At 62.4% G+C, this 57,671-nt stretch carries 44 protein-coding genes and 3 pseudogenes (1 of these 47 cut by a window edge); 38 read left to right on the forward strand and 9 right to left on the reverse strand.

Translation table 11 applies throughout. The features are described from left to right. Positions 1-708 precede the first annotated feature (708 nt). The 9 genes and pseudogenes from AC50X5_RS08860 to nhaA all read left to right on the forward strand — a co-directional run bounded on the left by AC50X5_RS08860 (position 709) and on the right by nhaA (position 10,112). A complete protein-coding gene (locus tag AC50X5_RS08860) occupies positions 709-1,062 on the forward strand; it encodes a hypothetical protein (RefSeq protein WP_494975719.1) in 354 nt (117 codons plus the stop codon). Between the two features lie 279 nt (positions 1,063-1,341). Beyond that, positions 1,342-2,142 carry a hydroxypyruvate isomerase family protein gene (locus AC50X5_RS08865; RefSeq protein WP_494975720.1) on the forward strand — a complete coding sequence of 267 codons (801 nt, stop codon included), beginning with the start codon at positions 1,342-1,344 and terminating at the stop codon, positions 2,140-2,142. A 53-nt stretch (positions 2,143-2,195) separates the two neighbouring features. Beyond that, on the forward strand, positions 2,196-3,074 hold the full coding sequence (locus AC50X5_RS08870; protein WP_494975721.1) for a 2-hydroxy-3-oxopropionate reductase: 879 nt from the start codon (positions 2,196-2,198) through the stop codon (positions 3,072-3,074). 144 nt (positions 3,075-3,218) lie between these two features. Continuing rightward, positions 3,219-4,991, forward strand: a complete 1,773-nt coding sequence (gene gcl / locus AC50X5_RS08875) for a glyoxylate carboligase (protein WP_494975722.1) — start codon at positions 3,219-3,221, stop codon at positions 4,989-4,991. Between the two features lie 26 nt (positions 4,992-5,017). Then, positions 5,018-6,214: a glycerate kinase gene (locus AC50X5_RS08880; protein ID WP_494975723.1), complete on the forward strand. Its 1,197-nt coding sequence runs from the start codon at positions 5,018-5,020 to the stop codon at positions 6,212-6,214. Then, entirely contained in the window at positions 6,207-7,550 is a 1,344-nt protein-coding gene (gene allB / locus AC50X5_RS08885) for an allantoinase AllB (protein ID WP_494975724.1), read from the forward strand. The genes AC50X5_RS08880 and allB overlap by 8 nt, the downstream gene beginning before the upstream one ends. A 126-nt stretch (positions 7,551-7,676) precedes the next feature. After that, positions 7,677-7,997 (forward strand): annotated as a pseudogene (locus AC50X5_RS08890) (winged helix-turn-helix domain-containing protein); the annotation flags it as partial. Between the two features lie 66 nt (positions 7,998-8,063). Beyond that, complete coding sequence (bcp, locus tag AC50X5_RS08895; RefSeq protein WP_494975725.1) at positions 8,064-8,570, forward strand: thioredoxin-dependent thiol peroxidase; 507 nt, start codon at positions 8,064-8,066, stop codon at positions 8,568-8,570. Positions 8,571-8,768: 198 nt separating this feature from the next. Then, positions 8,769-10,112 carry a Na+/H+ antiporter NhaA gene (gene nhaA / locus AC50X5_RS08900; protein ID WP_494975726.1) on the forward strand — a complete coding sequence of 448 codons (1,344 nt, stop codon included), beginning with the start codon at positions 8,769-8,771 and terminating at the stop codon, positions 10,110-10,112. 26 nt (positions 10,113-10,138) lie between these two features. Here the strand turns inward: nhaA and AC50X5_RS08905 are convergent, their stop codons facing one another. Continuing rightward, entirely contained in the window at positions 10,139-10,834 is a 696-nt protein-coding gene (locus AC50X5_RS08905; protein WP_494975727.1) for an SGNH/GDSL hydrolase family protein, read from the reverse strand. 119 nt (positions 10,835-10,953) lie between these two features. Between AC50X5_RS08905 and AC50X5_RS08910 the strand changes: the two genes are divergently transcribed. The 5 genes from AC50X5_RS08910 (at position 10,954) to AC50X5_RS08930 (ending at position 16,527) form a co-directional block, all read left to right on the forward strand. After that, on the forward strand, positions 10,954-12,060 hold the full coding sequence (locus AC50X5_RS08910) for a spore photoproduct lyase family protein (protein WP_494975728.1): 1,107 nt from the start codon (positions 10,954-10,956) through the stop codon (positions 12,058-12,060). A gap of 149 nt (positions 12,061-12,209) precedes the next feature. After that, the gene (locus AC50X5_RS08915) at positions 12,210-12,953 is read left to right on the forward strand and encodes an MBL fold metallo-hydrolase (protein ID WP_494975729.1); all 744 of its coding nucleotides are present in this window, start codon (positions 12,210-12,212) and stop codon (positions 12,951-12,953) included. Between the two features lie 114 nt (positions 12,954-13,067). Further along, entirely contained in the window at positions 13,068-13,595 is a 528-nt protein-coding gene (locus AC50X5_RS08920; RefSeq protein WP_493983475.1) for a PadR family transcriptional regulator, read from the forward strand. Beyond that, positions 13,592-14,311 (forward strand): ABC transporter ATP-binding protein, encoded by a 720-nt coding sequence (locus AC50X5_RS08925; RefSeq protein WP_494975730.1) that lies wholly within the window; start codon positions 13,592-13,594, stop codon positions 14,309-14,311. Before AC50X5_RS08920 ends, AC50X5_RS08925 begins: the two co-directional genes overlap by 4 nt. Further along, positions 14,308-16,527, forward strand: a complete 2,220-nt coding sequence (locus AC50X5_RS08930) for an ABC transporter permease (protein WP_494975731.1) — start codon at positions 14,308-14,310, stop codon at positions 16,525-16,527. The genes AC50X5_RS08925 and AC50X5_RS08930 overlap by 4 nt, the downstream gene beginning before the upstream one ends. 26 nt (positions 16,528-16,553) lie before the next feature. Here AC50X5_RS08930 and AC50X5_RS08935 read toward each other — a convergent pair whose 3' ends face one another. Continuing rightward, on the reverse strand, positions 16,554-17,315 hold the full coding sequence (locus tag AC50X5_RS08935; protein WP_494975732.1) for a GAP family protein: 762 nt from the start codon (positions 17,313-17,315) through the stop codon (positions 16,554-16,556). Between the two features lie 108 nt (positions 17,316-17,423). Between AC50X5_RS08935 and AC50X5_RS08940 the strand changes: the two are divergent. The 3 genes and pseudogenes from AC50X5_RS08940 to AC50X5_RS08950 form a co-directional block, all read left to right on the forward strand. Beyond that, a pseudogene (locus AC50X5_RS08940) lies at positions 17,424-17,603 on the forward strand (VOC family protein); the annotation flags it as partial. A gap of 763 nt (positions 17,604-18,366) precedes the next feature. Beyond that, the gene (locus tag AC50X5_RS08945; RefSeq protein ID WP_494975733.1) at positions 18,367-19,959 is read left to right on the forward strand and encodes a glycoside hydrolase family 68 protein; all 1,593 of its coding nucleotides are present in this window, start codon (positions 18,367-18,369) and stop codon (positions 19,957-19,959) included. Positions 19,960-20,171: 212 nt separating this feature from the next. Continuing rightward, positions 20,172-22,061 carry a glycoside hydrolase family 32 protein gene (locus AC50X5_RS08950; RefSeq protein WP_494975734.1) on the forward strand — a complete coding sequence of 630 codons (1,890 nt, stop codon included), beginning with the start codon at positions 20,172-20,174 and terminating at the stop codon, positions 22,059-22,061. Between the two features lie 29 nt (positions 22,062-22,090). On the opposite strand, the gene AC50X5_RS08955 is transcribed toward AC50X5_RS08950, so the two are convergent. The 4 genes from AC50X5_RS08955 to AC50X5_RS08970 form a co-directional block, all read right to left on the reverse strand. Further along, positions 22,091-23,593, reverse strand: coding sequence for a glycoside hydrolase family 32 protein (locus tag AC50X5_RS08955; RefSeq protein ID WP_494976079.1), 1,503 nt, complete (start codon positions 23,591-23,593; stop codon positions 22,091-22,093). Positions 23,594-23,896: 303 nt separating this feature from the next. Continuing rightward, a complete protein-coding gene (locus tag AC50X5_RS08960) occupies positions 23,897-26,509 on the reverse strand; it encodes a GH32 C-terminal domain-containing protein (protein WP_494975735.1) in 2,613 nt (870 codons plus the stop codon). Between the two features lie 229 nt (positions 26,510-26,738). Then, positions 26,739-27,032 (reverse strand): putative quinol monooxygenase, encoded by a 294-nt coding sequence (locus AC50X5_RS08965; protein ID WP_494975736.1) that lies wholly within the window; start codon positions 27,030-27,032, stop codon positions 26,739-26,741. A gap of 58 nt (positions 27,033-27,090) precedes the next feature. Then, positions 27,091-28,089, reverse strand: coding sequence for a LacI family DNA-binding transcriptional regulator (locus AC50X5_RS08970; RefSeq protein ID WP_494975737.1), 999 nt, complete (start codon positions 28,087-28,089; stop codon positions 27,091-27,093). Positions 28,090-28,255: 166 nt separating this feature from the next. Here AC50X5_RS08970 and AC50X5_RS08975 point away from each other — a divergent pair, with 166 nt between their 5' ends. From AC50X5_RS08975 to AC50X5_RS09040, 14 genes are all read left to right on the forward strand, one after another. Beyond that, entirely contained in the window at positions 28,256-29,374 is a 1,119-nt protein-coding gene (locus AC50X5_RS08975) for a substrate-binding domain-containing protein (RefSeq protein ID WP_494975738.1), read from the forward strand. A 112-nt stretch (positions 29,375-29,486) separates the two neighbouring features. Continuing rightward, positions 29,487-30,533 carry an ABC transporter permease gene (locus AC50X5_RS08980; protein ID WP_494975739.1) on the forward strand — a complete coding sequence of 349 codons (1,047 nt, stop codon included), beginning with the start codon at positions 29,487-29,489 and terminating at the stop codon, positions 30,531-30,533. Next, a complete protein-coding gene (locus tag AC50X5_RS08985) occupies positions 30,530-31,324 on the forward strand; it encodes an ATP-binding cassette domain-containing protein (protein ID WP_494975740.1) in 795 nt (264 codons plus the stop codon). Before AC50X5_RS08980 ends, AC50X5_RS08985 begins: the two co-directional genes overlap by 4 nt. A gap of 62 nt (positions 31,325-31,386) precedes the next feature. Beyond that, complete coding sequence (locus AC50X5_RS08990) at positions 31,387-32,349, forward strand: carbohydrate kinase family protein (RefSeq protein WP_494975741.1); 963 nt, start codon at positions 31,387-31,389, stop codon at positions 32,347-32,349. Between the two features lie 311 nt (positions 32,350-32,660). Continuing rightward, the gene (locus AC50X5_RS08995; RefSeq protein WP_494975742.1) at positions 32,661-34,142 is read left to right on the forward strand and encodes a family 43 glycosylhydrolase; all 1,482 of its coding nucleotides are present in this window, start codon (positions 32,661-32,663) and stop codon (positions 34,140-34,142) included. A gap of 53 nt (positions 34,143-34,195) precedes the next feature. Further along, positions 34,196-35,533: an ABC transporter substrate-binding protein gene (locus AC50X5_RS09000; protein WP_494975743.1), complete on the forward strand. Its 1,338-nt coding sequence runs from the start codon at positions 34,196-34,198 to the stop codon at positions 35,531-35,533. A 70-nt stretch (positions 35,534-35,603) separates the two neighbouring features. Continuing rightward, positions 35,604-36,485: a carbohydrate ABC transporter permease gene (locus tag AC50X5_RS09005; protein ID WP_494976080.1), complete on the forward strand. Its 882-nt coding sequence runs from the start codon at positions 35,604-35,606 to the stop codon at positions 36,483-36,485. Then, positions 36,482-37,393: a carbohydrate ABC transporter permease gene (locus AC50X5_RS09010; protein WP_494975744.1), complete on the forward strand. Its 912-nt coding sequence runs from the start codon at positions 36,482-36,484 to the stop codon at positions 37,391-37,393. The genes AC50X5_RS09005 and AC50X5_RS09010 overlap by 4 nt, the downstream gene beginning before the upstream one ends. Continuing rightward, complete coding sequence (locus AC50X5_RS09015; RefSeq protein ID WP_494975745.1) at positions 37,390-38,421, forward strand: LacI family DNA-binding transcriptional regulator; 1,032 nt, start codon at positions 37,390-37,392, stop codon at positions 38,419-38,421. The genes AC50X5_RS09010 and AC50X5_RS09015 overlap by 4 nt, the downstream gene beginning before the upstream one ends. A gap of 158 nt (positions 38,422-38,579) precedes the next feature. Beyond that, positions 38,580-39,623 (forward strand): LacI family DNA-binding transcriptional regulator, encoded by a 1,044-nt coding sequence (locus AC50X5_RS09020; protein WP_494975746.1) that lies wholly within the window; start codon positions 38,580-38,582, stop codon positions 39,621-39,623. A 238-nt stretch (positions 39,624-39,861) separates the two neighbouring features. Further along, positions 39,862-41,322 (forward strand): extracellular solute-binding protein, encoded by a 1,461-nt coding sequence (locus AC50X5_RS09025; RefSeq protein WP_494975747.1) that lies wholly within the window; start codon positions 39,862-39,864, stop codon positions 41,320-41,322. Continuing rightward, entirely contained in the window at positions 41,319-42,248 is a 930-nt protein-coding gene (locus tag AC50X5_RS09030; RefSeq protein ID WP_494975748.1) for a carbohydrate ABC transporter permease, read from the forward strand. Before AC50X5_RS09025 ends, AC50X5_RS09030 begins: the two co-directional genes overlap by 4 nt. A gap of 8 nt (positions 42,249-42,256) precedes the next feature. Then, entirely contained in the window at positions 42,257-43,168 is a 912-nt protein-coding gene (locus AC50X5_RS09035; RefSeq protein ID WP_494975749.1) for a carbohydrate ABC transporter permease, read from the forward strand. Positions 43,169-43,193: 25 nt separating this feature from the next. Beyond that, on the forward strand, positions 43,194-44,714 hold the full coding sequence (locus AC50X5_RS09040) for a glycoside hydrolase family 32 protein (RefSeq protein WP_494975750.1): 1,521 nt from the start codon (positions 43,194-43,196) through the stop codon (positions 44,712-44,714). Between the two features lie 46 nt (positions 44,715-44,760). On the opposite strand, the pseudogene AC50X5_RS09045 reads toward AC50X5_RS09040, so the two are convergent. Then, positions 44,761-45,726: pseudogene (locus tag AC50X5_RS09045) on the reverse strand (carbohydrate kinase family protein); the annotation flags it as partial. Positions 45,727-45,931: 205 nt separating this feature from the next. Between AC50X5_RS09045 and AC50X5_RS09050 the strand changes: the two are divergent. The 7 genes from AC50X5_RS09050 (at position 45,932) to AC50X5_RS09080 (ending at position 54,701) form a co-directional block, all read left to right on the forward strand. Then, the gene (locus AC50X5_RS09050; RefSeq protein WP_494975751.1) at positions 45,932-47,035 is read left to right on the forward strand and encodes an S-(hydroxymethyl)mycothiol dehydrogenase; all 1,104 of its coding nucleotides are present in this window, start codon (positions 45,932-45,934) and stop codon (positions 47,033-47,035) included. Further along, positions 47,035-47,655, forward strand: coding sequence for an MBL fold metallo-hydrolase (locus AC50X5_RS09055; protein WP_494975752.1), 621 nt, complete (start codon positions 47,035-47,037; stop codon positions 47,653-47,655). Before AC50X5_RS09050 ends, AC50X5_RS09055 begins: the two co-directional genes overlap by 1 nt. A gap of 136 nt (positions 47,656-47,791) precedes the next feature. Beyond that, a complete protein-coding gene (locus AC50X5_RS09060; RefSeq protein WP_494976081.1) occupies positions 47,792-50,146 on the forward strand; it encodes an FdhF/YdeP family oxidoreductase in 2,355 nt (784 codons plus the stop codon). Between the two features lie 152 nt (positions 50,147-50,298). Beyond that, positions 50,299-52,506: an MBL fold metallo-hydrolase gene (locus AC50X5_RS09065; protein WP_494975753.1), complete on the forward strand. Its 2,208-nt coding sequence runs from the start codon at positions 50,299-50,301 to the stop codon at positions 52,504-52,506. 289 nt (positions 52,507-52,795) lie between these two features. Then, positions 52,796-53,323, forward strand: coding sequence for a hypothetical protein (locus AC50X5_RS09070; protein ID WP_494975754.1), 528 nt, complete (start codon positions 52,796-52,798; stop codon positions 53,321-53,323). Positions 53,324-53,337: 14 nt separating this feature from the next. Beyond that, positions 53,338-53,877 (forward strand): RES domain-containing protein, encoded by a 540-nt coding sequence (locus AC50X5_RS09075; protein WP_494976082.1) that lies wholly within the window; start codon positions 53,338-53,340, stop codon positions 53,875-53,877. A 632-nt stretch (positions 53,878-54,509) separates the two neighbouring features. Further along, positions 54,510-54,701: a hypothetical protein gene (locus AC50X5_RS09080; RefSeq protein WP_494975755.1), complete on the forward strand. Its 192-nt coding sequence runs from the start codon at positions 54,510-54,512 to the stop codon at positions 54,699-54,701. 109 nt (positions 54,702-54,810) lie between these two features. On the opposite strand, the gene AC50X5_RS09085 is transcribed toward AC50X5_RS09080, so the two are convergent. Continuing rightward, positions 54,811-57,318, reverse strand: a complete 2,508-nt coding sequence (locus AC50X5_RS09085) for a GcvT family protein (protein ID WP_494975756.1) — start codon at positions 57,316-57,318, stop codon at positions 54,811-54,813. Between the two features lie 23 nt (positions 57,319-57,341). After that, positions 57,342-57,671 carry the final stretch of a formyltetrahydrofolate deformylase gene (gene purU / locus AC50X5_RS09090; protein ID WP_494975757.1) on the reverse strand. The gene runs 615 nt beyond the window's last position, so 330 of the gene's 945 nt are visible here — the last part of the coding sequence; the start codon falls outside the window, past its right edge; the stop codon is at positions 57,342-57,344.

A 57,671-nucleotide genomic window follows, 5' to 3' on the forward strand; every position in this document is an offset into this window, starting at 1 on the left:
AGGGTTTCGAGAAACACGACCGCTTGCGCGGCTCCGGTGTCGATCATTTTGGTGTTGCTCCTTTTGCAGAGGATGTCGGTGGGTGGGGCGATAAGTGGTGACCGGCCAGCTTCCCCTCTCCCCCCGTTGTTTTTTTTGGCTGCTGGCGAAGCTTGCGGAGCTGTGGCCGTCGGAGGCCTGTCTACCCTTGGGCAAGGGGCGGGAAATTCCTGGAGGAAATCAGCGACGAAGGAGCGCCGTAAGGAACTTTCTGCACCGCAGGCCCCGGAGGAACGGAGGGGCTAGACGGGCCGGAGCGGGCACGTACAATCCGAAGGACAGCAGGCAAAAAACGTCGTAAACAAGGCAGGCCTGGCACGGCGGAGCTCTGCGACGTCGGGACCGGACCCAACAGCCGGCCGCGAAGCGGACGCCCACCAACTGGTTGCAGCGCAGACCAGTGCGAGCCCTACGAGCACGCCCTTCTCGCCGCGCTACCGAACACTCGCACAAGCGATGGAAGCACTCTGGCGGAATCGCGAATCCCGCATCGGATATGGCACCGCCGGGTAGTGTGCATTCGTCCGCAACAACTTAAAGCAAGATTGTCAGCCGGAGGCCTACTGCTTCTGGTCCCGCGTCATGGCCTGGGTGGACTGCATTTTGTAGTCGGTGGTAAACCACGCATGATTCGCCTCGACACTAGCGCTTCGATAATGGGGGTATTTGATGACTGACTTAATCGCTTTTGGGGCGTTCGTGGGCGGAGTGTGGGCCCTATCGCTGCTAAGCCTGAAAGTGATCCGCGACTCAGAGCACTCGGATGCACGGCTGAAAGATGCTGCTGCAGCGGCTATCGTCGCTCTGAGTTTCATTGCCGGTGGGGCGGCAGCATGGGCGTTCGGTTTCAACTGGAATTTTGTGATCGCTGAGAGCACAGCCGCAGAAAGCGCGGAAGGATCGTATGCGGGCGCAGGTCTTGCACTTGGGTTGTTTCTCGTGCCCTTCCTTGCCATGGCGTGGGTGTACTTCAAACCGTGGGGGAGCATCAAAACATTCATCGCCGGTGCATTTGGTCGTTGAGAAGATCAGCGCCGACAAAGCCTTTCGAGGGTAGCGATGAGGATGCACGAGGGGCCGGCACGCATTGAACAGCTAGAAGGCTCTTTCTCTTTCCCGGCTTCGTCCATCTGCTCCCAGCTGCGTGGACACGGATAAAACCACTATCCGCCCCCCTTGACTCACACCCCCACCTTCCCTAAACTTTTCATAAAGCAGAATCTAAATTCCACAGAGCGGAAACGGTGAAGAGGCCGGGAAGCTAGGAATCAAGATCAAAGCCCCTCCCCGGAAGGTCCTACGATGACGTACACAGTGAACTGCTCCATCCTCTTGACGGAGCTGCCCCTGCTCGAGCGCCCGGCCGCCGCGAAGGCTGCCGGTTTTGACGCCGTCGAGTTCTGGTGGCCCTTCGACACCTCCGTCCCCACCGACGCGCAGACCACCGATTTTGAATCCGCCATCAAGGACGCCGGCGTTCAGCTCACCGGCCTGAACTTCAACGCCGGCAACATGCCCGGCGGCGACCGCGGCTTGGTCTCCTGGCCCGAACGCAGCAGCGAATTCCAGGACAACATCGACGTTGTCGCAGGAATCGGCGAGCGCCTAGGCTGCAAGGCCTTCAACGCCCTCTACGGCAACCGCATCGACGGCGAATCTGCTGAAAAGCAGGACGAAATCGGTGCCCAGAACCTGGCAGCAGCCGCAGCAGGCGTCGCCCGCATCGGCGGCACCGTCCTCCTCGAACCGGTCAGCGGCGCCCCCAAGTACCCGCTCCTCACCGCCGAAGACGCACTCAAGGTCATCGCCCGCGTCAAGGCGGAATCGGGCGCCACCAACGTCAAACTCCTCGCCGACTTCTACCACTTGGCAGTCAACGGCGACGACGTCGAATCCGTCATCCAGAACCACGCCAAGGACTTCGGCCACATCCAAATCGCCGACAACCCCGGCCGCGGCGCCCCCGGTACAGGTACCCTCCCCCTCGGCGAATGGATCGCCCGCAGCCGCGAACTCGGCTACGACGGCTACATCGGCCTCGAGTACAAGGAACCGCAGGAATCCGCCTTCAACTGGGCCATCCGCCAGCGCGTGGCGCAGTAATTTCTGGTTTCGACAGGCTCAACCACCGACTTCTTAGAGAAATGAGAACCACCATGAGCAACGTTGCAGTGATCGGACTCGGAATCATGGGCCTCCCCATGGCCATCAACCTCGTCAAGGCCGGCCACACTGTCACCGGCTTCAACCGCAGCCAGGACAAGATCGACAAGCTCGTCTCCGAAGGCGGCAAGGGCGCCACCAGCATCGCGGACGCCGTGAAAGAGGCCGACGTCGTCATCACCATGGTGCCGGACTCCCCCGATGTTGAGGGCGTAGTTAGCGGCAAAGACGGCGTCTTCGCCAACGCCAAGAAGGGCACCCTCTGGATCGACGCTTCCAGCATCCGCCCCGACGTCGCCAAGCGCCTTTCCGAAGACGCAGTTGAAGCAGGCATCCGCCCGCTCGATGCTCCCGTTTCCGGTGGCGAGCAGGGTGCCATCGACGCCGTCCTCTCCATCATGGTGGGCGGCGAGAAGGAAGACTTCGACGCCGCACAGGACGTCCTCAACGCAGTGGGCAAAACCATCGTCCACGTTGGCCCGTCCGGCTCCGGCCAGACCGTCAAAGCTGCTAACCAGCTGATCGTGGCCGTCAACATCCAGGTCCTCGGCGAGGCAATCGCCTTCCTCGAGGCCTACGGCGTGGACACCGACGCAGCCCTCAAGGTCCTGGGCGGCGGCCTAGCCGGCTCCAAGGTCCTGGACCAGAAGGGCCAGAAGATGCTGGACCGCAACTTCGACCCCGGCTTCCGCCTGGCCCTCCACCACAAGGACCTCGGCATCGTCACCTCCGCAGCCCGCGAAGCCAACGTCACCGTCCCCCTCGGCGCCGTCGTCGCACAGCTCGTCGCCGCAACCGTCAACCAGGGCGACGGCGCACTGGACCACTCGGGACTCTTCAAGCAGACCCTACAGCTCAGCGGCCGCGAGTAAGAAAAAGCACCCCGGCCCTAGCCGCAACACCTTCATACGGGACACCCGCCGTCGTACATCACGACGGCGGCACCCTCACCACACGTAAAAACCCCCACCTTCCAGCCCCAGGGGCAGGCAGAACAGACTCCCAAGGAGTACACCATGACTAAGATGCGCACCGTTGACGCTGCCGTCGCCATATTGGAAAAGGAAGGCGCCATTGAGGCGTTCGGCCTGCCAGGCGCGGCAATCAACCCCTTCTACTCCGCCATGCGCAAGCATGGCGGCATCCGCCACACGCTGGCCCGCCACGTTGAAGGCGCCAGCCACATGGCTGACGGTTACAGCCGCGCGCAGGATGGCAACATCGGCATCTGCATCGGCACGTCCGGCCCCGCAGGCACGGACATGATCACCGGCCTGTACGCGGCGTGGGCGGATTCCATCCCCATGCTCTGCATCACCGGCCAGGCTCCCGTTGCCAAGCTGCACAAGGAAGACTTCCAGGCCGTGGACATCGAGTCCATCGCCAAGCCGGTCACCAAGATGGCCATGACCATCCTGGAGCCGGGCCAAGTTCCTGGTGCGTTCCAGAAGGCGTTCCAGCTGATGCGCTCAGGCCGCCCGGGCCCGGTGCTGCTGGACCTGCCCATCGACGTGCAGATGGCCGAGATCGAGTTCGACATCGAGACGTACGAGCCGTTGGCCGTGGAGAAGCCCAAGGCCAGCCGCAAGCAGCTGGAAAAGGCTTTGGACATGCTGACCGCAGCGAAGAAGCCGCTGATCGTGGCTGGTGGCGGCATCATCAACGCCGGCGCCTCCGCGCAGCTGGTTGAACTGGCCGAGCTGCTTAACGTTCCGGTCATCCCCACCCTGATGGGCTGGGGCGCCATCCCGGATGACCACCAGCTGATGGCCGGCATGGTGGGCCTGCAGACCAGCCACCGCTACGGCAACGAAACGTTCCTCGAGAGCGACTTCGTGATCGGCATCGGCAACCGCTGGGCCAACCGCCACACCGGCGGGCTGGACACCTACACGGCCGGCCGCAAGTTCGTTCACATCGACATTGAGCCCACCCAGATTGGCCGCGTGTTTTCGCCGGACCTGGGTATCGCGTCCGACGCCGGTGCAGCCCTGGACGGCTTGATCGAACTGGCCCGCGAGCGCAAAGCAAGCCTGCCGGACTACTCCGGTTGGGTTTCGGAGTGCACCGCCCGCAAGGGTTCCCTGCACCGCAAGACCAACTTCGACAACGTGCCCATCAAGCCGCAGCGCGTGTACCAGGAGATGAACAAGGCGTTCGGCCCGGACACCACCTACGTGTCCACCATCGGCCTGTCCCAGATCGCCGGCGCACAGATGCTGCACGTTTTCGGCCCCCGCAGGTGGATCAACGCCGGCCAGGCAGGGCCCTTGGGCTGGACGTCCCCGGCCGCGCTCGGCGTCGTTCGCGGCAAGCCGGGCGAGACCGTTGTTGCCCTCTCCGGTGACTACGACTTCCAGTTCATGATCGAGGAACTGGCCGTGGGTGCGCAGTTCAACCTGCCGTACATCCACGTGGTGGTGAACAACTCCTACCTGGGCCTGATCCGTCAGTCCCAGCGCGGCTTCGAGATGGAACAGAACGTCTCCCTGGCGTTCGAGAACATCAACAGCCCGGAGATGAACGGCTACGGCGTGGACCACGTCAAGGTCACCGAAGGTTTGGGCTGCAAGGCCATCCGCGTGGAAGACCCCGCCGACCTGCCTGCTGCGTTCGACAAGGCCAAGGCCCTGATGGGCGAGTTCAAGGTTCCTGTGGTGGTGGAAGTGATCCTGGAAAAGATCACCAACATCTCCATGGGCCTCGAAATCAACGGCGTGAACGAGTTCGAAGAGCTGGCCGAACGCGGCGAGGACGCCCCCACGGCGATCATCGCGCTGCAGGACTAGTAGAAGATTTCAAGGAGGTACGTCGAATGCGGATAGTCATAGCTCCGGACAAGTTCAAGGGTTCACTCTCCGCCCCGGACGTTGCCCGGCACCTCGAAGACGGGCTGCAGGCCGCCTGCGGCGGGTCCCTTGAAATAGTGGTTATTCCAGTAGCCGACGGCGGCGAGGGCACCATCGATGCCGCCGTCGGCTCAGGATTCACCCGCCGCAGCACCATGGCGGCAGGCCCGGACGGCAGCCCTGTCCGGGCCGAGTACGCGGTCCGCGGCCACGAGGCCGTCATCGAGATGGCTGCTGCCTCCGGATTGGACCGCCTCTCCCCTGACGTTTTGGTCAACGGAAACCCAGGTTCGACGGCGGCACTGACTTCCACGAGCCTGGGCACCGGGCAGCTGATCCGTTCAGCCCTGGACGCCGGCCGCCGGCACATCATCCTGGGCGTCGGCGGCAGTGCCAGCACCGACGGCGGTGCCGGACTCCTGCAGGGGCTTGGCGCCAGGTTCCTTGACGCCAACGGGAACGAGCTGCCCCTGGGCGGCGCAGCCCTGGCCCGTCTGGACAGCATAGATTTCAGCGGACTGGACATCCGCCTGGACGAGACCCGCTTTGTGCTGGCTTCGGACGTAGATAATTCCCTTCTGGGGGCAGAAGGCGCCGCTGCGGTGTTTGGCCCCCAGAAGGGTGCCAACCCTGAGGACGTCGCCGTCCTCGACGCGGCACTAAGCCGGTTCGTGGAAGTTCTCGCCGCTGAGTTCGGCGCGGCAGGCCCGGAAAACCGCGCCTTCCGCGCCGCCAACGCACCGGGAGCCGGGGCAGCCGGTGGTGTGGGCTTCGCCGCGATCGCCATGCTGGCCGCGGCCCGCAAACCCGGGATCGACGTCGTCCTTGAGTTCACTAAGCTGGCCGACAGGCTGGCGGGAGCGGACCTGGTGATCACCGGCGAAGGCAGCCTGGACGAACAGAGCCTGCTGGGTAAGACCCCCATGGGTGTGGCCCGCGCCGCACGGGCGGCCGGTGTTCCCGTCATCGCGGTGTGCGGGCGGACTACGCTCAGCCGTGAACAGCTGGAAGAATCCGGTTTCCGGAGCGTCCATGCGCTCACGGACCGGGAAAGCAATATAGAGATATGCATAGCCGAAGCAGGCAGGTTGCTTGAAGAATTAGGTCAACATATCGGCGTGAACCTGGTTGCGGCTGATCCGAAGGAGCCCCTTAATGTCTGACGAAGTTTTCGATCTGGTGATCCGTGGCCAGCGTATTCTCACCACGGCCGGCATCGCCCCACGCGAAGTGGGCGTCCGCAACGGCCGGATCGTGGCCCTGGAACCCCTGGGCAACGGCTTGGCGGGCACGGAAATCGTTGAGCTCGCAGACGACGAGACCCTGATCCCGGGCCTGGTGGACACCCACGTCCACGTCAACGAGCCTGGCCGCACCGAATGGGAAGGTTTCGCTTCGGCCACCCGCGCCGCGGCCGCCGGCGGCGTGACCACCATCATCGACATGCCGTTGAACTCCATTCCGCCCACCACTACCGTGGACGGGTTGAAGCTCAAGCGCGAGGTGGCGGAGGACCAGGCGTTCGTGGACGTCGGATTCTGGGGCGGTGCCGTGCCCGGCAACAAGGCGGACCTGCGTCCGCTGCATGACGAAGGCGTCTTCGGCTTCAAATGCTTCCTGCTGCACTCCGGCGTGGACGAGTTCCCGCACCTGGACGCGGATGAGATGGAAGAGGACATGCGTGAGCTGAAGTCCTTCGACTCCCTCATGATCGTCCACGCAGAGGACTCTCACGCGATTGACCGCGCCCCGCACCCGGGCGGTGACCAGTACGCCACCTTCCTTGCCTCCCGGCCCCGCGGTGCGGAGAACAAGGCAATCGCCGAGGTCATCGAACGGGCCCGCTGGACCGGTGCCCGCGCGCACATCCTGCACCTGTCGTCGTCGGACGCGTTGCCCATGATCGCCTCAGCAAAGCGCGACGGCGTGAACCTCACCGTGGAGACGTGCCCGCACTACCTCACGCTGATGGCAGAGGAAATCCCGGATGGTGCCACGGCCTACAAGTGCTGCCCGCCCATTCGCGAGGCCTCCAACCGTGAGTTGCTGTGGAAGGGCTTGGAGGACGGCACCATTGACTGCATCGTCTCTGACCACTCCCCCTCCACACTGGACCTTAAGGACCTCGAAAACGGCGACTTCGCCGTGGCCTGGGGCGGTGTCTCCTCGCTGCAGCTGGGCCTGTCGCTGATCTGGACTGAAGCCAGGCACCGCGGGATTTCGCTGGAACAGGTGGTTGCCTGGATGTCCGCGAAGCCCGCAGCCCTGGCCCGTCTCACCAACAAGGGCCAGCTGGCCCTGGGCTACGACGCCGACTTCGCGGTGTTCGCTGCCGACGACGCCTTTGTGGTGGATGTTTCCAAGCTCAAGCATAAGAACCCCATCACGCCCTACGACGGCAAGGCGCTCTCCGGCGTCGTCCGCCGCACCTACCTGCGCGGGGCCGTGGTGGACGGACAAACCGCCACCGGCAAGCTCCTTCGGCGCGGCGGAGTGTAGGGACGAATCATGCACGCGTTCTCGTATCGTGAGCAGGCAGCACGGCCTGCGCCGCCCCTCCTGGCAGCTGTCCCCACACCGGAACCCGCGGCGCCACGGCTTGAAAGCGAACGCCTGGAGCACGCCAGCACGGTGGCCGTGGACCTGTCCCGGGATGAAGTCCTGCTGGACGGCAAACGGGTGCCGCTGACCGACGTCGAAACCGTCATTGTGCGCTACCTGGTGCAGAATTGTTCGCGTATGGTGGAAAGGGAGGAGTTGCGCGCGCACCTGGAGTCGCTGCACTTTCCCGGCACCACTGTCCGGTCCATCGACGTGTACGTGGGCCGGATCCGCCGGAAGATCGGCAACGCCCGGCACGCGATCGCCACTGTTCGAGGGGTCGGCTACCAGTTTGTCCCCGGGCCCCGGGCCACCGTCCGCGGACCTGCGGAATACTCCATCTGAACCGATGCTTGTGCCTAGTGGCTGGCGCCGCGCCGGTACTACCTGCTTAGACCCCAAGGAGCAATCATGACCCCGTCTTCAAACGCCGGACTTACCGGTTCGGCCCTGAACTCACGGCTTCAAGCCGGCGCTACCGCACCGGATTTCACCCTTCCGGATGCCTCCGGCAAGCCCGTCTCGCTGTCCTCCTACCGGGGCAGGAACGTGATTGTGTACTTCTACCCGAAGGCCGCCACACCTGGCTGCACCACCGAGGCCTGCGATTTCCGCGACAATCTGGCCTCGCTGCAGGGCAAGGGCTATGAGGTGCTGGGCATCTCCCCCGACGCTCCTGAAGCCCTTGCCGGGTTCACTGGCGACAACGCGCTGAACTTTCCGTTGCTTTCGGACCAGGACCACGCCGTCGCTCTGGCTTACGGTGCGTGGGGTGAAAAGCTGATCAAGGGCGAGATCCGCGAGGGAGTTATCCGATCCACCGTGGTGCTCGACGGCGATGGCACCGTTAAGCTCGCGCAGTACCAGGTGAGCGCCGAGGGCCACGTGGCTGCGCTCCGTGAGGAACTGGGCCTCTAGCTTCCCAAGTAGGTAGCACTTGTTGCCCTTATAGCGGTTCATAAGGGCAACAAGTGCTACCTACTTTCTTTTAACGGGTGCGGAGGCCCCGAGGTGAGGCCCGGCGTCGGCCTCCCGTAGACTGGTGAGTGGAAAATTGGTGAGCCGGGAAGTCTGGTCGGCACAGTCCTTGTCGACCCCCAGAGTCAGGATTCCTTGATGACTAAGACCCCCTCCCCCAACCGTTCCACCGTTCTAGGCCGTGGCAGCTACTCAGAAGCACTGCGCATCAGCGCCATCCTCCGCAAGGAAACTGTGGGCGGAGCCCTGCTGGTTGCCGCCGCCGTCATCGCCATCATCTGGGCCAACTCGCCGTGGGCTGAGAACTACTTCGCCCTCCGCGACTTCAAAATCGGCTACGAACCGTGGCATTTGAACCTGAGCCTGGGAACCTGGGCAGCTGATGGCCTGCTGGCCATTTTCTTCTTCCTGGTGGGACTGGAGCTCAAGCGCGAGTTTGTGGCTGGCGACCTGCGGCAGTTCAGCAAATCCGTGGTTCCCATTGCAGCTGCCGCGGGCGGTGTGGCGGTTCCCGCGATCATCTATACCGTGATCAATCTGTCAGATCCGGACGCCATCCGTGGCTGGGCCGTTCCCACCGCCACGGATATCGCCTTCGCGGTGGCCGTACTGGCTATCATCGGCTCGCACCTGCCCAGCGCATTGCGGATCTTCCTGCTGACCCTGGCCGTCGTGGACGATCTGATCGCCATCCTCATCATCGCCATCTTCTACACCGATCACATCGAGCCCATTCCACTGTTGCTGGCCCTGATCCCCCTGGGAATCTACGCGTTCCTGGCTCAGAAACACCGCCGCTTCTTCGGTACCAACCTGCTGGCTCCCTGGCTGATCCTGCTCCCCTTGGGCATGGTCACCTGGGCACTGGTCCATGCTTCCGGTATCCACGCCACCGTGGCCGGTGTCCTGTTGGGCTTCGCCATTCCCGTTCTGCGATCCAAGGCCGCAGGCGGACCCGAGTCCGGGCCCGGCATGGCTGAGGTCTTTGAGCACCGTTTCCGCCCCATCTCCGCCGGCATCGCCGTACCGCTATTCGCCTTCTTTTCTGCAGGGGTGGCGGTAGGTGGTGGCGCCGGGCTGCTGACCGCGCTGACCGATCCCGTGGCCCTCGGCATTATCATCGCCTTGGTGGCCGGCAAACCGATCGGCATCATGGGCACCACCTGGTTGTTAACGAAGGCCACCCGCGCGCAGCTGGATAGTTCGCTGCGCTGGATCGACATCTTCGGAGTGGCGTTGCTGGCTGGCATCGGGTTCACTGTCTCCCTGCTGGTGGCGGAACTCAGCTTCGGTCATGGCACGGTTCAAGACGATCACGCCAAGGTGGGCATCCTGGCGGCGTCCGTGGTTGCCGCCCTGCTCGCTTCGATAGTGCTTATGGCCCGTAACCGGATCTACCGGCTGGCAGAGGCCGAGGAGCGGGTGGACGCGGACCAGGACGGCATCCCGGACGTCTATCAGAGAGATTCGCACAACCACTGACCGTCTTTCCGTCGGCACCGCGTAGTTCAGCGGACGGGATTCTGCGGAACAAGTGAATCGTGCAGCGGCCCGCCTATTACTACTGAGTAGGGGCCCGAACGCTCCATCAGGACGAAGGCTGCGATGGCTTGGGCGATCTTCTGCCCGCCATGGGAGGAGGGCTCAATCGGGTTCGCGTAGTCCGCGTCTTCGTTACAGATCAGCCGAAGGTCAATCAGGGGTGTTCCACGGGAAAACGCTGCCCTGGTGATGGAATCGTTGAAAAGGGACAGTGCAGCTTTGATGACCTTCTGGCCAGGTTCTGAGGCCGGGGTGTCGTAGATGGTGCACACGGCCGCAGGCAGGTTCAGTGCCAGTACGCCGGCCAGCATGCTCCGGTAGTCTGCATCGAACCTGTTCCTCGCCTTGCCCAGCAAAAGCAGGGCCTCGGCTACGGCTCCCGCGTGCTCCTGCAATAAGGGCGCATAGCCGAGGGCGTCGTTTCCTCCCGCGCTCACCACCAGATGGGTCGCGTCAACGGGGAGGCTTTTGAGCTGGCGGGCAACCCCGGCGATAACGTCGCCATCCACTGCCAAGAGCGAGCATTTCCAGCCCGGCAGCGCCTGCCGCAGTTGGCGGATAACGTCCGGGCCACCGCCCACGTAGGCTCCGTTGTCGAAGATGGAATCGCCCAGCAGGACTACATGGCCTGTATCGCGGGCCCCGTTCGGTGCAGCATCCATGGGGCTATGGTGCACCGTCCGAAGGGCCATCCGCCACCCCCGGAAACCTGGAGGAGACGCCCGTAGACGGGGTTTTAGAGGGAACATAACCGCCGTCGGCATTGTTATGCAGGGTAATGATGACTCTTCAGGAAATGGACCTGACCACCGTCTCCCCCACCCGCTTATGGATCCCCAAACACGTGATGATCACGCGGGCCGCAGCAGACCTGCCGCACACTGCGGAAATCATCCGGCGGTGCGAACGTGCCGGCGTCGAGGACATCCGGGTCATGCCTGGCAATGCCCTGACTGGCCTGCGTGGCTCCACTGAGCGCGAGACCTACGCGGCAGCAAAGAACACCCTTGCCGTGGTGGTGGCCCCACCGAGCGCCCTTAAGCCGCAGCCCATCCCGCCCAGCGCCGACTGGCGGATCGACCTTGCCAGGGGTTGCCCTGCCCACTGCCAGTACTGCTACCTGGCCGGCTCCTTGCAGGGGCCCCCGGTAACCCGCGTCTATGCCAATATTGACGACGTCCTGGGCGGGATAGGCACGCATGCCGGCAGGGGCTCCGTCACCAGCGGCACTATTGAGCGCGGTCACGAGGGCACCACGTTCGAGCTGTCCTGCTACACGGACCCCTTGGGCATCGAAAGCGTGACGGGTTCCCTTGCTGCCGCTATCTCCCGGGTCGGGGCAGGAGAGTTCGGCACCGATGTGCAGTTGCGGTTCACCACCAAGTTCGACGACGTCGCGGAGCTGGTGACGCTCGATCACCAGCGCAGGACCCGGGTCCGGTTTTCCGTTAACGCCGCAGAGGTCGCCAACCGGTTCGAGGGCGGGACCGCGCGGATGCCCGCTCGGCTTGCGGCTCTCCGCTCCATGGCCGAAGCCGGCTACCGGGTGGGCCTGACCATCGCCCCCGTCATGCCCATACCTGGCTGGGAGGAGCAGTATGGTGCCCTGCTGGACGACGTTGCCGGGGCGGTTGCCGGCGTCAAGGACCTCGATCTCACGGCCGAGATCATCACCCACCGGTTCACCCCTGCCAGCAAGGAGGTGCTGCTGGGCTGGTACCCGAAGACAAAGCTTGAGATGGACGAGGATGCACGGAGCAAGAAGCGGTCCAAGTTCGGCGGCGTGAAGTACGTCTACCCGAAGCAGACCATGGCCGGGATGCGCGAGTGGTTCACCCAGGAGCTGGAGCGCCGCGTGCCGGCTGCCCGGTTGCTCTACTGGACCTGATCCTTGCACTCCTGGACTTGCTGACCTTGCGCCCGACTCCCGCCCCGGAGTAGGCGGGATTCCGCAAGGGGGTTGCCAGCGCCAAAGCTGAGGGACAAACTGCGGGTAGGTAGTCTTTGGCAGCACGAAGTCCTGAACGGAGATCCTGCATGTTTCGTCCCGATGTCGCCGACCGGATCCACCTGATCGAACATGCCGATGTGAACTGCTACATCGTGCAGGACGGGGCGGACGTACTGCTGGTGGACGCGGGTTTGCCCAGCATGTGGAAACTGGTGGTCAGCGCGCTGCGGGAACTCGGACGCTCGCCCCGCGATATTTCCGCGCTTGTCCTGACCCACGGACACTTCGACCATGTGGGATTCGCTGCCAAACTGCAGCATGACCTGGACGTGCCCGTGTTCGTCCATCCGGCGGATGCGTACATCTCCAGCCACCCTTACAGGTACAAGCACGAAAAGAACCGCCTGCTGTATCCCGTCAGGTACCCGCGCTGCGTCCCGATCCTCACCCGGATGGCCCTGGCCGGGGCCCTGAACGTCAAGGGAGTGGGAAATGTGCGCACGCTCGATGCCGAATCCGCCCGGGCTCTTCCTGGGCACCCTGAACTGCTGCACACCCCCGGCCACACTGATGGGCACTGCGCCCTGCACTTCGGCGACCGTGGCACAGTGCTCACCGGAGACGCGCTGGTCACCCTTGACCCCTACACAGGAGCACGCGGCCCGCAGATAGTATCGGCTGCCGCGACGGCCAACACCCGCAAGGCACTGGAGTCCCTTGGCATGCTCGCCGCCACGGGCGCCGAAACCGCGCTGCCGGGCCACGGCCTGCCCTACTACGGCAGCATCGCAACAGCTGTGGAGGAGGCCCGGCAAAGCGGGGCGACGTGAGCTGCTCCGTAGTGCTCAGCGGGACACTATTGGCTAACGCTTCTGCCGTTCCCTCAGGCCCGCCTGGCTGAACGGCATCTAATGCGACTATACACTCGGTGTATAGTCGCAGGTGTGAACAACTCACTCGCCCTCCTGGGCCTGCTCCACCAGCAACCCAGCTACGGCTATGACCTCAAGCATTCCTACGACCGCTACTTCGGTACCGGGAAGGCCCTGGCGTTTGGGCAGGTCTACGCCACACTCGCGCGGATGGCCCGGGACGAGTTCATCCTGGCGCTGGGCGATGAAACTGGCGGCGGGCCGGACCGGAAGAAATACCAGATCACCCCCACCGGGCAGGAACGGGTCCGTGACTGGCTGTTTACTCCTGACGTTCCCTCCGAGACCCTGCAAAGCAACCTTTTCGCCAAGACCGTCATCGCCCTCCTCATCGATGACGACGCCGCCAGGCTCCTGGACGTCCAGCGGGCCGAACACATGTCCCGGATGCGCGCACTGACCAAACTCAAGCAGGGCGCGGACCTTCTGCAGGTCCTCATCTGCGACCACGGGCTGTTCCACATCGAAGCGGACCTCCGCTGGATCGATCTCACCGGCGCAAGGCTGGCCCAACTCAAGAAGGAGCTGCACGACGCATGAGCGCACACCCGGAAACCGCACCCATCCTCACGGCCCGCGGACTGCAGCACAGCTTCGGCGCCACAGAGGCCCTGCGGGGCGTCGACGTCGATGTGCACCGGGGCGAGGTCTTGGCCGTGATGGGCCCGTCAGGTTCCGGAAAGTCGACCCTGCTGCACTGCCTTGCGGGCGTCATTACCCCCGACGGCGGCACCGTCACCTACCAGCCGGATTCCGCCGTCGGGCAGGCCGTCACCATCAGCGCGCTGAACGAGGCCGGGCGCGCCCGCCTCCGCCTCACCGATTTCGGTTTCGTCTTCCAGTTCGGGCAGCTGCTTCCCGAACTCACCGCTCTGGATAACGTCAGCATCCCGCTGCTGCTGAATGGGATCAGGCGGCGGGAGGCGCTGAACCGTTCAGCAGAAGTCCTGGCGCGGCTGGGCCTGCAGGACAACGGATCCAGGCATCCGGCAGAACTCTCCGGCGGACAGGCGCAGCGGGTGGCCGTGGCCCGCGCCCTGGTTGCTGCCCCCAAGGTGCTGTTCGCCGACGAACCCACCGGGTCCCTCGATTCCCTGGCCGCGGAGAATGTGCTGACCCAGATGCTGGCGCTGGTGCGCGAGGCTGGAACCACCCTGGTGATGATCACGCACGATCCCCGTACGGCGGCGTACGCGGACCGCGAGATTGTAGTGCGCGACGGCGCGGTGGCCGCCGGTTACCAGGTCGCCTTATGAACATCACCATCCTCCGGCTGGCCCTTGCCGGAAGCCGCTCGGCCGTGGGCCGGCTCGCAGGGATCATGGCCGGAGTAACGGCCGGAGTCTGCCTTCTCCTTCTGCTGTGGGGCGCCGCTGAAGGCCTCGCGCAGCGTGACAGCCGTGGCGCCTGGCTCCGCGAAACGGGCGTCTCTGCATACGAGCCTCCCGCAAACGGAGATCCGCACGCTGTCGCCGTCCCCATCCCGCTGGGCCCGGACGCCATCCTGGTTGCCAAGCCAAGCGAGCATTTCCGGAACAATGTCATCAATCGGCTGGATGTGGCGTCCTTGCCGGACACCTCTGTGCGAATCCCCGGGGTTCCGACTGCGCCGAAGCCGGGTAAATATTACGCGTCCCCTGCCCTGCAGGAGCTCATGGAACAATCGCCGGCCAGCCAGTTGGCCGACCGCTTTGGGTCCTTTGCCGGGACCATCGGCAACGAGGCATTACCCGGTCCGGATTCCCTGATCGTTGTCACGGGGGCCACCGAAGCCGAGGTCCGCAGCAGTATCAGCGGCGCCGGCATGGTCTCCGAATTCACCACCAACCCCTACGGCGACAGTGCCCTCGCCTACCGCACCGCGTTCCTGCTCGGCGGGCTGGCTGTCCTCTTTCCGATCCTGCTGCTGATCAGCATCGTCAGCAACTTAGGCGCGGCGCAGCGTCGGGAGCGTTTCGCCACCCTGCGGCTGATAGGCGCGACACCGGGAACTGCGGCCCGCATTTCGGCTGCGGAGGCGGCCGTCCCCAGCCTGGCCGGCGCACTGCTCGGCATTGCCCTGTCAGTTCTGGTGCGGCCGCTGGCGGCACAGATCCCGGTCAACGGCACCCGCGTTTTTGTGGACGATCTGGCCACCGGCTGGACAGCCGCTGCCGTGGTGGCTGCCGCCGTCGTGCTCTGTTCCATGCTGGCGGCCGGGCACCGGACGCTGACCTCTGGAACGGGACCGCTTGGGGTTAGCCGGGCCATGCCCGAGCAGATGCCGACGGCCCGGCGCGCGCTTCCGCTGCTGGCGGGATTCCTGTGCCTGGGCACCCTGGTGGCTGCCACCGGGGTGCCGGAACTGCGGTCGCCGTGGTGGGAGATCCCCATGATGTTCGGCGGTTTTGTGCTGATCATGGCCGGGCTGGTGGTCATTGGTCCCTGGCTCACACTGCTGGTCAGCCGGGTAGGCCTGCGGTTCGCCCGGAGCGCCCCCGCAGTCATCGCCGCCAGCCGCATCATGGCCACTCCCACGGCAACATTCCGGTCCGTAGCCGGGCTGGTGATTGCTGTTTTTCTGGTGTCCATTTTAGCCGGTGGTTCCAGCGCAATCACTACTGCAGGAGCCCCCGCCGCTGCACCCGGGGTGCTTCAGCCCGCCAGCGTCCGCGCCTTCGTTGATCCTTCTGCCGATGCCGGTACCGTGGCTGCCTTCGCCGCAACAGTGGACGCCACACCGGGACTCCATGCCACCGTTGCCTACGCGAGCGGCGGTTACGGCACCGGTGAAAGCGGGGAACAGATCTATGTTGACGCCGCCGAGGCCGTGTGGCTGGGGGTCGGGGAAGTGCCCGACGGCGGAACTGCCGTTCTTGATGGCCGTTTCCTGAACGGCTGGAACCGGGAGCCCGTGGTTGCCTCCGCCTCGCCGGTTGCGTTGGCGGGGAAGACGCCGTTCGCGGTCATTGTCCATACCGACGGCGCCCCGGACTCCGTGGACCGGGCAAGGACCCTGCTCGCGACTTCCGGGGTGGCGGCCTCGCCGGCCATGTCTCCCCTTGACGATGTCGCGACCGGCAGCACCCGCCTGGTGGCGGGCCTGTCAGCCCTGGCCTATCTGGGCATGTTCGTGGCCGTTTCGATTTCCGCGATCTCGCTGGCTGTGGCAACAGCGTCCGCCATGCTGGACCGCAAACGGGTCCTCGGCCTGATGCGGTTGATGGGTATGCCCGCCTCCAGCCTGCGCGGGATCGTCACCAGGGAGGCTGCGGTTCCGCTCCTTACAGTGCTGCTCCTCGCCGTGGGGCTTGGTTTCCTGGTGGCCTGGATCATGGTGTCCTCGCTGGGACCTGCCTACAAAATGGACTGGCCGGGTGCGGAGTACTTCGTTGCCCTGGGGCTAAGCCTGGGCATCGGGTTCACTGCGCTGGTCAGCACCTTCGGGCTGTTGAGGACCAATACCGGAATGGCCGTCACCCGCTTTGAGTAGCCTAACTAGCTCGCGAGGTAGGGCGGCTACAGCAACCAGTCGAAGAGCTGGAGCTCCACGGCAGCCGACCGGGCCAGCAGGAAGCCCAGGATGCCGACGATCCAGGCGGTGGTTTCTGCCGCGTTACGTTCCATCCAGCCGCTGATCCTGGCCAGGCCCCGCTCAATCCACTTGCTCATCAGGGACCGGGCAAGGAGCAGTACCAGCGCCGGCAACACCATCACGACGCAGTAGCCCACCAGCACCAGAAGTCCGGATCCGCCAGTGAAGTCCGAAGTGGACAGCAGCCCGATCGCCATCAGGTACGGCAGCATGGAGGCGGCCTCGACACCTGCCGCGGTGACGCCCAGGGCCATCAGGGACCGGATACCTCCCTGTCCGTCCGCGGACCCGGCGTCACTCACAGCGCGCTGCCGCCACCGGGCGAGCCGGCCGGGACCGCGCCGTTGGGTACGTTTTCCGCCAATGAAGAACGAACCAATCAACAGCCCCGCCCCGGCGATGAGCTGCGCCCAGAGAAACGGTGCGGTGGAAGCAAAGGCCGCGATTTCCGGCAGCCAGGCGGTGGCTACGGTCAGCAACAGCGCTCCCAGCAGCAGGTAGAAAACCGCCACGGTCAGCAGGTAGATGAGGACCCGGCTGTACCTCAGCCGGCCCGGCACCAGCATGAGCCAGACCGGGATAAGTAAGGTACCAAAGCTCGTTGAGTCGATGAGCGCCAACACTGCCAGCACTCCCAGCAGCACAAAGCCGGCTAGCGGTTCCGTCCCCATGAGATCCAGATTCACGAACACACCCTGTCACACTGCTACGGCGGGCGCCTCGCTCTATAGGCGTATTTTGGGCCGCTTCAGGCAGGATAAGCAGGTACATAAGGCGTCGATGCATTTACCAGGGGCATGCACCGTGTGGCCTTTTCTGTAGACGACATCGATAAGGCCCTCGAAGTAGCTGCAAAGCATGGCTGCCACCCGCTGCGGGGTGTGGCCACCTATGAGGACGTCTACAAACTCACCTATCTCCGGGGCCCCAGCGGAATTCTCTTGATGCTCGCCCAGGAGCTGAAGAAAGACTGATGGCGACCGGCCTATGGCGGCTTCCTGGAGTCGCGTGCGGGCAAACTTCAGCCGACGGTTCACCTGTTCCATGGAACGGATGGGGCGGCGCACTCGAACTTTGTACACCAGGCGAAGTAGCAGGACGCGATCTCGAGCGTGTGCGGGGAGGGCCGAGAGCGGGTTGTTCGAGTTCACCGGGTACGTCCCGGTGTAATCGTCCTTTCTTTGGAAACCGCAGGAATCATAGACAACGTTGTCAGGACTGACCGGTCCGTGTCAACAACGTGATTCCAAAAGAGTATTCATTACTTTCCCTCGAGCTACCGCTTTCGTTGCCGGCTGACAGGCAACCTGCTGCATAGAACCGTCCCAACTTTGGAGGGCAACGAAGGTGGCAGCAGCCAAAAGCCTTCACCTATCCACCAGGTGTAATCTCCATGGTTCCGAGGTTTTCATGGACTTTTGACAACGAAATTCACGGATGGCACGCGCGTCCGTACGCAAGTGCACGCGCGTCCGTGCGCAAGTGTAAGCGCTTGCACTGAACGCATTCCAAACGTCCCGTTAACCAGTTTTTTTCTTTGCGGGGCGTCCATGGTTGTGCTTATCGTAGGTCGCGGCGTTAGCGATCAGCTTTCTGCTTCTCGGTCCGGCCCTACCCAGGTCAGGGCCATCCCCTTACGAAGGCGTGCTTGATCACGCCTCTCGTGGTCGGGTCGCTGCAGTAGCGGGAAAGGGCATTAGCCCGTCTTCCACGAAACTCCGCGAGAAGAGCAAAAAAATGCACAAGCACCCCCAATCATCATCGTTGCGGTGGCGGACAGCCGCCGCTGCACTAACGGCGGCCCTGGCAGCTTCGGCCTTCCTGGCCGTTCCTTCGGCCCAGGCTAATGAGCCTGCCGACGAGCCCACCGTCACACAAATGCCCGCTCCGACTCCTGGCTTCCCCCTCCCCACCGAACATTCGCAGCAGGCGTATGACCCCGCATCGGACTTCACCGCAAAGTGGACCCGGGCAGATGCGAAGCAGATTATGGCCCAGAGTGACCCCACAGTGGCACCCGGGCAGAATTCCATGAGCCCGGACGTCACCATGCCGGAGATCCCGGAGTCCTTTGAAGCCATGAACGAGGACGTCTGGGTCTGGGACACCTGGTCCCTGACGGACGAGCACGCTAACCAGATCAGTTACAAAGGCTGGGACGTTATCTTCTCCCTCGTAGCGGACCGGCACGCCGGCTATGGCTTTGACCAGCGTCACTGGAACGCCCGGATCGGCTACTTCTTCCGCAAGACCAACGCCGACCCCGCCAAAGACAAGTGGAATTACGGCGGGCACCTCTTCGTCGACGGAACCTCCATCGGCAACACGGAATGGTCCGGTTCCACTCGGCTCATGCAGGGTAACCAGGTGAACGTCTTCTACACCGCCACCACGTTTTACGACGTTGCCGAGCGCAACGCCGGGCGCGGAGGCATTGCACCGGACGCGGCCATTGCCAAGGCCCTGGGCAATATCCATGCAAACAAGGATGGCGTGACGTTCGACGGCTTCCAGCACACGAAGCTTCTTGAGCCGGATGGAAAGCTGTACCAGACGAAGGAACAGAACGCGGGTTTCGCGTTCCGTGACCCCTTCACGTTTGCCGACCCTGCGCACCCGGGAAAGACCTTCATGGTGTTCGAGGGCAACACAGCAGAGCAGCGCGGCGCTTACCGCTGCACCGAGGAAGACCTGGGCTACCGTGCGGGCGATGCCAACGCTGAATCTGTCGAAGCAGTCAACAACACCGGCGCTTATTTCCAGACCGGCAACGTGGGCCTTGCTGTAGCGGAGAACAAGGACCTGACCAAGTGGACGTTCCTGCCACCGATCCTGTCGGCCAACTGCGTGAACGACCAGACGGAGCGCCCGCAGATCTTCATCCAGAACGAAGACGGCAAGAACAAGTACTACCTGTACACGATCAGCCACCAGTTCACGTACGCTGCCGGCCTGCGCGGACCTGACGGCGTGTACGGCTTCGTTGGCGACGGTATCCGGTCGGACTACCAGCCGGTGAACAACAGCGGTCTGGCCCTCGGCTCGCCGACGGACCTGAACCTGCCTTCAGAGTCGCCGGAGGCTCCCACTCCGAATCAGAATGGCCGCCAGTTCCAGGCGTACTCGCACTACGTGCAGCCGGGCGGACTCGTCCAGTCCTTCATTGACAACGTCAATGGCGTACGGGGCGGCTCCCTGGCTCCGACCGTGAAGATCAACTTCAAAGCCGGCGTTACACAGGTTGACCGCAGCTTCGGGACCGACGGCCTCGGTCCGTTCGGCTACCTGCCCACCAACATCAACGTTGGCGGAAACGGACACTACAAATAAGTAACAACAAGGAAGTGAGTTCCTCGGCACTTTCTTGACAGCCAGCGACTTCAAGGTAGCAACCGGCTGAAAAGCACGGAGCGGGGCGCCTACTGCCGGCGTCCCGCTCTGCTGCCTGAGGAGCACGCAACGTACGACCGAACATTTTTGAGGCCAGCATGTCGCAGACAAAGGATTCGCAAACGAATAAAACGAGGCCGGTCGTATGGGCGGTGGCTACGATTGTTGTCCTGTTGGTTGCATTGCTGGTCATCGTCCCCCGGGAGAAGGTGTCGGCCCCCCCAATACAGGCGGAGAAAGCTCTCGACGTCGTAGCGGCCGCGCAAGCAGCGTCCAAGAATTCCACGGGAAACTATGGAACCTATTGGCTGACCGGAGGGGACTCCACCCTTGCCGCGACACAGCCCTTAGAGACTGCCGGGCTGTCCGATCTAAGGACCATCAGCTGTGAGGACGGGTGGATTGCCGCCGCCCGAATAGACAGCGACATCTACCTGCGGTCCAGCATGGATGAAGCTGCCCAACAGGTGGGGCATACGGACGTGGACCGACCGGGCTGTATCACTGGGGAGGCGATGGACGCCATGCTTGCCGACCTTGGCCTGCAAGAACCCGGACCCGCACCAGGAGGGTCTAAATCCCGAAATCCGGAATCCTCCCTGTACCGGCCGAGCTACCACATCACCCCCGAACAGAACTGGATGAACGATCCCCAGCGCCCCTTTTTCGTCAACGGATTATGGCACTACTACTACCTGTACAACTCCGACTACCCCGAGGGTAACGGCACGGAGTGGCGCCACCTGACCAGCGCAGACCTCCTCAACTGGACGGACGAAGGTGTCGCCATTGAAAAATACAAAAACGGGCTGGGTGACATTGAAACCGGAAGCGCAGTGGTCGATCACAACAACACCGCCGGTTTTGGGCACGGAGCGGTGGTTTCGGTCCTGACCCAGCAGCACGAGGGCGTCCAACGGCAATCACTTTTCTACTCGACGGACGGCGGATACACCTTCAGTTCCTTTGACGGTAATCCCGTCATGGACAACCCCGGGGCAGAGCACTGGCGAGACCCAAAAATAATCCGGGACGAGGACCATAACCAATGGGTCATGATCCTCGCCGAAGGCCACAAGCTCGGTCTTTACACCTCGTCGGACCTCAAAGAGTGGCGGTACGTATCCGGGTTCGAACGAGCCGACCTCGGAATTCTGGAATGCCCCGACCTTTTCCAGCTGGACCTCGACGGTGACCCGGCCAAAAGAGCCTGGGTTGTGGCAGCAAGTGCCAACGGTACAAGCGAAGGAAGAACCACCGGCGTTGCTTACTGGACTGGTACCTGGGACGGAACCCGCTTTACCCCCGCTGACGACAAACACCAGTGGCTGGACGCCGGATCCGACTTCTACGCCGCCGTTACCTGGGAGGACCCGCGGCTCACGGACGGCCAGAATAAGCAGTCACGTCAAGCAATCGGCTGGATGAACAACTGGGACTATGCCCGCAACCTGCCGACCCATGATTGGCATGGGGGCATGAACACCATAGTCCGCGACCTGGAACTGAAAACCGTCCAGGATCGCCCGACCCTGGTGTCCTCCCCCACCAAAACCCTGGCCTCGCTTGAAGGCACGGCAGTATCGTCAGGGCAACAGGAGATCACAACGGACGGCACCGCCGTCCTGCCAGCCATCAACGGCGGGGCATACCGGCTGGACATCACAGTTAAACGCTCCGAAGACCACGACGGGACCGGGGCGCAGCTGCAACTGGCCAGCGACGGGGCAATCTTTGCAACGATCGGCTACAGCTTCGAAGAACAGGCCGCCTACCTCACCCGGGAACAGCCCCCCAACACCGGGCTGGGACCGCTCTTCACCGAGCCGCGTACCGCAGCCGCCCCGGATAACAGCGCGGTTGTCGACCTGACCATATTCGTTGACCACTCCTCAATCGAGGTCTTCGTCAACGACGGCGAACAAACGCTCACATCGCTCGTCTTTCCTCGCTCACAACAACAGGCAGCCACGCTGTCGTCAGTGGGGGGAACGCTTGCACTGGAAAATTTCACCTTCACGCCCTTATCGTCCACACACTGACCCCTGGCCGTACCGTGTTCGCAACATGGTTAGGTAGCAGGTGTTCCGAAATCACGGATAGTGATTCCGGAGAAGTTCGCGGGCCCGCCGTCGGTGTACATCGATATGCCGGTGTCGCCGTCTTTGAAGTGCACCTGCTGTGAAAGGACGGTGTGCCCGGCGTTGATAAATACTTCAACGCTCTGCGTGTCGACAAAAATGCGCAGGTGCACGGTGCGTGCGGCAGCGTCGGTGGGCGCTGCGGAACGAGTGTACGGGACTAGAGAGAAGCCGTTCAGGTCCGAAGGTGCGCGGTCGACGTACAGCTCGTCACCGTATTTTCCGATGTTCGTGTGTCGCGCGCCATCAGCGGAGCGTCCGACCGAGACGCCAACATTCGTTGCAGCATCCCACGAGATGTCGAGTTCGAGTTCATAGGCTCGGCCGCTCCAGGACAGTATGGCGTTTCCGTTCACAGTTTGATCGGGAAGCACGGTAGTTGAGTTGACATGATCCGAGAGTGCCCCAATAGGAGTACTGAGTAAGGAGTACCAGCCTCCCAACTGGCGGTCTAGGCGCAGTTCGCGCACGATCGAGTTCTGGCCGTTGTACCCGTCGGATGCATCGGTGGGAACATCCCGGGCGGCGTACTTCCAGTTGTTCATCCAAGCGACAGCGTGTCGTCGCGTCTCCGGTGCATGGGCCGCCGGCCAGGTTACGGCGGCGTACCAGTCCCAGCCCCAGTCGAGCCACTGCGGGTTGTTGACGTCATCAGCGATGAATTGCTCGCCATCCCAACCACCGGTCCAGTATGCATAGGTCATGGGTAGACCAATACTGTAGGCGTCCATGCTTGCGGCAAGCACCCAGTGCTGAGTGCCGTCATTGGCAGTCATTTGAAACAAGTCGGGGCACTCTACGCCGCCGAGGGCGGGGTTGGGATAGTCGAAGTTGCGTTTTAGATGCCAGTCGCGCAAATTCGGCGAGGTGTAGAAGGCTGCATATCGGGCGCGGCCGATCACACAAACCCATTCGCTGCGTGACGCATCCCAGTGAACTTTCGGGTCGCGGAACCATTCCGCATTCTCGATTTCTGCCGTTGTCGTCGCAGTTCGGCCATCGGTGTTGACGATCACTGGGTCCGGAAGGGCCGTGAAAGTGTAACCGCCGTCGGTCGACCAGTAAAGGTACTGCTCTTGGTACTTACGGACGTTGTCCGTTGGCTGCGTCGCAAGCGCGACGATGGCGCCTGCGCCGAAGCCTGCGGTGTTCGCGGTGTCGATGACCGCAGATCCTGACCACACCGGAAAATCGGTCTGGAGCGGAATTGCGTCTCCGTGATGGGTGAAGGTTACGCCGTCGGTGGTGGTCGCGTGGTCCCATCCGCCTGGACCATTGTTTTGCCCTGAGTGTAGGTAGTACAGGTGCTGGGCGCCGTCGGCATACACCGGGCGCTGCGGGTCGCATAGCCAGCCGGATGGCGGCGTCAGATGGTAGACGGCGCGAAGTGATCCCTGGGCGTGGGCGCCCGTGACGGGCATAGCGCCACCCATAAACAGGGCAAGTGCTCCTGCTCCTGTGCCTTGCAGGACGTGGCGGCGAGAAATTTCAGGTATCAAGGTGGGTTCCTCTCAGGGTGGCACTGCATCGTGCCAACTGCAGGTGTTCTAGGGATATTTGAATAGCGTTGCCAGTCGAGTTCATTTCCTGATCGGCTGGCCACGCACAAGGTTTTCGTGTAGTTCATACACGTGGGCAGCTGTCACTAGCCCGGGAGAACTGTGCAGCTCAGGGTTGATTCGTGACGGCATGGATACCGGGGTTGACCACATTGGATGCGGTCACCTCTCCGTCGTCTAGGGGAGGAACATTGCCTTCTCCAACGGTGTTACCGTCAGGGCTTTGAGCTGAGCGGTTCCTCCATCTGCGAAGAGAGTCATTTTGTCAGCCCCTGGGTTCGGAAATACCTGGTCGGTGATGGTGCGGAGGCCGTCTTGTGCGAAAACCTCTACGGATGAGCGGTCAAGGTAGATCCGCATGGTCACATTTCCATCTTTGTCCAAGTCGACGGGCGCATCTTCAATAGACGGGAATGCCGGATGAAAAGCGGTGTTACCGGAGTTCCTGCGGTCGACGAAGATTTTTTGGGTTGTGGCGTCGTAGCCTATGACTGTTGAGGACGTTCCATCGCCCAGGACCGTTATGCCGGATTTCCTGGCCGTTCCTGGTGCGAAGGTGATGTCTACCTGCTGGACCTGCCCGGCTGTAGATGCTGGAAGCGGAGTGGTCCCCTCTGGGATCTGGCTGCCCTTTTTGGTCGAGTAGCTTGGCTTTTGTGCAAGCTTGTCAACCTGCTTCACGACGCTTTGGGTGAGTCGAGGACCCTCAGGGGTTTGCGTCAGTTTTACTTGGCGTGGCAGGGACATGGCGCTGCGCCACGGGTTGGTGGGTATGTCATTGGCGTAGTCCCAGTTGTTCATCCACCCCAGCATTACCCGCTTGTCTTCGGGCATGTTGGCGAAGGATACTGCCGCGTAGTAATCGCGTCCGTAGTCCAGCCAATCGTAGGATTCGAGCCGCGGTTCGGCAGGACTGGGCGAGGCAATGAATTCATCAGCCAGGATATGGCCCCACCCGAACCGGTTGTTGTCTACTACCCTGATGGTGGCTTGTCGTCCTGCAAATTCTTTGACGTCCCACGAGGCCCAGTCAAGGGTTTCGCTGTTGTTACCAGTGGAAGACCGGACAACTTGCCCGTCCACGACGAGGTTGACGGTCTCTTCATCAGAACGGGGAACGGTGGCTGTGTCGCTCTGCACAACATGGTCAAGGGTCAGGTGGCCCCAGCCTCCGGTCGCTTGGTCCACAATCCTCAGTTGAGCATCTTGGCCGACGAACTCTGATACGTCCCAGCCCTTCCAGTTCAGGGCTCCTGCGTTGTTGCCCGACAAGGTGCGTACGACCTGACCTCCGACCAGGAGTTGGGCTTCAAGTACTTGCCCTGACTCTGCACCCCGACTGCCGCCACCAACGAGCATGCTGATGTGCTCGGCGGTGATGGCAAACTCAGGAGAGGTAAGTGTCCCTTGCCGGTCATCACCGGGGCTAACCCCGGTCTCGAAAGTATTGATCCGCTTGGTCCCAATGAAGAAGTCTCCACCACTGGTAGCGGGTTGCCAACCCGGTGTGAGGTCTCCAGTGCCCGTCCATCCCGCGTGTTGCAACGTTGATCCGTCCGGGACTTCGAAGCCCTCGAACATCAATTGGCCGGCAGGCGGGGTGTTATCCAGCTTGTCCGATACCCTGGGGTGTTTTCCGCCGCCGACCAGGAAGTTGATGTAGTCGTCCGAGACAGTGAAGGATGGCGATTCAGCAATGCCAAGCGGCCAGTCCCCATCATTGAAGGAGTTAATCAGCCCTGTCCCGGCAAAGCCTGTCACAGGTGTCTGGCCAGGAAGAGCCCCCGATGCGGGCACGTCGCCGAAGGGACCGTTTTTCCAGTTGCCCTGTTCATTTTTCACGTTCCAGCCGTTGTAGGTCCCGTCGTTGAAACCGGCCAGCACGTTTCCGGATGGCAGGCTTGCGGCCGCTTCCGTGGTTTCCGAAGTAAACGTGGTGCCGTCGAAGTTCCCGACGAAGTATTGCCCTGCGGAGCCTCCGGCCACGCCGCCGGGGTTGATGTTGACCACCATGACCCACTTGACGTTGTTGGGGTCACCGTCAACTGCGAGTGGGAACAGGTCCGGGCATTCCCAGAGACCGCCTGTTGCGTTGGCGGGGCCGAATTCGCTCAGAGCAGTCCAGTCCTTGAGGTTGCCGGATTTGTACAGGACGACTTTGTGTTCCTGGGCTTCCACCGCGGTCATGACCCAGTAGCTACCCCCGGCCGGGTTGTCGTACCAGAACACCTTTGGATCGCGGAAGTTTGCTGAGTTCCGGTTAAGGACCGGATTCTGCTCGTACTTTGTCCACGTTTGTCCATCATCGACGCTGTAGGCCAGGGACTGGGCTTGCAGACCGCCTTGCGGGGAGGACTCCTTGTACGCGCTGGTATAGACAGCAACCAGGGCCGGCTTCTCCGTGGTACCGAAACCCGAAGTATTGTTCGTGTCGACAACAATGCTGCCGGAGAAGACATCTTCCTCAGTGTCGGTGGAAATCGCCAGCGGTTGCTCTTCCCAGTGAACAAGATCTTTGGACGTGGCGTGGCCCCACGACATGTTTCCCCACGTGTTGCCGGAAGGGTTGTGCTGGTAGTACAGGTGATAGACGCCCTTGTGGAAAACCATTCCGTTGGGGTCGTTCATCCAGTTCTTTTTCGGAGTGTAGTGGACAGCTGGCCGGTACTGCTCCTCCCCGAGGGGAACAGCTGAGGCCGGCAGAGCACCAGCCAGTGCAGCGGCCAGCGACAGGCCGGCCAATGTCAGGATAGAAACGCCATTCGTCCTGTGTTGGGTAGATTTCTTCATTTGGTTGCTTCGCCCTTCGTTGCGCGTGCGCCATAGACAACGTTGTCAATGCGAAGGAATGTAAAAGATGTCTACCGGACAAGTCAATGGGTCACTACTTGCCAAGAGGACCGGCCCTTGGGCGAGACCTAAGTCAGCCAGTAAACCTGTAGGCCAGAGGGGTACGCCAGCGTGCGCTTTAGCTATCGGAAAGCCGGGTGCGGACCTGTCGCGCCGAGTTTTGCTGGGGTTACTCGACAATCCGAAGCCATGTCAGCTCCGAGGCGTCACCTTCGATGTGCTCGGAAAGTTCCTTATTGAAGGTGGCACCGTAGTCTGCGCTGATGTGTTCCTGAAACGCCGCATCATCCCGATAGACCTCGAAGACAAAATACTGCCGGGGGTTTTCTTGTCGGGTGTAGGGAAGGAACAGTTCGTTACCTGGTTCCTTACGAACGTGTTCGGTCAGTTCGAGCATCATCTCGGCAACACGCTCCTCGCTGCCGGGTTTGACGGTGAACTCGGCATACAGGGTCTTGGTCATGGTGGTCCCTTTCGGTCCAACGGGTTCAACAATGGGTGCAGCAGGTTTCGCTGCCTGGTCAAGCAGGCGGACGGAGCTCTCCCGAACCCCGCGGTATCAGATCGGAAGGAACAATATAAGTGCGCGCCGGCTGAGTGTCGCCATCAATTCTGGCCAGCAGCCTTTCAGCCGTGAGCGCCCCTATCAGATTGGGGTGCTGGGCGATAACTGTCACACCGGGATCCATCATTTCGGCAAGCGTGAAGTCGTCAAACCCCACCAGGGCAACCTGCTTATTCAGGTCCAGTTCCTTTAACGCCCGCATGGTTCCGAAAGTCACGAGGTTCTGGCTGGAAAAGAGGGCGGTTGGAGGCTCTTCAGAGCTGAGCAGCTCCAGTGCCGCCCGTCTCGCCGATTCCTCATCATGCAGGTTCTCGCGGACGGTAATGGCGGACGCGGGAATGCCCGCCCGGCCGATTTCCTCCACGAAGCCACGACGGCGTTCTCTAGCGGTCTGGATATCGGTCCGGTCGCCAAGATAAGCAATCTTTTTATGGCCGTGCGCTAGAAGGTGGGCGGCAGCTTTGGAGGCCCCTACTGCGTTGTCCGTGACTACCGCGTCCGCCTCCACCCCAACCGGCTCGCGGTCGATGAATACCAACGGCAGGTCCCGGGAATGTTCGGGGATCGTGTAGGCCTGGTTCTTGGCGATGGGCGTCAGGACCAGACCATCAACGCGCCGGCCAAGAAATGCGGCGATAATGGCTTCCTCACGCTGGGGATCATCGTCGAGACTCGCTGCAAAAACAGCTATGCCCCTGGCGCCAAGGGCATCTTCCATCGCGCGGTGGATTTCCCCGCTGAACGGGTTCGAAACGCTTGGAAGTAACAGGCCGACGGAGAGAGTCCTCCTGCCCGCCCTGCGGAGGCTGCCCGCCGTAACGTCCAGATGGTAATTAAGCTGCCGGGAGGCGTCGAGCACCTTTTGTCGTGTTGCCTCTGAAACCCCGGACTCCTCGTTAATCACCCTGGAGACCGTCTTTATGCCGACGCCGGCAAGGGCAGCAACGTGGCGCATGGTAGGTCTGGTAGGCGAAAGTGCCGCCTGGTAACGATTAGACATCGTTGTCAACTTTGTCGCTCCTCTTGGTTGTTTCCTATTGACTCTAACCTGTGATGCTGCTTACATCGCTGATGACATCGTTGTCTACACGCTGACAAACTTTCAAATCCCAGGAGATTCAATGTTGAGTTCCGAAGCACCCTTCTCAAGCGCGTTCCGCGTTTTCGCTGCAGGAGCAGCCCTGACCCTCGGAACGCTCAGCCTTGCCGCATGCGGAGGAAGTCCGGCAGCCCCGGGAGCAAACGAGGGCAGCCCGGGCGAAAAGGTCGGCGTATCCCTCATCGTGAAAACAACTACCAACCCGTTCTTCGTCTCCATGCAGGACGGTGCGAAGAAAGCCGCCGAGGCCGGCGGAGTAGACCTCAAGCTCGCCGCCGGCAAGGCCGACGGCGACGAGGACACCCAAATCCAAGCCATCGAGAACGCCATCTCCAAGGGCGACAAAGGCATCCTGATCACTCCCAACGGCCCATCCGTGGTGGACGCACTGAAGAAGGCACGGGACGCCGGCCTGTTCGTTATTGCCCTGGACACCCCGCCAGACCCCGCTGACGCCGCCGACATCACCTTCGCCACTGATAACTTCGCCGCCGGCGAGCTGATCGGTAAATGGACCGCTGCCCAACTGGACGGCAAAAAAGCGACTATTGCCCTGGTGGATCTCTTTGACGACAAAGTGGTCTCCGTGGACTACAACCGTGACCAGGGATTCCTGACAGGTCTGGGCATCGACATAGCCGATCCGAAGAAGAACGGTGACGAGGCCAAAACCGGCAAATACACCGGTGGCAAAGGCGGGGAATACCAGATTGTGGGCAACCAGGCTTCTCAGGGCGCCGAGGACGGCGGTAGGACAGCAATGGAAACCCTTCTGTCCAGCAGCCCCGACATCAACGTCGTCTACACGATTAATGAGCCCGCCGCCGCCGGAGCGTTCGAGGCACTGAAATCAGCAGGCAAAGACAAGGACGTGCTGGTCGTCTCGATCGACGGCGGATGCACAGGTGTTAACAACGTGAAGTCCGGCGTCATCGGAGCCACCGCCCAGCAGTACCCCGTGAAGATGGCCGAACTCGGCGTCAAGGCGATTGTCGACCTGGCCAAGAGCGGTGACAAGCCGGCTAATTCCGAAGGCCTGGACTTCTACAACACCGGTGTCGAACTCGTCACTGACAAGCCTGTTGACGGTATCAAGAGCATCACCACCACCGAAGCGTCTGACATCTGCTGGGGAAAGTAGCCTCTCAGCTTCACTGCTCGTCGGGAAGGCCGGGAGGCCAATGGCCTCCCGGCATTCCCCTAAATTCAGCTAGCTCCGATCTAGCAACCGTTACTGAAGATCAGGACTAATCGTGACCCAGCAACAGACCGCCGGCCCGCCCAGCGTCGGGCAAACCGACTTGGCGGAAGAGTTTCTAGACCGCCAGACTCCACTGAGCCGACTACGCAACATCCTCCATCGCTACCCCGCCGTCAGCCCTGCCCTCGTACTCCTCATCGCGGTGGTGGTTTTCGGCTTACTCAACGACAGGTTCTTGCGTGTTGAGAACCTTTCACTGATTACCCAGCAGGTTTCCGTCGTCGGCACCCTTGCCATCGCCCAGACCCTCATCATCCTCACGGCAGGCATCGACCTGTCTGTTGGGGCGGTCATGATTCTTTCGTCCATGGTCGTGGCGCAACTCGCTGTCAATAACGGCGCCCCGGCGCCCGCCGCACTGCTTGCAGGCCTGATTACAGGGCTTGCCGCCGGGGCCCTTAACGGGTTTTTGGTTACTCGATTCCGACTTCCCCCGTTCATCGTCACCCTCGGTACGCTGAACATCTTCGTTGCACTTACATTGCTCTACTCCAACGGAACTACGGTGCGGGGCTCGGATATGCCTGCCCTTCTAACCTGGACTGGAAACACCTTCCCGGTGGGCCCTGTCCGGATCTCGACCGGCGTCGTCGTGATGCTCGCTCTCTACATAGCCATCGCGTTCATCCTCGGCAAAACCGCCTGGGGACGGCACGTCTACGCCGTAGGCGATGACAAGGAAGCGGCCCGCCTCGCCGGCATTGCCGTAAATAAAGTCCTCATGAGCGTGTATCTCGCCGCCGGCGCTGTCCTGGCCATCGGCGCCTGGATCCAGATAGGCCGGACCAACGCCGCCAGCCCCAACGCCGGAGTCGATTTGAATCTTGATTCCATTACCGCCGTTGTTATTGGCGGGACCAGCCTCTTCGGTGGCCGCGGCTCAGTCTGGGGTACCCTGCTCGGCGCCCTGATCGTCGGCGTCTTCCGCAATGGACTCTCCCTCGCAGGTCTGGACGTGCTCTACCAGACCCTTGCCGTGGGCGTCCTCATCATCCTCGCTGTCTCCATCGACCAGTGGATCCGAAAGGTGAAATCATGACGACGACCCACCCAGAGCCGGTTGAATCCCAAGTCCGCCAGCCCATCCTTAAGGCCCGGAACCTGGTCAAGACCTTCGGCCGCGTCGTGGGGTTGGACGGCGTCAGCCTTGATCTCTACCCCGGCGAAGTCCTGGCGATCATCGGTGACAACGGTGCAGGCAAATCCACCCTGATTAAATGCCTCACCGGCGCAGAGATCCCCGACTCCGGCGAACTGACCATATCGGGCAAGACGGTCCACTTTAAGCGCCCTCAGGACGCCCGCGCTCACGGTATAGAAACCGTCTACCAAAACCTTGCGGTTTCACCCGCATTGGACGTGGCTTCCAACCTTTTCCTCGGCAGGGAAGAAAGGGTCCCCGGATTCTTGGGTGACATCTTCCGTGTTCTCGACACCAAAGGAATGCGACGCAAAGCCAAGGAGGAGCTCACCCGCCTGGGCATCTCCACCCTCCAGGACGTTACTGTTCCGGTGGAAAACCTTTCCGGCGGCCAGCGCCAGGCCGTCGCCGTAGCCCGCGCCGCGGCGTTCGGTTCCAAGGTTGTCGTGCTGGATGAGCCGACGGCGGCACTCGGCGTTCGGGAATCCAACCAGGTCCTGCAATTGGTCCGGGACCTCCGGGACCGCGGATTGCCTGTTGTCCTGATCAGCCACAACATGCCTCATGTTTTTGACGTAGCTGACAGGATTCACATTCAGCGCCTCGGCAAGTGCGCGGCCACCATCACCCCGCAATCCCACACGATGACCGACGCAGTTGCGATCATGACCGGCGCGGCGACTGCCTGAGGACCGCTGCCCCGATCCAGGGCAGGCAATGCTTTCCTACCAGACGTCACGAAAGACAGACCATGAATTTCCTCAAACCAACACAGCGTGGCATGCAGATTCCGCTCGACGTCCTTGTTGTAGGCGAAGCGCTTATGGACGTAGTCACATCGGCCCACGGGACTGTGGAACACCCAGGCGGCTCGCCGGCCAACGTCGCCTACGGGCTGGGCCGCCTCGGGGTGACAACAGGTCTGCTCACGGCGATCGGTCCGGATGCTCGGGGAGAGGCCATAGAAAATCACCTCCGCAGCGCGGGGGTAGAACTCCTGCCAGGATCTAAATTCCTCAACCGAACATCGACTGCTAAGGCCACCCTTGAAAAGGATGGCTCCGCCCGGTACGACTTCGATCTTGTCTGGAACCTTCTCCTAACAGCCCCAACCTACTTCCCGAAGATATTGCACACCGGATCCATCGCTACCTTCCTTATGCCCGGCGCCGGTGCCGTAAGGTCACTACTCGACCAGGCGCACCAACAGTGCGTGATCACCTATGACCCCAACATCAGACCGTCCCTGCTCGGCAGTCAGGCCGAAGCGAGGACCGTCTTCGAAGAGCTGGTGCCGCTAACTGATGTCGTCAAACTAAGCGACGAAGATGCCTGGTGGCTGTACCCCAGGAAGGGACTCGATGAAATCGCAACCCACATCCTCAGACTCGGCACCGGGCTGACCGTCATCACCCGAGGTGCTCGGGGCTCCCTATTCACCACACCCACCGTAAGCATCAGCGTTCCTGCCGTGAAGTCGAAAGTTGCTGACACCATCGGCGCGGGTGACTCCTACATGTCAGCATTGATTCTGGGCCTTCTCACCAGAGCTACCGACGGTTTTGCCCCGGCCGTCATGGAGCAGTTGGGAAACACTGCAGCTGTGGCCGCCGCCATCACCGTACGGCGCCGAGGAGCGACGCCACCAACCCTGGAAGAACTTGTGAAGGGGATCGAGCCTGAGTCTCCAACCCCGCTGTGCGCCGTCTCCTAAAGAGGGGAGCTTCACGTGTGCCTGCCCAACGTTAACCTCTGCCAAGGCCGAGACGATGAGATCGCGGTAGTTCGCGAACTCGTTCGAAGGCATGAGTGCTCCCGGGGCACTTTCACGTAAAGGTACCGTCCCGGCCGCGCCAGATGCTGTCTGCCCGGAGCTGCCTGTCTTTTGCTACAAGCACGCGATAGTCCCACTGGCGCTTCCTGAGGTATAGAAAAATTTTCGGTTGCTTAACCGCTTGACCAAACCCAAATAGCCACCTAAGTTAATGCGTAACCGATTAACCAGCCGTTGATGAGAGGGCGCAAATGAACCAACGAGGGTTCCACCAGCCGAGCAGTGCATGGGTCGGAGATGTCATTCCGTGGCAGGAAAACGGCATTTTCCACCTGTTGTACCTGCACGAGTCGCGCCTCACGCCGAAAATTGGCATGCCGTGGCACCGTGTCCTGACGGAAAACCTGGTCGACTTCCAGGACGCTGGTGAAGCACTCTCCTCGGGTGGCACATCAGCTGACGATTTCAACGTCTATACCGGAAGTATCGTGCTGGATGCTGCCGGGACGCATCATGTTTTTTATACCGGACAAAACCCAGATCGTCTCGGTACGGACGGGCTGCCGTTGCAGGTCGTCATGCATGCCACGAGCGTCGATGGGATGCACACCTGGGACCGGCACCAGGACCATACCTTTGGAGCCACGGCCGGCTATGAAACCGCCGACTGGCGCGATCCATTTGTATTTTGGGACGAGGAAGCCAACCTCTGGCGGATGCTCATAGCTGCCAGACACGCGCACGGACCCGAGCGACGCCGGGGCGTCATCGCCCAGTGCATCTCGTCTGATCTGGCGAGCTGGGAAGCGGTTGAGCCCTTCTGGGACCCGCGGCGATATATCGCCCACGAATGCCCCGAGGTGTTCCAGTGGGGTGGGTGGTGGTATCTCGTGTACTCCGAATTCAGCGAATCTTTCACGACGCGCTACCGGATGTCCCGCAGCTTGCACGGCCCCTGGATCGTCCCGGAGCACGACAGCCTCGACGGGCGGGCGTATTACGCCGCGAAGTCGGCTGCCCGCGATGGTCGCCGCTTTTTCTTTGGCTGGATTGCTTCTCGAGAGGGCACTCACGACGCCGGAGCGTGGCAGTGGGCCGGAACCATGTCCGTGCTCGAGGCCGAGCAGCGCACCGATGGAACACTTGCCTTCCACCCAACAAAAGAGATGCGCAGGACTTTCGAGGGCCCGAGGACTGCGATTCCGGTCGGCAGGGTTTTGAGTGCTTCCGATGGGTACGCGGACGCTTTGAGCTCTTTTGACGCCCCGTCGTCGTTCCGGCTTGTTGCTCGCTTCGACATAGCTCCGGACACGAGCGAGTGCGGCGTTCTCCTCCGAGCGACGGCTGATGGTAATGAGAGCTACGTCCTGCGACTGGAGCCAAAGCGCAACCGTCTGGTTTTCGACCGCTGGCCGCGCAGCTTAACAGGGACGGAGCAGTGGCAAATTTCAGGTGACGTGCCGTTCGCGATAGAGCTCGAACGCCCCTGCCATCTTGCCCCTGGGCCCCACGAGATGGAAGTGATCGCTGATGGCGATCTTTGCATCGTCACGGTTGATGATGCCGTCGTCCTGAGCACGCGGCTCTACGACCGACCGACCGGCCGCCTGGGCGTATTCGTTGGAGAAGGCTCCATTTCCCTTGAGGAGTTTTCTCTCTACTCCAGGAGCGATGACCATGTCCGCCCCGAGTCGTCCTCGCTCGGATTGCTCACCTCACTATCAACGACGTAACTCCATCCACCCCATCCCCACCCACGATCGATCAATCAACGGAGATTCTGACCATGCCAACAATTAAGAGAACCGCAGCCATCACGGCCTTCGTCGCCGCCTCATTACTCGCACTCTCGGGATGCGCCGGCGGAGCCAGCACCACCGACCCGAAAGACGTTGATCCGGAGGGCGAGATCGTTTCCCGCGAAATCTCGTGGTTGCTCTCCCGCCCGGCCGACGGCGGCGTCATCACGGTGATGGAGCAGATCGCCGATGAATACGCTAAAGACCACCCAGGTTTTGCGCTCAACCTGATCACGACACCGGATCGTCCGTCCTACATCCAAAAGTACGAGACCCTGGCTGCCGCGAATAAGCTGCCGGAACTCTTTGATACCGATGCGACGCCGTTCGCGCAAAAACTGGCGGAGCAGGGCCGCATGATGGACGTAGACGTACTTTTGCAGGACCTCGGGCTTGCAGACTCGTACCGGAAGGCAGCTCTGGATTACCAGCGCTTCGATGACGGTTCGCTGTATATGGTGCCGTTCGAGTTCCAGCTCGAATTCTTCTGGTACAACTCTGCGCTGCTCGAGAGCGCCGGTGTCGAAGTACCCGCTACGTTGGATGACTTCCCGGCCATGTGTACAGCGCTTCGCGAACAAGGCATCACACCGATCGCCCTCGACGGCCAGGACCAGTGGCCGCTCGAACGTTACATGGCGTACTACCCGTTCCGCATGGCGGGCCCTGAATACATTCAGAATCTGAAGACCGGCAAGGCGTCTTTCTCCGACCCGGCCGGCCAGGCTGCTGCAGAATGGCTTTACGAACTCGGCCGGTCCGGCTGCTTCCAGGAGGGCTTCTCCTCAACCGGCTATGCCGACGCACAGGCGTTGTTCACTTCCGGTAAAGCAGCCGTTTACAACATCGGCACGTGGGAGCTTAGCAACCTCGCCACCGAGGCGCTCGACCCAGCTATTCGGAACTCGGTCGCCACTTTCACTCTGCCAACCATCGACGGGGCCGTGACCGCAGACAACGAATACGTCACGCCGTCAGGCATCGGCATGGCTGTCAACGCGCAGACCTACGACCCGCTGGTCCGTGATTTCCTCGCTTTCGCTCTCGAGCGCTACCCGAAAATCTATGCGGCAACGGGTGCTCTCTCCCCGACCACAACGGCCCAAACCGCGATCCCGGCAGATGCTACCGATCTTTATGCGGGCTCCATCCAGCAGGCCGACGAAGTGGGCGAGGCGATTGCCATGCCGTGGGATACACAGCTCGACCCGGCAACGAACACCCGTCTGCAGCAGGAACTGACCCTTCTGGTCCAGGGCGACAGCACACCGGACGAGTTCGTCGCGACGATGGACGCCGCCCTGCAGGAGAACACCGATGACTGAAACCGCCCGGGCCAGGACGGGCGCGACACACGTCCGTCCGCCCAAGCGGCGGAAACCAATGTCAACATCGATGCTTCCCCGCAGGTCAGCGCTGTCCGTGGCGGTATTTCTCCTTCCACCGCTCGTGCTTTATGGCGTTGCCGTACTGCTGCCGATCCTGCAGTCGCTGTTCCTCAGCCTGTTTTCCTGGGACGGCATCACGGACATGTCGTTCGTCGGCTTCGACAACTATGCCAAGATGCTGTCGCGGGACGACGTCTTTTGGACGGCGTTCGGTAATGCCCTCGGTTACCTTGTGATCTGCCTCGTCCTTCAGCTTGGAGGAGCCCTGATCGTTGCCGGTTTGCTGACGGCGCTTCCCCGGGCACGCGAGCTCGTAAAGACCCTGTATCTGCTGCCCGCGGTCATCTCGACCGTCGCGATCGCTATCTTGTTTCAGCGCCTGTACGCACTCGAACCTGTCGGTCTGATCAATCAGCTACTTGAGTGGGTCGGACTGGGCAACTTGCAGACGGCATGGCTTTCGAACGTGCAGACGGTCCTCGCTGCCGTGTCAATCCCGGAAGGGTGGAGGTTCACCGGTCTCTACATGCTCATCATCTATGCCGCCCTCATGGCCGTGCCCCGCGACCTCGAGGAAGCCGCGCGCCTGGACGGCGCGTCTTGGTGGCAGATCTTCTGGCGCATCCGGTTCCCCTACATCCGACCAGTCTGGATTACGACAACGATCATGGCGACGACGTTCGCCCTCCGCGGGTTCGACATTCCGTACCTGCTCACTAACGGCGGACCCGGACAGTCGTCCGAGCTGCTGACGACCTACATGTACAAGACGGCGTTTGTGCATACCGACTACGGGTACGCAAGCGCAATCTCCATGTTCATCGTCATCGAATGCCTGGTCGCCGTCGGCCTCATCTTCCTGCTGCTTCGTCCAAAGGACAAGTCATGACCGCTACACTGCTCACGCCCGCCACGGAGCAACCTGCACCCCAGTCGCCGCCCCGGAAAGGCAAACCGCGTCACCTGCCGCGGGTGCGGGCGCAGCGAACTGCCCTGACGGTGACGATCGTCGCGATCGTGCTAGTGCAGGTGTACCCATTCGTGTGGTTGCTACTGACCAGTTTCCGCACGGCAGCAGATTTCGCTGGCGGCAACCCATTCGCCTTGCCATCAGCGTGGACGCTCGACAACTACACCCGGGCGTTTTCAACGGGAAATCTAGGCCTGAACATTGTCAACAGCCTGATCGTCACCCTCGGGGCGAGCGTGCTGATTGTCGTAGCGGGCATGATGGCCGCCTTCGCACTTCAAGTGCTCGGTTTCCGCTTCAGCGGGCTTGTCCGGGCGCTCTTCCTCCTGGGCATCATTGTGCCGGTGCAGATTGCCCTCGTCCCGCTGTTCATCGACTATTCGCAGGTGGGGCTGCTGGACACGCATCTTTCGATGATCATCCCGCTGGCCGCCTTCGCCCTGCCCATGGCGGTGTACCTGTTCTCATCGTTCTACGAGTACATCCCGCGGGAAATGTACGAGGCCGCGTCGCTTGACGGCGCCGGACCGTACCGGATCTTCACCCAGATTACTTTCCCGCTCTCCCTGAACACCATCATCACCGTCGTGCTCGTCAACAGCATCTTCATTTGGAACGACTTCATCTTCGCGAACACCTTCGTGCTCTCGGACGGATTAAAGACCATCCCGCTCGGTCTGCAAAACTACATTGGCGCCATGGGCAATACTGATTGGACGGCGACGTTCGCAGCCGTGTGTATCACAGTCACACCGCTCTTGCTGGTGTTCCTGGTGCTGAACAAGGCAATGATTAGTGGTCTCGAGAGCGGAGCGACCAAAGGATGAGCAGCACGGCCCACGGAACAAGCCCTGGCCGGGGGACCTCGGGTATCACCATGCGGGATGTTGCCAAGGCCGCCGGTGTCTCTGTGGCGACAGTGTCACACGTAGTGAACAACAAGCCCGGAGCGCGGATCGGTGACGATGCCCGACGTCGGGTGCATGAGGCCGTTACCGAACTTGGCTACCGACCCAATGCCCTGGCCAAGACACTCTCGCAAGGCACGTCGCGTTTCATCGGCCTTGTTGCTGACGCGATTGCGACGACCCCGTTCGCCGGCCAGATTATTCATGGGGCGCAGGACGAGGCCTGGAAGCATGGCTATGTGCTGCTCGTGGCCAACACCGACGGCAACACCGCTGCCGAGGATGAGGCGATCATGATGATGCTCGAGCACCAGGTGCGCGGCATTCTGTATTCGACCTGGTATCACCGCGAGATCACCGTTCCCGAAGCGCTTCACCAGACCGACACCGTGCTCGTGGACTGCTTCGCGGGCGGCAGCGGACTCCCCGCAGTAGTGCCGGATGAGGAGCAGGGCGGGCGTACCGCAACGGAGACTCTGCTAGCGGCGGGGCATCGCCGCATTGCATTCATCAACACGACGACGCCGTCCCCGGCGCAGAGCGGGCGCCTCGCCGGGTATCGCGCGGCACTTGAAGTTGCGGGTCTGGACTACGACGAGTCGTTGGTGTTCCCGGCGTTGCCCGAGCAAGAGGGCGGCTACGCGGCGACCGCGGGTGTCGTCGACTCGCAGGCAACCGCTGTGTTCTGCCACAACGACCGGGTCGCCATGGGACTTTACGACGGGCTGCGCGAGCGGGGACTCCGTATCCCGGAGGACATGGCCGTCATGGGATTCGACAACCAGGACGTCATCGCCGCCCACCTTCGACCGCCTCTTTCGACCGTTGCCCTCCCCCACTACGAGCTCGGTGCAGCCGGCGTCCGCCGGCTCCTTGGACTCGAGGCGATGTCCGCGACTCATACTCAGATGATCTCCTGCCCGCCTATCCAGCGGTTCTCGATTTGAGGGGACAGCGCGGCTGGCGGCTGGCAGAGGCTTAGCCCTACCGGGTCAGCACCGGCCCTGCCGATCCCATTGGGAATGGGCTGCCGGAAGTGCTCAAAGAAGCATCGCTCAACCTCACACGAGTTAGCTAAGCTAAGTCGAACAGCAAGGGGACGAGCATGATCAAACGGAAAGCGACGGCATTGGATGTGGCCCGGCGGGCAGGGGTGTCCCGCAGTGCTGTGTCACTGGTGCTTAACGGCAGGGCCAGCGGCAACGTCACCGCGGAACGCCAGGAGCGCGTGCTTCGCGCTGCGGCGGAGTTGGACTACACGCCCAACTCCGTGGCCCTCAGCCTTCGCAACCAACGGACATCAACAATCGGCATCGTTACGGACGAGATTGTCACCAGTCCTTTCGCCGGGCGGCTGATCAGCGGCGCCTCACGCACCGCTCTGGCCCGCGGGTACATGGTTTTGGTTGTGGATACAGAACATGACACGTCCCGCGAGGGCACGGCGGCGCAGCAGTTGGTGCACCGTCAGGTAGACGGCATTATGTACGCCACAGGTGGGTTGCGGGAAGTCACTGTCCCGCCAGCGATGCTCACCCTGCCGGGCATCCTGGCCAACTGCACGGATGCGGCGTCCGGGCTGCGGTCCGTTGTACCGGCAGAAGTTGACGGTGGACGCGCCGCGGCACAGCTCCTCATCGACCTGGGCCACCGCCACATCACGCTGCTGACCGGAACCCTCACCTCGCCGGCCGCCCCGCAGCGCGAACAGGGTTACCGCGAGGCCATGGCGGAGGCGGGTCTGGGCCCTGAACAGCAGCGCGTCCATCTGACCGGCTGGGACATCGATGAAGGGTACCGGGCTGCTGCCGCGGTGCTGCAGGGCGGCGACCAGCCGACGGCGATCATTTGCTCCAACGACCGGGTGGCCACCGGAGTTCTGCTGTATGCGGCTGCCGCAGGACTGCGCGTACCGCAGGATCTGTCCGTGGTCGGCTACGACGACCAGCAGCATGTCGCCGCCAACCTTGTTCCCGCCCTCACCACGGTGGCGCTTCCGCACGCCGAAATCGGAGCGACGGCCATCTCCATGTTGCTGGATGCGGTCGAAGGAAAAGCCCCTGCGGCAGGGAACGTCGAAACGAAAACGGTGTACATGCCCTGCCAGATCATCGAACGGGCCTCCACTGCAACCGTCCCGACCCCCTAACCAGACGGGACCTTTGCACCACCTGGCTGCTGAACCCGCATCCAGCAGGCGCGGCCTGGCCGCGTCGAGTCGTCTGCCACGATTCAACCTGCACGGGGTCTCCCTGCCGGACGCCGCGTACCGCCGCACTCATTGAACCCCGCAGATTGCCGGGGTTGAACGAACCCTCGGATGTAGTGATTGACACGTGTTAGGTTCGTCACCTAATCTACTTAACACGTGTTAGGAGGAGCCGACAATGACGTCTGAAAAGACACCGGGGCAACCAGTCCCCTTGCATTCGCTGCAGTCCAGCAGCGGACTTTCACAACTCACCCGGCGTTCCCTGTTGGGCCTTACCGGCATCGCTGTAGCGGGGGCCACGGTGGGAGCCTGGCCACGATTGATCGGGACTGACATCCCGGGCCGTGGCAGCAAGGCCCTGAACGTCGCCATCCTTGGAACGTCAGCGGATGCGGCGGCCCGCCAGGGTCTGGTTCAGGCGTTTACAGCCGCGCACCCTGATATTCCGGTGCAGGTGCAGGCCATCCAGGGGGCTGACTGGAAGGATTTCTTTTCCAAGATTCTCACCATGGTCGCCGCCGGAACACCTCCGGATGTCGTCTACGTTGCCACCGAGGGTGCCCAGCTGTTCGCCGACAAGCTCGCCGAGCCGTTGGATGAATATGTCCGCAGGGACGCGGCGGACATGAGCGATTACTTCGACGACGTTCATCCGAGCCTGCTGGAAGCCTTTATGTACCAGGGAAGCCTGTACCAGCTTCCCTTGGACTGGAACGCCGCGAACATGTACTTGAATACCACCACCTTCGCCCAAGCCGGGCTTGACCGGCCGAAGGATGATTGGACGCAGGATGACTTCAGTGCCACCCTGCGCGCGCTGCGGAAGGCCCGGCCTGCCGACTTCACCCCGTACTACTGGACGAACCGGCTTTTCGGCGGGGTGGTGCCATGGCTGTATGCCAACGACACCAGCTTCCTGACGGAAACCAAGGCTTCCGGCGGGGATTGGCTTTGGGACCATTTTTATCCGAATGACCCTGCCCGTGCTACCCGCGGCGGAGGTTATCAATGGTTGGCTCCCAACGCGGAAGACGGGCGCGTTATCGAGACCTTCGACTACCTGCGCGAACTGGTTGCCGAAGGACTGGGCGTGCGTCCTGAATCTGGCGGCGGCAACGCCCTGGTTGGCCTATTCGGCAACAACCGTATCGGCACCACGCCGGCAGGCGGTTACTGGGCGCAGGGCCTGCACGACGCCGGAATGACCGCCGATCAGTTCGATGTGCAGTTCTTCCCCCGCTGGCGCACCCAGCGGCATCAGTTCGGTGCCGCCGGCTACGCCATCATGCGCACGGCGAAGAACAAGGACGCAGCATGGGAATGGGTCAAGTTCTGCTCCAGCCGGGAAGCCATGCAACTGGCCATTCCCAAGCCCAACACCACCCCGACCCGCCGGTCAATGGTGAATGATTCCTTTTACTCGGCCACCGGGCCCCGGCATTGGAAAGTGTTCTACGACACCCTGGACAGGTTCCCCACCTCAGGTCCCATCCCGGCGCCGCCACAACAGGCCGCAGTTGAAACCGCCCTAATGAAAAACGTTTCCACCGCTGTCAGCGGGAGCTCCGCCGACGTACGGGTTGCGATGGGCACCCTGCAGCGCGATCTCGAACTGGCTCTCAGGAGGAACCCATGACCACCACTTCCACCGCCCGGCCCCAAACAGTGGAACCACCGGCCGCCCGCCGCTCGTTCGTGGAACGACGGCTGGCAATGATTTTCCTGGCCCCCACACTGGTGGGAATGGCGCTGTTCACGTTCCTGCCGATCATCGGCTCGCTGATCCTGGCTTTCTTCCGCTGGGACATCATTTCAGCGCCCCAGTTCGTCGGATTCTCCAATTTCGCCTCACTGGCACAGGACCCGACCGTCCGCGTGTCCTTCCTGAACACCATCGTGTTCGTGATCGTAGCCGTAATCCTTCAACTGGGCATCGCTCTCTGCCTGGCTTCCATGCTTCAGGCCAGAATGCCGTCCTGGCTGAGGGTATTTCTCCGCTCCACCTTTTTCTTTCCGTTGGTCCTGTCCGCCGCGTCGGTGTCCATCTTCATGCGGTATATGTTCAACGAGCAGTTTGGCGTTGTGAACTGGCTCCTGTCCCTGATCGGGATCTCGGCAGTGCCTTGGTTGACCAGTCCCGTGGCGTCCGGCGCCGTCGTGGTCCTGGTCTATGTCTGGCAGAACTTCGGGTTCTCCTTCCTGCTCTTCCTCGGCGCCTTGACCAACATTCCTAAGGAACTGCACGAGGCAGCAAACCTGGATGGCGCCTCAGGCTGGAAACAGTTCAGCAACGTAACTCTTCCGCTCATCAGTCCCACAGTGCTCGTCGCCTCCGTCATGGCCATCATCAGCGCCCTGCAGGTCTTCGACCAGCCCTACGTCCTGACCAACGGCGGTCCCGGAGATTCCACCCGCACCGCCGTCATGGTGATCTTTGAATCCGCCTTCCAGCAACTGGAGTTCGGCGAAGCCTCGGCCATCGGCCTGGTGCTCACCGTGCTGATCCTTGCCGTCACCGCCCTGCAATTCCGTCTTAGCCGCCGCTTCGTCTTTTATCAGTGAGGTCGCTCATGTCCAGCCAAACCCTGCACGCCCGGACCGGCGAGCATTCCGGCTCCACCACCGGCACGCCAACCACCCGCAAGCCCTACCGAAAGCCCCGTCTGCCTGCTGCCGGAACTGTCGCCAGGTACGGCGCTTTGACACTGGCTGCGGCCCTGACCCTGGGCCCGGTCCTGTGGACCCTGTCCACATCACTGCGTACGCCGTCGGAATCCTTCAACCTGCCACCATCGTTCCTGCCCATCAATCCTGATTTCACCGCCTACCAGGAGGTGTTCAGACAAATCAACATCGGCATGCTGGTCCTGAACAGCGCCCTGGTGACCGGGCTGATTGCCATCGGTCAGATGGCCTCCGCCACGCTGGCCGGTTATGCCTTCGCCCGCCTGGACTTCCGCGGAAAGAAAGCCATCTTCTCGCTGGTGCTGGCCACCATGATGGTCCCAGTGCAGGTCACCATCGTCCCGGTGTTCATGCTTATTCGCGGGATGGGTCTGTCCGACACCCTGCTGGCCCTGATCCTTCCAGCCATCCCCACCGCCTTCGGCACCTTCCTGATGCGTCAATACTTCCTGGGCCTGCCAAACGACTTCGCAGAAGCGGCGGCCCTGGATGGTGCCGGCCCATGGAGAATCTTCCGTTCCGTCTACGCCCCGCTGGCGGTCCCCGGCATGGCCATCGTCGGAATCCTTGCCTTCAACTTCCACTGGAACGAGTTCTTCCGGCCACTTATCCTCACCATCAGCGAACAGAACTTTACTCTTCCCCTCGGCTTGGTCACGCTCCAGGGCAACCTCGGCACCGGCAGCATCTCCGTGGTCCTTGCCGGCGTGATTCTGTCCATGCTTCCTGCGCTGGTCGTTTTTATCTTCGGCCAACGCACCCTGCGCGAAGGCCTCACGGCCGGCGCCAGCAAATGACACAGACTTCCAAAAAGGGAACCTCATGGACATACTCACCACGAACAAGACAGAAGCCAGCGCCGACATCTACCGCCCGGCCTTGCACTACACCGCAGCAAACACCTGGCTTAACGATCCCAACGGCTTGATTTACCATGACGGCCTTTATCACCTCTACTACCAGAACAATCCGCTGGACAACGTGTGGGGCAACATGTCCTGGGGACACGCCACCTCCACCGATCTGCTGACCTGGACCGAGCAGCCCTTGGCCATTTCATTCGACGAGAACGAAGAGATTTTCTCCGGCAGTGTTGTCTACGACAGGCATAATTCCAGCGGGTTCGGTACCGGATCCGCGGCGCCGCTGGTGGCCGTCTACACCAGCGCCTACACATCATTGTCCGCACATCCGGGGATACAGGCGCAATCATTGGCCTACAGCATCGACGGTGGATATACCTGGACCAAATACTCCAACAATCCCGTCCTGAACCGCGGATCAGCTAATTTCAGGGACCCCAAGGTGTTCCGGTATGACGGCGCCGCGGGCAGTTACTGGGTCATGGTGGCAGTCGAAGCAACCCATTACCAGGTGGTCCTCTACAAGTCACAGGACCTGAAAAGCTGGGAACTGCTCAGCACCTTTGGTCCAGCCAACGCCACCGGGGGCATCTGGGAATGCCCCGACCTCTTCCCGCTGCTTGTCGATGGGGACACCCACAACGTGAAGTGGGTCCTGGTCGTCAACCTCAACCCCGGCGGGCCCAACAAGGGATCGGCCGGACAGTACTTCGTCGGAGACTTCGACGGAAGCACCTTCACCTCAGACAGCACCATCACCGAAGGTGACCAGGGCCCGTCCCGGTTATTTGACTATCAGTGGCTCGACTGGGGACGGGACTACTATGCCACCGTCTCCTTCAACGACGCACCGAACGGCCGGCGCCTCATGATCGGGTGGATGAACAACTGGGACTACGCCAACGAAATACCCAGCCGCCCCTGGCGGAGCCCCATGTCGCTGGCCCGGGAAGTAACCCTGCAGAGCCTGAACGGAAACACGGTCCTGGTGCAGGAAGTGGCAGCTGATGCCAGCGCACTCCCGGAGCTCATCAGCTCGGTCACCCTCAAAGCGGAGGAAATAACCGAGGGCCAACACATCCTGGCCGACGCTGCAGGGACGGTACAGGTCATCCGGGGAACCTTCACACCCGGGACCGCAGAAGAATTCGGATTGATCGTGCGCGGAAGCAGGGACGAAGGAACCCGCATTGGCATCAAACCGCATCAGGGGCGCATCGTCGTGGACCGGCGTAAATCAGGCCGGACCGATTTCCACGAAGCCTTCGCCTCCGCAGAGACTGCACCCATCCCCGGGAACGGCGACTCCTACGATCTCACCATCTACGTGGACCGCTGCTCAATCGAAGTATTCGCTCAGAAAGGCCGAGTCACCCTGACCGAACTGATTTTCCCGGCGCCCTCAAGCACAAACCTGTCACTTTACGCGGTGGGCGGCAATGCCATTGTGGAGGAACTGACCGTCACTACCTACGCCTGAACCGCACCGGGAATGTACTACCGCCGGCAAGCTAGGCCGCCCGTTATCACTTCGTCGTGCCGGGCGGGGCGACGGAGTTCAGTTCTGCGCGGCTCGGCGGGTTGGCACCGGGCCGCGAGACGGTGACGGCTGCGGCTCTGGCGGCATGCTCCAGCAGCGCGGCCAGAACCTCCGCCGGCACGGCACGCAACTCGTCGCGGTTCTGCGCACTGTCCAGTTCGCGGTCCACCACGCCGGACAACAGAGCGGCCATGAAGGAATCTCCTGCACCAACAGTGTCCGCCACCTCTACGGACGGGGCCGGCACTTGTGCCTCCCCTGCGGTACAGATTCCCCAGGGTCCCTGCGCCCCACGGGTCACCACCACTATGGACGGGCCAACAGACGCACCCAGGGACAGCCAGCGCCGAGCCGAATCCAGCGGGTCAACGCCGGGATAGAGCCACTCAAGATCCTCATCGGAAGCCTTCACGACATCTGCCAGCGCCACAAACTTTTCCGCCTGTTCCCGCGCATAAGCCACATCGGTGATGATGCTGGGGCGGCAGTTGGGGTCGAAACCGATCGTGGCAGAAGGATGAGCATATTCGACGGCGGCAAGCACCTCTGCGGCGCCCGGCGCCAGCATGGTGGCGATCGATCCGGTGTGCAGCAGGGTGGTGCCCTGCAGCAGGAGCGGCAGCCGCTGCACGAGTCCGGGAAGTTCCCAGGCGAGGTCGAACGTATAGGTGGCGGCGCCGTCGTCGTCCAATACGGCGGTGGCCACGCTGGTAGGGAGTTCATCCGGCGCCAGCGGAACCATCACGGAACTGCTGCGCAGGTGTGCCACCACGGCGTCGCCGTATGCGTCGCGGCCATAGCGGCCCAGGAACTGCACCGGATGGTCCAACCGTGCCAGCCCGACAGCGACATTCAGGGGGCTGCCTCCGACGTGGGACTCATTCCCCGATGCGCTCTGGACAACATCCACCAGGCCTTCACCAATAACAGTCAGCATGGCAATACTCTGCCAGAAAGCGGGGTTGGCAGTTCGTCATCAGCCGGACTATGGCGCCCTATTGACTTCAGCGAGTGATCACTGTCATATTGCCATTACGCGCTATGTGCGTCTTGTTGTGTAATACGCAATTAGTCATAACTGCGTATTGTCAGTTAGACGCACGTCTTTACCCGCGCCGCTGCCCGCTGCCCGCGGGCCCAGGAAAGGAACTTCTCTTATGGTCCATAGAGTCAAAGCAGTCGTCGTCAAGGAGAAGAACGCTCCGGTGACGGTGGAAACCATCCTGGTTCCGGACCCGGGGCCGGGTGAAGCGCTGGTGGATATCCTGACCTGCGGGGTCTGCCACACTGACCTGCATTACAAGCAGGGCGGGATCACGGATGATTTCCCCATCCTTCTGGGCCACGAGGCCACCGGTGTGGTCAGCGCGGTAGGTGAGGGCGTGACCGAGGTGGCTCCGGGTGACCGGGTCATCCTGAACTGGCGCGCCGTCTGCGGCCAGTGCCGGGCGTGTGCCAAGGGCCAGCCGCAGTACTGCTTCAACACCCACAACGCCACGCAGAAGATGACGCTGGAGGATGGTACGGAGCTCACCGCCGCGCTGGGCATCGGCGCGTTTGCCGAGAAGACCCTGGTTGCCGCGGGACAGTGCACCAAGGTGGACGAGGACGTTGATCCTGCCGCCGTGGGCCTGCTGGGCTGTGGCGTGATGGCCGGCCTTGGAGCAGCCATCAACACCGGCGAGGTCAAGCGCGGCGAGTCCGTGGCAGTGATCGGTTGCGGCGGCGTCGGTATTGCCGCGATCGCCGGCGCCAAGCTGGCCGGCGCCACCACGATCATCGCGGTGGACATCGACGAGAACAAGATCCAGATGGCCCGCTCCCTAGGTGCCACGCACGGGGTGAACTCCAGCAAGGAGGACCCCATCGAGGCCATCCGCGCCTTCACCGGTGGCAACGGTACGGACGTGGTGATTGACGCCGTCGGCCGCCCCGAAACGTACAAGCAGGCCTTCTACGCCCGCGATCTTGCCGGCCGTGTGGTGCTGGTGGGCGTTCCCAACCCGGAAATGAAGATTGAACTGCCGCTTCTTGACGTCTTTGGCCGGGGCGGATCGCTGAAGTCCTCCTGGTACGGGGACTGCCTGCCTTCCCGCGATTTCCCCATGCTGGTGCAGCTGTACAAGCAGGGCCGCCTGGACCTGGACGCCTTCGTGACCGAACGGATCACCATCGACCAGGTCGAAGAGGCCTTTGACCGCATGCACGAGGGCAAGGTTCTGCGCTCGGTCGTGGAACTTCCCGCGGCGGTGGTTTCCTGATGGGCGTCACCATCGAGAACCTGGTCACCTCGGGCAAGTTCTCCCTCGACGGCGGCACCTGGGACGTGGACAACAACGTCTGGATCGTGGGCAACGATGAGGAATGCGTCATCATCGACTCCCCGCACGACGCGGCAGCGATCATCAACCAGGTCCGCGGCCGGAAAGTCCTGGCCATCCTGCTCACCCACGCCCACAACGACCACATCGGGGCTGCCCGGGAAGTCGCCGACGCCGTTCAGGCTCCCATCTGCCTCAATGAGGAGGACCTGGTCCTCTGGGAGCAGGTTTACCCGGACACGCGCCCGGACCAGTACCACCGCGACGGCGACGAGTTCCAGGTAGGCGGGGCCATTCTGAAGGCCATCCATACCCCGGGGCATTCCCCCGGCTCCACCTGCTTCTACCTTGAGAGCGAAGGAACGGTATTCACCGGGGACACCCTCTTCAACGGCGGTCCCGGTGCCACCGGCCGGTCCTATAGCGACTACCCCACCATCCTGGCCTCCATCCGCGAGCGGCTCCTTCCCCTGCCGGCTGAGACCGTGGTCCGCACCGGGCATGGCGACAACACCACCATCGGCGCCGAACAGGAAACACTGGCGAAGGTTTCGCAGTAGCAACGGATCCACAAAGGGGTGCCCGGAAGGCGCGCCGGGAATGCCCGGCGTGCCTTCGTGGCGCTCCAGCCAGCAAGGCAACAACTCGAGCAGGACAACAAACCAGCAGGACATGCGCCGGTAAGGAATGGCAACAGTGAAGTTCGGTAAGCAGCCCGCCCCCGTGGCGGACATCAATGAAGATGACCTCGAAGTCCACGCTCCGAAGACCAAGGCGGCCGGGGTGAAGGCCGTCATGGTCGCCCTGGAACGCGCGGTTGCCCAAGCCGGCGTGCCCCGCACCGCCCAGTCATTGCTGCGGCTCAACCAGCGCGGCGGGTTCGACTGCCCGGGCTGCGCCTGGCCGGAATCGGACAAGAAGCGCAAGGCGGCGGAATTCTGCGAGAACGGGGCCAAGGCGGTGGCTGAAGAGGCCACCCTGCGCACTGTCGGAGCGGAGTTCTGGGCCCGGCATTCCATCGCGGAGCTGTCCGAAAAGACCGAGTACTGGCTGGGCAACCAGGGCCGGCTCAGCGAACCCGTGGTAATCCGCGAGGGTGACACCCACTACTCGCCAATCACCTGGGCGGACGCCTTCGAGCTGATCGGCGAGCATGTCCGGGCCAGCACCGCGGACCGCTGCGTGTTCTACACTTCCGGCCGCACGGCGAATGAGACGGCGTTCATGTACCAGCTCTACGCCCGGGCGCTGGGGACCAACAACCTTCCTGACTGTTCCAACATGTGCCACGAGTCCTCGGGCTCGGCGCTGAATCCCACCATCGGCATCGGCAAGGGAACGGTGTCGCTGGACGACATCCACGATTCCGAGCTGATCTTCGTGGTGGGCCAGAACCCGGGCACCAACCATCCCCGCATGCTGTCCGCGCTGAAGGAATGCAAGGACAAGGGCGGCAAGGTGGTGGCGGTCAATCCGCTGCCGGAGGCCGGCCTGTTCAACTTCAAAGATCCACAGACCGTGTCCGGCGTGGTCGGTGGCGGCACTCCGCTTGCCGATGAGTACCTGCAGATCAAGGTCGGCGGGGACCTGGCGCTGTTCCAGGCACTGGGACACCTGCTGCTGGCGGAGGAAGAGCGCAACCCGGGTACCGTCGTCGACCATTCCTTCATCGCCGCCCAGACGGACGGGTTCGACACGTACGTACAGGCCCGCCAGGAACTGGACTGGGCCGAGACCGAGAAGGCCACCGGGCTGCCGCGGGAGCAGATCGAAAAGGTAGCCGCCATGCTGGTGGCTTCGAAGGCCACCATTTTCTGCTGGGCCCTGGGGGTCACGCAGCAGCCGCACTCGGTGGACACCATCAAGGAAATGGTCAACGTCCTGCTCCTGCAGGGCAACTTCGGCAAGCCCGGCGCCGGAGCCTGCCCCGTGCGCGGGCACTCCAATGTCCAGGGCGACCGGACCATGGGCATCTGGGAGAAGCCGAGGGAATGGCTGCTCGATGCCCTGGACGGCGAGTTCGGCATCACCTCTCCGCGGCACCACGGCTACGACGCCGTCGAGGCCATGGAGGCCTTCGAACGCGACGAGGTGGACGTTTTCGTGTCCATGGGCGGCAACTTCTCCCTCGCCTGCTCCGACACCGAGACCCTCGAAGCCGGGATGCAGCGGATCGGCCTGACCGTGCATATCTCCACCAAGCCCAACCGGTCCCACATCGTCCACGGCCGGACCTCCTTGATCCTGCCCACCCTGGGCCGGACGGACAAGGACGACAAGCACCCCAAGGGCGCCCAGTTTCTGTCCGTGGAAGACTCCATGTCCGTGGTCCACTCCACCCAGGGCAGGTTGGAACCGGTCTCCGAGCATCTGCTGGCGGAGCCGGTGATCGTTGCCCGGATGGCCGAGGCAACCTTCGGCCCTGACCACAGCGTGGACTGGAAAGCCATGGCCGAGGACTACGACGTGATCCGCGACCACATTGCCCGGGTCCTGCCCGGCTTCCAGGACTTCAACACCCGGGTCCGGACCAAAAACGGCTTCGTGCTGCCCAACCCGCCCCGGGACACGCGCTCCTTCGCCACCGATATCGGCCGCGGCCGGTTCACGGTCAGCCCGCTGGAGTACCTCACCCCGCCCGAGGGGCACCTGGTCCTGCAGACCATCCGCAGCCACGACCAGTACAACACCACCTTCTACGGCCTGGACGATAGGTACCGGGGCATCTCCGGCGGCCGCCGCGTGATCCTCATCCACCCCGAAGACCTGGAAGAGCTTGGGTTCAAGGACCGGGATCTGGTGGACGTGGTCAGCACCTTCCGCGGCCACGACCGCCAGGCGGACAAGTTCCGGCTGGTGGCCTACCCCACCGCGAAAGGCTGCGCCGCGGCATACTTCCCCGAAGCCAACGCCCTGGTGCACAAAGAAAACGTGGCCCGCGAGTCCAACACCCCCGGTTTTAAGGCGATGTTTGTCCGCTTTGTGCCGCACCTGATTGAAACCGGTGAGACGGATGCGGGAAGGGTGCCTGAGCCGGCGACGGCGGGCTAGCGCGGCTGGTGTGACGGACGCGCGTGAAGCGTAACGCCATACCCCAACGGCATGGACTCATGCCCACGCGGTCTTGGACGGGCGTGGCGTCGCGCTTGTAGCATTCCATCCACCAGCGCCCAACGGAGGGCGCCGGAACGGAAGGTTCAACTATGGGATCCGAGTTCAATCGTCGATCGTTCTTCAGGGCCAGTGCTACAGCTGCGGGTAGCGGGACGCTGGCGGCCGCCGCCCTTTCCACCAGCCAGGCCGCCCACGCCGCACCAACCAAGCCCACGACGCCGCTCAAGCAAAAGAACGGCATGAAGTCGGGGATGGTCATTGGCTCTCCCACGATCGCCGAACGGGATAACCACGCCGTCGTTGAGGTACCGGTCCTTTGTGAGGGCGGACCCCGACTTGCGGTAACCCAACCCGTTCGTCCAAGCGCGGCGGACGAAATTGCATCGGGCCTCACCGCGGGCATGCTTGTTGATTTCGTCGTCAAAAACGGTGAGGTCGTGGTCACCGACGAACAGCGCGGCGCATTCCACGTAGTGCTCACCAAAAGCGGCATACCCGTCTTCAGTACGCAAAAGTACGGCCCGGAGCTTGCTCCCCGGAACAACCAACCCGGCAATATGGTTGCCGCGGGCTGGGTCTACAACAAGGCCCCGGGAGCCATCACGATCGGAGACGGCCGCGTTGTCACCGAGGACATTTCCGGCCGTCCCCTCCCGCAGCCCGCCAAGCGCTACGAGGAAACGTACGAAGTGGCAGACGACGTCGAGGTGTACCGCGTCGATCAGTCCAACTGGAGTGCCTCTGACGTCTCAGCCTTTGACGCCATCCCCGTCACCAAGGACTATTCCTATGCGACAACCCGGCGCCAGTCCGCCTTCGTCGTGTTTGATCGCGACCACAGGCACGTCAAGCAAGCCAAGGTCACACAGATTTTCTTCTTCACGCAGCCCGACACTTCAGATGGCAAACCCGTCTGGGACGTACCCACGCAGAGCTATCTGCTCAACGGCAAAGGCACCGATCCGATCTCAGGAAAGCGGTACGTGGACATCGTCGCAACCGTACCGACCACAGCGGCTTACACCAGAAGCACTGAGCCCTTTGAGATCGTTCCCCGCACCTTCTTCTTCGTCGGTGACAATGAGGTCTCCGGCTACCTGTTCAATACCAAGGACCGCCTGATCCTTCTGGATACCGGATGGCCCAACAGCGGATACCAGTATTGGAAAAACATCGAGGCCATGGGGTTTGATCCCCGCGACATCGATGACATCATCATGGCCCACGGCCACCTCGACCACTACGGGGCAACCGTAGAACTCGTCACGATGATCGAGAACTCCGGCGGCAAGGTGCGGCTGCTCTCCCCCCGCGGAGACATCGAAGGTGTTCCCCGGGACGCCGTCGGAAATGTCTGGAACCAGCCGCCTGCGCTGCCATCGAAGGAAACCCTCATCCGGGAACGCAGCGACTTCTTCACCTACGACGAATGGATGGACTTCGGGAACGTCCGTCTACTGCCACTGTGGTCCCCAGGCCACACGCCCGGGTCCTCGTCCTTCATCTTCGAGGTGGAGAACCCGGACGACGGCGAACGTCTTACTTTTGGCTACATGGGCGGTTATGGCTGGAGCCCCAAGACGCTTTCCCCCACCAACGGATCGCAAAGGCTGGGCTTTGCCTACAACCTTGCATGGCTGCAACAAAAGTTCGAACCCGACTACGTCACCGGCCAGCACGCAAACCAGTTCCCGCTCGTGGACATCTACCATGCGCTGAAGGCTTACAACAACGACCCCGCTAACAGCGGGCGGCAACTGACGATGCTGGACGCCATGAACCGCGGCGAATGGGTCAACTATCTTGAGAAGCGCTACGCGGTAGCGACCAACGCCGTGGCCGACAAGGTTCCGGGCTATCAAAGCATCGAAACTTTTGGCCCGTTCAAACCAGGACGCGAAAACGGCGTTGACGACGTCCGTGTCCGGCTCGTCGATGGCGGGAAGCTGGTGCACGGCTACGAACGCGCACTCAATAAGAATCCACAGATACCGTTGCTTGCGGACGGTGCCATCATCCTTGTTGATAGCTTCGTGCATGACCCCGACGGCTGGTACGTGCAGTTCGAGCTCGACGTGCTCGACTCCTACGGCGGCTACCTGCCCAACGTCGGACCCGTCGAATCCATTCGTCCTGAAGTCACCGAGATCCTCCGCACCCAGCGGTTCCCAAGCCGGGAAGAGGCCGCCGCGGTGATGGAGACAGTAAGGGCAGGCAACACCTACCGCGTGGCGCTGACACCTGCCAGCGCCATCAATATTCCTGACGACGGGACCCCGGTTTTCAGGACAGACTGACACGCCGAGGCCGACGACGGCCGGATGACGGCCCAGAACGTGCCCTGGATGCCGAGTTCGGTGTCGAGCCTGAAATGCGCCACAGCAGCGATGTTCGCCGGCGTTTTCTCGACCGACCGTCCCTGTGTGTTTTTTCAGGTGGGCGGGCTCGTTTGGGAGCGTTGGAAAGACTCGACCAACTCAGCGGTGCTGCGTAAGGCAGGAAGCCAAACCCTGGTCCTTGCGGCACTGCTGGGTTGGAATGAGTCAGAGCCTTTCCAACCCATAGCCCAACGGATATTGTTGGTTTATGGATCCAAGAAAGCACCCGCCTGAGGAGACGATCGTCCTGAAGGACGGCGGACGAGAGTTTCCCGTCAAAGTCAGGGACGGAGTAGGGCTTTTACCCAAAGGCGCTGGGCAGGTCCTTCATCGCCGGCGACGGTACAAAGTTCCCGTAAAGGCAGCCTCTGCGACCATCAATCTGGCCGGCCTGAAGAAGGAAGCCTCCGACTACGGCCCGCAAGCGATGACCAGGCGCCTCGTCAACGCTCTCGGGAACAACACAGTAGCCGCGCTGCTGGGGGTCAGCCAGGACCGGCCCAGCCGGTGGGCGTCGGGTGAGCATTCTCCGAACGAAGAAAACCGTGCCCAACTTGCGGAGCTGGACGCTTTGGTGGGCCACCTTCACAGCGCCTTCACCCCGGCGCAGGCTATTCTATGGCTGGAGGGGAATAACGCCCATCTGGGCGCACGCCCAATCGACGTATTCCGGCTCGAGGGTGCCACTCCCGTAATCGAAGCCATTCACGCGCACGACCAGGGAGCCTTCGCCTAGTGGAGTTCTGGCGGGTGCTGAACTACCACCCGGACGCAGCCGACCCATCCAAAAACGGACATCCCCTCTACATCTGGCCCAGGCAGGGCTTAGGCCGGGTCGATGACCCCGATCACGACTATCTGGTGCTCTATATCGGAGACACCGCGGAAGGGGCTATCGCCGAAGCGTTGGGGAGCTACTCGGTGTGGAAACCTGAGGTCCTAGATCCTCCGCCTGGAACGCCGCCTGGGACTGTAAAGGCTCTCGTCAGGTACACCGGCAATCCTTCAATTCTGGATCTTGATGACCCTCAGACATTGCTTGACTGGTCGTTACGGCCCAGCAGCGTCGTCTCGAGAGACCGACCCTCCACGCAGCAATGGGCACGTGCCATGTACGACACAGGGGATTACGCCGGGCTGTCCTGGTGGTCCTACTACGAGCCGCGCTGGGCGAGCTACGGACTGTGGGACGTGTCAGGACTCAGAGTAAGTGGCACTCCGGAAGCTCTCACCCTGAGCCACCCGAAGGTGCAGGAGGCAGCCGACGCTATTCGGCGGATCATCAGCTAAGCATTCCATGAGCTCTTGGTCGTGCGCCTGCCGAAGTTTGCAGGCCCTGCTGTTATCCCATGACATGCCCCAAGATAGGTTCGGCAGCCCTGCTCGCTAACGTGCATGCTCACGCCGGCGGGTTCACCTCCCTTGCTCATATTTCCCCTCGCGGACCCCACCGCGGCGTGCTCATTCCCGGAGCCATCGCAGTACTGCTTTGGGGACAGTCAGGGACATCGGAGGCCCGCTCCTGGATGACGTTGACCCCGCCCGCACTGACAAGCCCAAGTGGATTTTCTCGGTTCTTGGTGTTCAGTGGCAGGCGGAGCCTTCGCCACGCCGTACAAGGCCTTTGGCCGCCTATACGGGGCAAACTGTTGCTTTGGACGGCGCACGCGCTGTAATCGAGTTGACCTATTTCCACGTCGGTACGGAGCTGACGAAGAAGCGCGCTCAGTCTTCGATTCGATTCAAGTCCGGCAAGTGACAAGCTGACGGCATAGCGATCCCGCCCGCGGGCGGGTGTCTAGTAGCCTCAGTGTCCCGAAAAGCCAGAGGATCGCGGATTCACCAGCGGCTTGTTCCGGACGTAGAATAATAAGCAGGCTGATGAATATCAGTTGGCAGGATCAAGACTTAAGGAGTTTCAGATGAACTTGGGAAGCATGATCAGGAATGCCGCTGGAAAATTCGCAGGCAGGTCCGGCACCGGCGGTACGGTCCGCGGCACCGGAAGAAACGCCACCGGGCGTACGCCCCACACCACAGGTGCCATGGGCGGACGCTCCGGCACGGGCGGCGTGGCCAGCAAAATCATGGGCATGCTCAACAGGCGGCGCTGACCCGGCAGTCAGGACAGACCGCTTTTGGGCTCACAGCCTCTTAGACAACGAAGCCCCGTACGGCGTTGATGCTGTACGGGGCTTCGTTGTGGGTGAGACCAGGGTGCGGTCAGCCCCGCAGCCGTTCCATTCCCGGATCGAACAGCGGCTCCGCCGTCACCGTAGCTGCAACTCGGGTGCCGAAGTACTCAATCTCCACGGCGTCCCCAACATCAACAGTGGCGGGCAGCCAGGCGTAGGCAATCGGAGTGTGGACCGAGTAGCCGTAGGCCGCACTGGTGACGTAGCCGGACGCGACGCCGCCCACGTACACCGGTTCCTTGCCCAGCACGATGGACGTTCCGTCGTCGATGGTCAGGCACCGCAGCGCCCGGGACGCGGGCTGCTCCTTGCGCTCGGCCAGGGCAACGGCTCCCACAAAGCCGGTCTTGTCCTTGGCGATGGAGAAGCCCAGGCCGGACTCGTACGGGTGGTGTTCAGAGGTCATGTCCGTGCCCCACAGCCGGTAGCCCTTTTCCAGGCGCATGCTGTTGAAGGCGCCCCGTCCGGCGGCCACAATGCCGTGTTCCTGCCCGGCTTCGAAGAGCAGGTCCCAGAGCTTCAGGCCGTATTCGGCGGTGGTGTACAGCTCCCAGCCGAGCTCGCCCACGTAGGAGAGCCGCATGGCGGTCACCGGGATGCCGCCTACGGAGATCTGCTTGGTACGGAAGTACTTCAGGCCGTCATTGCTGAGGTCGTCATCGCTGACCTTGCTGATGACTTCCCGCGCCAGCGGCCCCCACAGCCCGATGCAGCAGGTGCTGCCGGTGATGTCGGTAACGTGCACCCACTGGGCCGGATCCGCCGCGGTCTGCTTCCGGGCCTCGACCCGGAGGTAGTCGTAGTCCACGTTGCTGTTGACACCGAGCTGGAAGGTTTCCTCTTCCAGCCGGGCGACGGTGACGTCGCTGCGGATGCCGCCGTCGTGCTCCAGGAGGAGGCAGTACGTGACGGCTCCCGGCTTTTTGGCGATGTTGCCGGTGCTGAGCCGGTGCAGCAGCGCCTGCGCGCCGGGGCCAACCACGGAGAGCCGCTTGAGCGGGGTCATGTCATAGAGCCCGACGGCGGTGCGCGTCTTCCAAGCTTCAGCGGCAGAGATGGGGGAAGAGAACATGGCGGACCAGGAGTCGCGTTCCGGCGTCTGCCAGTCGGCCGGCAGTTCCTCCAGCAGCGGCCGGTTCGCCTCGAACCAGTGCGGGCGTTCCCAGCCGGCGGACTCCAGGAAGAACGCGCCGAGCTCTTTTTGCCGGACGTTGAACGGGCTCACGCGGAGGTCCCGGGGGGACTCCTTGGGCTGCAGCGGGTGGAGGATGTCGTAAATCTCCACGAAGTTCTGCTGTGACGTCTCGCTGACGTACGCGTCCGAGGTCTGGACTTCCTCGAAACGGGTCAGCTCGCAGCCGTGCAGGTCGGTGCGGGAGGAGCCCTCGGTCAGCATTTCGGCCATTGCCTTAGCCACGCCTGCAGAGTGCGTAACCCAGACGGCCTCAGCCACGAACAGGCCTTCAACGTCCGGGGCCTCGCCCATCAACGGTCCGCCGTCGGGGGTGAAGGAGAAGATGCCGTTGAAGCCGTCATTGATCTCGGTTTGGCGCAGTGCAGGCAGCAGGTCCTGGCAGTCCTCCCATGACGGGGCAAAGTCCTCCAGGGTGAAGTCCAGCCGGGACGGCATGTTGTGGTCGGACATGTCCTCCGCACCCACGCGGGGCAGCCTGGCCATGTCCACCGGCATGGGCTTGTGCGCGTAGCTGCCGATGCCGATCCGGTTGCCATGCTCGCGGAAGTACAGGTCCCGGTCCTGGTAACGCAGGATCGGCTTGGTGGCGCCGTTGGGAAGTTCGTTGACGCCGTGCAGTTCATCGAGCGGCGTGGTCTTGACGTACTGGTGCGCCAGCGGAAGCAGGGGCACCTTGAGGCCGGCCAGCTTGCCCAGCTCGCGGCCCCAGAAACCGGCACAGGAGACGACGATGTCTGCCGGGATCACGCCGTCGGACGTTTCGACGCCGGTGACCTTGCCGCCGGCCTGTTCGATCCCCGTCACGGTGGTGGAGCCACGGTAGGTGACGCCCGCTTCGCGGGTCTTGGTGATTAGCAGCTGCACGGCGCGCGCCGCCGAGGCCAGGCCGTCAGTGGGCACCAGGAGACCACCCAGGACGCGGCGACCGTCCGCGAGCGCCCCCTTGTTCAGGAGCGGGTAATGCTTCTCGCATTCGTCGGAATCAATCAGCCGGCCCTCAATGCCCCACGACGTCGCGTAGCCAAGCTTGCGCTTAAGGTCCTGCAGGCGTGCTTCGGTGGTGGCCAGCTCGAGTCCGCCCACCTGGTTGAAGCAGGAGATGCCGTCGGCGCTCAGGGCGTGGAGCTTCTCCACGGTGTAACGGGCGAACTCGGTCATGGTTTTTGAGGGGTTGGTCTGGAACACCAGGCCGGGGGCGTGGGACGTTGAGCCGCCGGCAAGTTCCAGCGGACCCTGTTCCACCACGGTGATGTTGTTCCAGCCGCGGCTGGCAAGTTCATCCGCGAGGTTGGTGCCGACGATGCCGGCACCAATGATGACGACGCGAGGTGATGCGCTCATGAAATGTTTCTCCTGGTCTCGCGTTAGCGGAATACGACGGTGCGGGTTTTGTTGAGCAGGACCCGGTGCTGGCAGTGCCACTTCACGGCCCGGGCCAGAGCCTGGGTTTCGGCGTCCCTGCCGACCGTTACCAGGGCATCGGCGTCCAGGCTGTGGTCAACCCGGAAGACTTCCTGCTCGATGATCGGCCCTTCGTCCAGGTCGGCGGTCACGTAGTGGGCGGTGGCACCCACCAGCTTGACGCCGCGGTCGTAGGCCTGGTGGTAGGGCTTGGCGCCCTTGAAGCCGGGCAGGAACGAGTGGTGGATGTTGATGGCACGGCCGCGCAGGTTTTCGCAGAGTTCATTGGACAG

This window comes from Pseudarthrobacter sp. MDT1-40-2 (genome assembly GCF_059383595.1).

Bases quoted from the DNA above. Each gene is read 5' to 3' on its own strand.
- AC50X5_RS08860 (WP_494975719.1), top strand. From the start codon at position 709: ATGACTGACTTAATCGCTTTTGGGGCGTTCGTGGGCGGAGTGTGGGCC.
- AC50X5_RS08865 (WP_494975720.1), top strand. From the start codon at position 1,342: ATGACGTACACAGTGAACTGCTCCATCCTCTTGACGGAGCTGCCCCTG.
- AC50X5_RS08870 (WP_494975721.1), top strand. From the start codon at position 2,196: ATGAGCAACGTTGCAGTGATCGGACTCGGAATCATGGGCCTCCCCATG.
- gcl (WP_494975722.1), top strand. From the start codon at position 3,219: ATGACTAAGATGCGCACCGTTGACGCTGCCGTCGCCATATTGGAAAAG.
- AC50X5_RS08880 (WP_494975723.1), top strand. From the start codon at position 5,018: ATGCGGATAGTCATAGCTCCGGACAAGTTCAAGGGTTCACTCTCCGCC.
- allB (WP_494975724.1), top strand. From the start codon at position 6,207: ATGTCTGACGAAGTTTTCGATCTGGTGATCCGTGGCCAGCGTATTCTC.
- bcp (WP_494975725.1), top strand. From the start codon at position 8,064: ATGACCCCGTCTTCAAACGCCGGACTTACCGGTTCGGCCCTGAACTCA.
- nhaA (WP_494975726.1), top strand. From the start codon at position 8,769: ATGACTAAGACCCCCTCCCCCAACCGTTCCACCGTTCTAGGCCGTGGC.
- AC50X5_RS08905 (WP_494975727.1), bottom strand. From the start codon at position 10,834: ATGGATGCTGCACCGAACGGGGCCCGCGATACAGGCCATGTAGTCCTG.
- AC50X5_RS08910 (WP_494975728.1), top strand. From the start codon at position 10,954: ATGACTCTTCAGGAAATGGACCTGACCACCGTCTCCCCCACCCGCTTA.
- AC50X5_RS08915 (WP_494975729.1), top strand. From the start codon at position 12,210: ATGTTTCGTCCCGATGTCGCCGACCGGATCCACCTGATCGAACATGCC.
- AC50X5_RS08925 (WP_494975730.1), top strand. From the start codon at position 13,592: ATGAGCGCACACCCGGAAACCGCACCCATCCTCACGGCCCGCGGACTG.
- AC50X5_RS08930 (WP_494975731.1), top strand. From the start codon at position 14,308: ATGAACATCACCATCCTCCGGCTGGCCCTTGCCGGAAGCCGCTCGGCC.
- AC50X5_RS08945 (WP_494975733.1), top strand. From the start codon at position 18,367: ATGCACAAGCACCCCCAATCATCATCGTTGCGGTGGCGGACAGCCGCC.
- AC50X5_RS08955 (WP_494976079.1), bottom strand. From the start codon at position 23,593: ATGGGTGGCGCTATGCCCGTCACGGGCGCCCACGCCCAGGGATCACTT.
- AC50X5_RS08960 (WP_494975735.1), bottom strand. From the start codon at position 26,509: ATGAAGAAATCTACCCAACACAGGACGAATGGCGTTTCTATCCTGACA.
- AC50X5_RS08965 (WP_494975736.1), bottom strand. From the start codon at position 27,032: ATGACCAAGACCCTGTATGCCGAGTTCACCGTCAAACCCGGCAGCGAG.
- AC50X5_RS08970 (WP_494975737.1), bottom strand. From the start codon at position 28,089: ATGCGCCACGTTGCTGCCCTTGCCGGCGTCGGCATAAAGACGGTCTCC.
- AC50X5_RS08975 (WP_494975738.1), top strand. From the start codon at position 28,256: ATGTTGAGTTCCGAAGCACCCTTCTCAAGCGCGTTCCGCGTTTTCGCT.
- AC50X5_RS08985 (WP_494975740.1), top strand. From the start codon at position 30,530: ATGACGACGACCCACCCAGAGCCGGTTGAATCCCAAGTCCGCCAGCCC.
- AC50X5_RS08990 (WP_494975741.1), top strand. From the start codon at position 31,387: ATGAATTTCCTCAAACCAACACAGCGTGGCATGCAGATTCCGCTCGAC.
- AC50X5_RS08995 (WP_494975742.1), top strand. From the start codon at position 32,661: ATGAACCAACGAGGGTTCCACCAGCCGAGCAGTGCATGGGTCGGAGAT.
- AC50X5_RS09000 (WP_494975743.1), top strand. From the start codon at position 34,196: ATGCCAACAATTAAGAGAACCGCAGCCATCACGGCCTTCGTCGCCGCC.
- AC50X5_RS09005 (WP_494976080.1), top strand. From the start codon at position 35,604: ATGCTTCCCCGCAGGTCAGCGCTGTCCGTGGCGGTATTTCTCCTTCCA.
- AC50X5_RS09010 (WP_494975744.1), top strand. From the start codon at position 36,482: ATGACCGCTACACTGCTCACGCCCGCCACGGAGCAACCTGCACCCCAG.
- AC50X5_RS09015 (WP_494975745.1), top strand. From the start codon at position 37,390: ATGAGCAGCACGGCCCACGGAACAAGCCCTGGCCGGGGGACCTCGGGT.
- AC50X5_RS09020 (WP_494975746.1), top strand. From the start codon at position 38,580: ATGATCAAACGGAAAGCGACGGCATTGGATGTGGCCCGGCGGGCAGGG.
- AC50X5_RS09025 (WP_494975747.1), top strand. From the start codon at position 39,862: ATGACGTCTGAAAAGACACCGGGGCAACCAGTCCCCTTGCATTCGCTG.
- AC50X5_RS09030 (WP_494975748.1), top strand. From the start codon at position 41,319: ATGACCACCACTTCCACCGCCCGGCCCCAAACAGTGGAACCACCGGCC.
- AC50X5_RS09035 (WP_494975749.1), top strand. From the start codon at position 42,257: ATGTCCAGCCAAACCCTGCACGCCCGGACCGGCGAGCATTCCGGCTCC.
- AC50X5_RS09040 (WP_494975750.1), top strand. From the start codon at position 43,194: ATGGACATACTCACCACGAACAAGACAGAAGCCAGCGCCGACATCTAC.
- AC50X5_RS09050 (WP_494975751.1), top strand. From the start codon at position 45,932: ATGGTCCATAGAGTCAAAGCAGTCGTCGTCAAGGAGAAGAACGCTCCG.
- AC50X5_RS09055 (WP_494975752.1), top strand. From the start codon at position 47,035: ATGGGCGTCACCATCGAGAACCTGGTCACCTCGGGCAAGTTCTCCCTC.
- AC50X5_RS09065 (WP_494975753.1), top strand. From the start codon at position 50,299: ATGGGATCCGAGTTCAATCGTCGATCGTTCTTCAGGGCCAGTGCTACA.
- AC50X5_RS09070 (WP_494975754.1), top strand. From the start codon at position 52,796: ATGGATCCAAGAAAGCACCCGCCTGAGGAGACGATCGTCCTGAAGGAC.
- AC50X5_RS09080 (WP_494975755.1), top strand. From the start codon at position 54,510: ATGAACTTGGGAAGCATGATCAGGAATGCCGCTGGAAAATTCGCAGGC.
- AC50X5_RS09085 (WP_494975756.1), bottom strand. From the start codon at position 57,318: ATGAGCGCATCACCTCGCGTCGTCATCATTGGTGCCGGCATCGTCGGC.